52 protein-coding genes (2 of these 52 cut by a window edge) are annotated in these 57,671 nt (G+C 42.3%); 23 read left to right on the forward strand and 29 right to left on the reverse strand.

The window, feature by feature from the left end:
- The 5 genes from ACEN9X_RS07835 to ACEN9X_RS07855 all read left to right on the forward strand — a co-directional run.
- Window positions 1-2,548, forward strand: partial view of a DNA gyrase/topoisomerase IV subunit A gene (locus tag ACEN9X_RS07835; RefSeq protein ID WP_413669842.1) — the 3' portion only. It extends 191 nt beyond the left edge of the window; the window shows 2,548 of its 2,739 coding nt (coding positions 192-2,739); its start codon lies beyond the left edge, outside the window; it ends in the stop codon at window positions 2,546-2,548.
- A gap of 179 nt (window positions 2,549-2,727) precedes the next feature.
- Window positions 2,728-3,489, forward strand: coding sequence for a hypothetical protein (locus tag ACEN9X_RS07840; protein ID WP_413669843.1), 762 nt, complete (start codon window positions 2,728-2,730; stop codon window positions 3,487-3,489).
- Window positions 3,490-3,906: 417 nt separating this feature from the next.
- On the forward strand, window positions 3,907-4,182 hold the full coding sequence (groES, locus tag ACEN9X_RS07845) for a co-chaperone GroES (protein ID WP_022834050.1): 276 nt from the start codon (window positions 3,907-3,909) through the stop codon (window positions 4,180-4,182).
- A gap of 161 nt (window positions 4,183-4,343) precedes the next feature.
- Window positions 4,344-5,975 carry a chaperonin GroEL gene (gene groL, locus ACEN9X_RS07850; RefSeq protein WP_413669844.1) on the forward strand — a complete coding sequence of 544 codons (1,632 nt, stop codon included), beginning with the start codon at window positions 4,344-4,346 and terminating at the stop codon, window positions 5,973-5,975.
- Window positions 5,976-6,338: 363 nt separating this feature from the next.
- A complete protein-coding gene (locus ACEN9X_RS07855) occupies window positions 6,339-7,130 on the forward strand; it encodes a mechanosensitive ion channel family protein (RefSeq protein ID WP_413669845.1) in 792 nt (263 codons plus the stop codon).
- Between the two features lie 564 nt (window positions 7,131-7,694).
- Here ACEN9X_RS07855 and ACEN9X_RS07860 read toward each other — a convergent pair.
- Genes ACEN9X_RS07860 through ACEN9X_RS07885 form a run of 6 tightly spaced genes read right to left on the reverse strand, consistent with a single transcriptional unit; the run spans window position 7,695 to window position 13,818 of the window.
- Window positions 7,695-9,041 (reverse strand): DUF58 domain-containing protein, encoded by a 1,347-nt coding sequence (locus ACEN9X_RS07860; RefSeq protein ID WP_413669846.1) that lies wholly within the window; start codon window positions 9,039-9,041, stop codon window positions 7,695-7,697.
- A gap of 8 nt (window positions 9,042-9,049) precedes the next feature.
- Window positions 9,050-10,027, reverse strand: coding sequence for an AAA family ATPase (locus ACEN9X_RS07865; RefSeq protein ID WP_413669847.1), 978 nt, complete (start codon window positions 10,025-10,027; stop codon window positions 9,050-9,052).
- 2 nt (window positions 10,028-10,029) lie between these two features.
- Window positions 10,030-11,211: a DUF4350 domain-containing protein gene (locus ACEN9X_RS07870; RefSeq protein ID WP_413669848.1), complete on the reverse strand. Its 1,182-nt coding sequence runs from the start codon at window positions 11,209-11,211 to the stop codon at window positions 10,030-10,032.
- On the reverse strand, window positions 11,208-11,972 hold the full coding sequence (locus tag ACEN9X_RS07875) for a DUF4129 domain-containing protein (protein ID WP_413669849.1): 765 nt from the start codon (window positions 11,970-11,972) through the stop codon (window positions 11,208-11,210). Before ACEN9X_RS07875 ends, ACEN9X_RS07870 begins: the two co-directional genes overlap by 4 nt.
- A 7-nt stretch (window positions 11,973-11,979) precedes the next feature.
- Window positions 11,980-12,855, reverse strand: coding sequence for a hypothetical protein (locus tag ACEN9X_RS07880; protein WP_413669850.1), 876 nt, complete (start codon window positions 12,853-12,855; stop codon window positions 11,980-11,982).
- The gene (locus ACEN9X_RS07885; RefSeq protein ID WP_413669851.1) at window positions 12,856-13,818 is read right to left on the reverse strand and encodes a stage II sporulation protein M; all 963 of its coding nucleotides are present in this window, start codon (window positions 13,816-13,818) and stop codon (window positions 12,856-12,858) included.
- Between the two features lie 89 nt (window positions 13,819-13,907).
- On the opposite strand from ACEN9X_RS07885, the gene ACEN9X_RS07890 reads away from it, so the two are divergent.
- Window positions 13,908-14,642, forward strand: coding sequence for an RDD family protein (locus ACEN9X_RS07890; protein ID WP_413669852.1), 735 nt, complete (start codon window positions 13,908-13,910; stop codon window positions 14,640-14,642).
- On the opposite strand, the gene ACEN9X_RS07895 is transcribed toward ACEN9X_RS07890, so the two are convergent.
- Window positions 14,636-14,977, reverse strand: coding sequence for a DUF2752 domain-containing protein (locus tag ACEN9X_RS07895; RefSeq protein ID WP_413669853.1), 342 nt, complete (start codon window positions 14,975-14,977; stop codon window positions 14,636-14,638). The two genes, ACEN9X_RS07890 and ACEN9X_RS07895, sit on opposite strands and share 7 nt — an antisense overlap.
- Window positions 14,978-14,994: 17 nt before the next feature.
- Window positions 14,995-15,468 carry a DUF5684 domain-containing protein gene (locus tag ACEN9X_RS07900; RefSeq protein WP_413669854.1) on the reverse strand — a complete coding sequence of 158 codons (474 nt, stop codon included), beginning with the start codon at window positions 15,466-15,468 and terminating at the stop codon, window positions 14,995-14,997.
- A gap of 140 nt (window positions 15,469-15,608) precedes the next feature.
- Here ACEN9X_RS07900 and ACEN9X_RS07905 point away from each other — a divergent pair, with 140 nt between their 5' ends.
- A complete protein-coding gene (locus ACEN9X_RS07905; RefSeq protein ID WP_413669855.1) occupies window positions 15,609-17,036 on the forward strand; it encodes an L-serine ammonia-lyase in 1,428 nt (475 codons plus the stop codon).
- Between the two features lie 4 nt (window positions 17,037-17,040).
- Here ACEN9X_RS07905 and ACEN9X_RS07910 read toward each other — a convergent pair whose 3' ends face one another.
- The 5 genes from ACEN9X_RS07910 to ACEN9X_RS07930 all read right to left on the reverse strand — a co-directional run bounded on the left by ACEN9X_RS07910 (window position 17,041) and on the right by ACEN9X_RS07930 (window position 20,087).
- Window positions 17,041-17,502, reverse strand: coding sequence for an RES family NAD+ phosphorylase (locus ACEN9X_RS07910; RefSeq protein WP_413669856.1), 462 nt, complete (start codon window positions 17,500-17,502; stop codon window positions 17,041-17,043).
- Entirely contained in the window at window positions 17,499-17,906 is a 408-nt protein-coding gene (locus ACEN9X_RS07915) for an antitoxin Xre/MbcA/ParS toxin-binding domain-containing protein (RefSeq protein WP_413669857.1), read from the reverse strand. The genes ACEN9X_RS07910 and ACEN9X_RS07915 overlap by 4 nt, the downstream gene beginning before the upstream one ends.
- Window positions 17,907-17,971: 65 nt before the next feature.
- The gene (locus ACEN9X_RS07920) at window positions 17,972-18,691 is read right to left on the reverse strand and encodes an SGNH/GDSL hydrolase family protein (RefSeq protein ID WP_413669858.1); all 720 of its coding nucleotides are present in this window, start codon (window positions 18,689-18,691) and stop codon (window positions 17,972-17,974) included.
- The gene (lipB, locus tag ACEN9X_RS07925; RefSeq protein WP_413669859.1) at window positions 18,691-19,446 is read right to left on the reverse strand and encodes a lipoyl(octanoyl) transferase LipB; all 756 of its coding nucleotides are present in this window, start codon (window positions 19,444-19,446) and stop codon (window positions 18,691-18,693) included. The genes ACEN9X_RS07920 and lipB overlap by 1 nt, the downstream gene beginning before the upstream one ends.
- Window positions 19,446-20,087, reverse strand: a complete 642-nt coding sequence (locus ACEN9X_RS07930; protein ID WP_413669860.1) for a 4'-phosphopantetheinyl transferase family protein — start codon at window positions 20,085-20,087, stop codon at window positions 19,446-19,448. The genes lipB and ACEN9X_RS07930 overlap by 1 nt, the downstream gene beginning before the upstream one ends.
- A gap of 211 nt (window positions 20,088-20,298) precedes the next feature.
- On the opposite strand from ACEN9X_RS07930, the gene dcd reads away from it, so the two are divergent.
- From dcd to ACEN9X_RS07945, 3 genes are all read left to right on the forward strand, one after another.
- Window positions 20,299-20,835 (forward strand): dCTP deaminase, encoded by a 537-nt coding sequence (gene dcd / locus ACEN9X_RS07935; RefSeq protein WP_413669861.1) that lies wholly within the window; start codon window positions 20,299-20,301, stop codon window positions 20,833-20,835.
- Window positions 20,836-20,993: 158 nt separating this feature from the next.
- Entirely contained in the window at window positions 20,994-23,711 is a 2,718-nt protein-coding gene (locus ACEN9X_RS07940) for a TonB-dependent receptor (RefSeq protein ID WP_413669862.1), read from the forward strand.
- A gap of 154 nt (window positions 23,712-23,865) precedes the next feature.
- Window positions 23,866-27,864: a carboxypeptidase regulatory-like domain-containing protein gene (locus ACEN9X_RS07945; protein ID WP_413669863.1), complete on the forward strand. Its 3,999-nt coding sequence runs from the start codon at window positions 23,866-23,868 to the stop codon at window positions 27,862-27,864.
- Window positions 27,865-27,948: 84 nt separating this feature from the next.
- Here the strand turns inward: ACEN9X_RS07945 and ACEN9X_RS07950 are convergent, their stop codons facing one another.
- Window positions 27,949-28,827 carry a hypothetical protein gene (locus ACEN9X_RS07950; protein WP_413669864.1) on the reverse strand — a complete coding sequence of 293 codons (879 nt, stop codon included), beginning with the start codon at window positions 28,825-28,827 and terminating at the stop codon, window positions 27,949-27,951.
- Between the two features lie 98 nt (window positions 28,828-28,925).
- Between ACEN9X_RS07950 and ACEN9X_RS07955 the strand changes: the two genes are divergently transcribed.
- Both ACEN9X_RS07955 and ACEN9X_RS07960 read left to right on the forward strand, forming a co-directional pair.
- Window positions 28,926-29,207 (forward strand): ATP-dependent Clp protease adaptor ClpS, encoded by a 282-nt coding sequence (locus ACEN9X_RS07955; RefSeq protein ID WP_091215366.1) that lies wholly within the window; start codon window positions 28,926-28,928, stop codon window positions 29,205-29,207.
- A gap of 18 nt (window positions 29,208-29,225) precedes the next feature.
- Window positions 29,226-29,774 (forward strand): histidine phosphatase family protein, encoded by a 549-nt coding sequence (locus ACEN9X_RS07960; RefSeq protein WP_413669865.1) that lies wholly within the window; start codon window positions 29,226-29,228, stop codon window positions 29,772-29,774.
- Window positions 29,775-29,936: 162 nt separating this feature from the next.
- Here ACEN9X_RS07960 and ACEN9X_RS07965 read toward each other — a convergent pair whose 3' ends face one another.
- Window positions 29,937-31,007 carry a branched-chain amino acid aminotransferase gene (locus ACEN9X_RS07965; RefSeq protein ID WP_413669866.1) on the reverse strand — a complete coding sequence of 357 codons (1,071 nt, stop codon included), beginning with the start codon at window positions 31,005-31,007 and terminating at the stop codon, window positions 29,937-29,939.
- A 276-nt stretch (window positions 31,008-31,283) separates the two neighbouring features.
- Window positions 31,284-32,237, reverse strand: a complete 954-nt coding sequence (locus ACEN9X_RS07970; protein WP_413669867.1) for a tryptophan 2,3-dioxygenase family protein — start codon at window positions 32,235-32,237, stop codon at window positions 31,284-31,286.
- An 82-nt stretch (window positions 32,238-32,319) separates the two neighbouring features.
- Between ACEN9X_RS07970 and ACEN9X_RS07975 the strand changes: the two genes are divergently transcribed.
- Window positions 32,320-32,802: a universal stress protein gene (locus ACEN9X_RS07975; RefSeq protein WP_413669868.1), complete on the forward strand. Its 483-nt coding sequence runs from the start codon at window positions 32,320-32,322 to the stop codon at window positions 32,800-32,802.
- On the opposite strand, the gene ACEN9X_RS07980 is transcribed toward ACEN9X_RS07975, so the two are convergent.
- Window positions 32,799-34,088, reverse strand: coding sequence for an HAD-IB family phosphatase (locus ACEN9X_RS07980; protein WP_413669869.1), 1,290 nt, complete (start codon window positions 34,086-34,088; stop codon window positions 32,799-32,801). The two genes, ACEN9X_RS07975 and ACEN9X_RS07980, sit on opposite strands and share 4 nt — an antisense overlap.
- A gap of 170 nt (window positions 34,089-34,258) precedes the next feature.
- Here ACEN9X_RS07980 and ACEN9X_RS07985 point away from each other — a divergent pair, with 170 nt between their 5' ends.
- Both ACEN9X_RS07985 and ACEN9X_RS07990 read left to right on the forward strand, forming a co-directional pair.
- Complete coding sequence (locus ACEN9X_RS07985; RefSeq protein ID WP_413669870.1) at window positions 34,259-34,573, forward strand: type II toxin-antitoxin system RelE/ParE family toxin; 315 nt, start codon at window positions 34,259-34,261, stop codon at window positions 34,571-34,573.
- 29 nt (window positions 34,574-34,602) lie between these two features.
- Window positions 34,603-34,896: a HigA family addiction module antitoxin gene (locus tag ACEN9X_RS07990; RefSeq protein WP_413669871.1), complete on the forward strand. Its 294-nt coding sequence runs from the start codon at window positions 34,603-34,605 to the stop codon at window positions 34,894-34,896.
- A gap of 9 nt (window positions 34,897-34,905) precedes the next feature.
- Here the strand turns inward: ACEN9X_RS07990 and ACEN9X_RS07995 are convergent, their stop codons facing one another.
- A complete protein-coding gene (locus ACEN9X_RS07995) occupies window positions 34,906-35,874 on the reverse strand; it encodes an NAD-dependent epimerase/dehydratase family protein (RefSeq protein WP_413669872.1) in 969 nt (322 codons plus the stop codon).
- A 200-nt stretch (window positions 35,875-36,074) separates the two neighbouring features.
- Between ACEN9X_RS07995 and ACEN9X_RS08000 the strand changes: the two genes are divergently transcribed.
- From ACEN9X_RS08000 to ACEN9X_RS08015, 4 genes are all read left to right on the forward strand, one after another.
- A complete protein-coding gene (locus tag ACEN9X_RS08000; RefSeq protein ID WP_413669873.1) occupies window positions 36,075-37,256 on the forward strand; it encodes a formimidoylglutamase in 1,182 nt (393 codons plus the stop codon).
- 58 nt (window positions 37,257-37,314) lie between these two features.
- Window positions 37,315-38,502: a redoxin domain-containing protein gene (locus ACEN9X_RS08005; protein WP_413669874.1), complete on the forward strand. Its 1,188-nt coding sequence runs from the start codon at window positions 37,315-37,317 to the stop codon at window positions 38,500-38,502.
- Between the two features lie 101 nt (window positions 38,503-38,603).
- On the forward strand, window positions 38,604-39,731 hold the full coding sequence (locus ACEN9X_RS08010) for a redoxin domain-containing protein (protein ID WP_413669875.1): 1,128 nt from the start codon (window positions 38,604-38,606) through the stop codon (window positions 39,729-39,731).
- Between the two features lie 198 nt (window positions 39,732-39,929).
- On the forward strand, window positions 39,930-42,008 hold the full coding sequence (locus ACEN9X_RS08015) for a TonB-dependent receptor (protein ID WP_413669876.1): 2,079 nt from the start codon (window positions 39,930-39,932) through the stop codon (window positions 42,006-42,008).
- 199 nt (window positions 42,009-42,207) lie between these two features.
- On the opposite strand, the gene ACEN9X_RS08020 is transcribed toward ACEN9X_RS08015, so the two are convergent.
- The gene (locus ACEN9X_RS08020) at window positions 42,208-44,766 is read right to left on the reverse strand and encodes a family 20 glycosylhydrolase (protein WP_413669877.1); all 2,559 of its coding nucleotides are present in this window, start codon (window positions 44,764-44,766) and stop codon (window positions 42,208-42,210) included.
- 161 nt (window positions 44,767-44,927) lie between these two features.
- Window positions 44,928-45,854 (reverse strand): cobalamin-binding protein, encoded by a 927-nt coding sequence (locus ACEN9X_RS08025; protein WP_413669878.1) that lies wholly within the window; start codon window positions 45,852-45,854, stop codon window positions 44,928-44,930.
- Window positions 45,855-46,090: 236 nt separating this feature from the next.
- Here ACEN9X_RS08025 and ACEN9X_RS08030 point away from each other — a divergent pair, with 236 nt between their 5' ends.
- A complete protein-coding gene (locus tag ACEN9X_RS08030; protein WP_413669879.1) occupies window positions 46,091-46,714 on the forward strand; it encodes a LysE family transporter in 624 nt (207 codons plus the stop codon).
- An 87-nt stretch (window positions 46,715-46,801) separates the two neighbouring features.
- Here the strand turns inward: ACEN9X_RS08030 and ACEN9X_RS08035 are convergent, their stop codons facing one another.
- From ACEN9X_RS08035 to ACEN9X_RS08055, 5 genes are all read right to left on the reverse strand, one after another.
- Window positions 46,802-47,728, reverse strand: a complete 927-nt coding sequence (locus tag ACEN9X_RS08035; RefSeq protein ID WP_413669880.1) for a bifunctional riboflavin kinase/FAD synthetase — start codon at window positions 47,726-47,728, stop codon at window positions 46,802-46,804.
- A gap of 80 nt (window positions 47,729-47,808) precedes the next feature.
- Entirely contained in the window at window positions 47,809-48,540 is a 732-nt protein-coding gene (gene truB, locus ACEN9X_RS08040; RefSeq protein WP_413671121.1) for a tRNA pseudouridine(55) synthase TruB, read from the reverse strand.
- 147 nt (window positions 48,541-48,687) lie between these two features.
- Window positions 48,688-49,482, reverse strand: a complete 795-nt coding sequence (locus tag ACEN9X_RS08045; RefSeq protein WP_413669881.1) for an undecaprenyl-diphosphate phosphatase — start codon at window positions 49,480-49,482, stop codon at window positions 48,688-48,690.
- Window positions 49,483-49,574: 92 nt separating this feature from the next.
- Window positions 49,575-49,868 carry a DUF3098 domain-containing protein gene (locus ACEN9X_RS08050; protein ID WP_413669882.1) on the reverse strand — a complete coding sequence of 98 codons (294 nt, stop codon included), beginning with the start codon at window positions 49,866-49,868 and terminating at the stop codon, window positions 49,575-49,577.
- A 93-nt stretch (window positions 49,869-49,961) separates the two neighbouring features.
- Window positions 49,962-50,840, reverse strand: a complete 879-nt coding sequence (locus tag ACEN9X_RS08055; protein ID WP_091215297.1) for a cell division protein FtsX — start codon at window positions 50,838-50,840, stop codon at window positions 49,962-49,964.
- A 360-nt stretch (window positions 50,841-51,200) separates the two neighbouring features.
- On the opposite strand from ACEN9X_RS08055, the gene ACEN9X_RS08060 reads away from it, so the two are divergent.
- Complete coding sequence (locus ACEN9X_RS08060; protein WP_413669883.1) at window positions 51,201-51,404, forward strand: hypothetical protein; 204 nt, start codon at window positions 51,201-51,203, stop codon at window positions 51,402-51,404.
- Between the two features lie 72 nt (window positions 51,405-51,476).
- Here the strand turns inward: ACEN9X_RS08060 and ACEN9X_RS08065 are convergent, their stop codons facing one another.
- Entirely contained in the window at window positions 51,477-53,228 is a 1,752-nt protein-coding gene (locus ACEN9X_RS08065) for an ABC transporter ATP-binding protein (protein WP_413671122.1), read from the reverse strand.
- Between the two features lie 203 nt (window positions 53,229-53,431).
- Window positions 53,432-54,223 carry a tRNA pseudouridine(38-40) synthase TruA gene (gene truA / locus ACEN9X_RS08070; protein ID WP_413669884.1) on the reverse strand — a complete coding sequence of 264 codons (792 nt, stop codon included), beginning with the start codon at window positions 54,221-54,223 and terminating at the stop codon, window positions 53,432-53,434.
- A 128-nt stretch (window positions 54,224-54,351) separates the two neighbouring features.
- Between truA and ACEN9X_RS08075 the strand changes: the two genes are divergently transcribed.
- Together ACEN9X_RS08075 and ACEN9X_RS08080 are read left to right on the forward strand one after the other, a co-directional pair.
- Window positions 54,352-54,819 carry a DUF4293 domain-containing protein gene (locus ACEN9X_RS08075; protein WP_413669885.1) on the forward strand — a complete coding sequence of 156 codons (468 nt, stop codon included), beginning with the start codon at window positions 54,352-54,354 and terminating at the stop codon, window positions 54,817-54,819.
- Between the two features lie 376 nt (window positions 54,820-55,195).
- A complete protein-coding gene (locus ACEN9X_RS08080) occupies window positions 55,196-57,031 on the forward strand; it encodes a DEAD/DEAH box helicase (RefSeq protein WP_413669886.1) in 1,836 nt (611 codons plus the stop codon).
- 141 nt (window positions 57,032-57,172) lie between these two features.
- Here the strand turns inward: ACEN9X_RS08080 and ACEN9X_RS08085 are convergent, their stop codons facing one another.
- Both ACEN9X_RS08085 and ACEN9X_RS08090 read right to left on the reverse strand, forming a co-directional pair.
- Window positions 57,173-57,493, reverse strand: a complete 321-nt coding sequence (locus tag ACEN9X_RS08085) for a hypothetical protein (RefSeq protein ID WP_413669887.1) — start codon at window positions 57,491-57,493, stop codon at window positions 57,173-57,175.
- Between the two features lie 41 nt (window positions 57,494-57,534).
- On the reverse strand, window positions 57,535-57,671 hold the 3' end of the coding sequence (locus ACEN9X_RS08090) for a hypothetical protein (protein ID WP_413669888.1). The gene runs 175 nt beyond the window's last position; the window shows 137 of its 312 coding nt (coding positions 176-312); the start codon falls outside the window, past its right edge; its stop codon occupies window positions 57,535-57,537.

The raw sequence follows: 57,671 nt of genomic DNA on the forward strand, positions 1-57,671 counted from the left end.
GGAAATGGACGATGGGCGCTTTAATAAAGCAGCCAACGTAATCGGTAACACCATGAAATATCACCCGCATGGTGATGCTTCCATTGGCGATGCCATGGTACAGATAGGCCAAAAAAACCTGCTGATTGATTGCCAGGGTAACTGGGGCGATCCGGTAACCGGCGACTCGGCAGCGGCTCCCCGTTATATAGAGGCCCGCTTATCAAAATTTGCACTTGATGTTGTTTTTAATGCCGATACTACTATTTGGCAGGCCAGCTATGATGGCCGTAACAAAGAGCCTATCACCTTACCGGTAAAATTCCCGTTGCTGCTTGCACAGGGAGCCGAAGGCATTGCGGTAGGTTTGGCTACCAAAATATTACCTCATAATTTTATTGAGTTAATTGATGCTTCCATAGCCGTATTAAAAGGTGAGCGTCCAAATCTGCTGCCCGACTTCCCAACGGGAGGCATGGCCGATGCTTCATTATATAATGAAGGGCAACGTGGCGGCAAAGTGCGGGTAAGGGCTAAAATTGTAGAGCGTGATAAAAAAACGCTCGCCATTACCGAAATACCATTTACTACTACTACCGGCAGTTTGATTGATAGCGTGATCTCGGCCAACGACAAGGGCAAGATCAAGATCAAAAAAATTGAGGATAACACAGCTAAGGATGTAGAGATCATCATCCACTTAGCTCCGGGCATATCGCCCGATGTAACTATCGACGCGCTTTATGCTTTTACCGATTGCGAGGTATCCATATCACCCAACACCTGCGTGATACAGGATGACAAGCCACGCTTCATGAGCGTGAACGATATGCTTACCGAAAGCACCTTCTTCACCAAAGACCTGCTCAAACAGGAATTGGAGATCCGGCTGAAGGATTTGATGGAGAAGATTTTCTTCAGCTCCTTGCTTAAGATCTTTATCCAGGAAGGCATGTATAAAAATCCCGAGTACGAAAACTCGGGCAATTTTGAAGTGGTACTGGAAGTGTTGAACCGCTTATTTGAGCCGTTCTTCCCGCAGTTTTATCGCACCATACAGCCCGAAGATTATAAAAAGCTGATAGATAAACCTATGAGCAGCATCACCCGCTTTGACGTTAAAAAAGCGGATGAGCAGATGAAAGCCCTGGAAAATGAGATTAAACAGGTTAAGCACGACCTGAAACATCTCACTGAATATACCATTGCCTGGTTCCAGAAACTGAAAGACAAATACGGCAAAGACAGGGAGCGCAAAACCGAACTGCGCACCTTTGACAAGGTTGAAGCAGCACAGGTAGCGTTAGCTAATATCAAACTATATGTTAACAGGACCGATGGCTTTATCGGCTCAGGCCTGAAAAAAGACGACTCGGTTGAATATGTTGGCGATTGCTCAGACATTGACGAGATCATTGTTTTCAGGGGGGATGGACGCTGCATCATTACTAAAGTACAGGACAAGGTGTTTGTGGGGAAAGACATCATCCACGTGGCCGTGTTTAAAAAGAACGATGAGCGTACTGTCTACAATATGATATATAAAGATGGCGAAAGCGGCATCAGCTATATCAAACGCTTCTCGGTAGTAGGCGTTACCCGCGATAAAGAATATGACCTTACCAAGGGCACAAAAGGTTCAAAAGTATTATACTTTACCGCCAATCCTAACGGCGAAGCCGAGGTGGTAAACGTACAGCTTAAACCTCATTCCAAACTTAAAAAACTACAGTTCGATGAGGATTTTGCATCCATAGCTATCAAGGGCCGTGGCTCTATGGGTAATATCATTACCAAATACCCGGTTAAAAAGATCATCCTGAAAAGCAAAGGTGTGTCAACGCTTGCCGGACGTAAGATCTGGTACGATGAGATTTTAAAACGCTTAAATGCCGACAGCCGTGGCAAATACCTGGGCGAATTTGATGGTGACGACCGCATTCTTACCGTGCTCAGCAATGGCGTTTACGAATTAAGCAGCTTTGATCTTAACAATCACTTTGATGATAAGATGATCTTGATTGAGAAGTACGATCCGCAGGCGGTATTCTCGATGGTGCATATCGAAGGCAAATCCAAAAACTACCTTGTTAAGCGTTTCACTTTCGAAAACATAGCAGTTGGGAAGCAGGTAAGCCTGATCAGCGAAGAAGCCGGATCAAAAATGGTGCTTATAGGTCACACCGCTCCGGTAATCAGCATGACACATCTGAAAGGCAAGGATCAAACACCTGAAACCCTTGAGCTGAATTTAGCAGAGATTATCGATGTTAAAGGCATGAAAGCCATGGGCAACCGCCTGTCACAACATCCGGTAAAATCAGTTGAACTGATAAGCGATGGCATTGCCCGGGAAGCTGAAACTGCAGAAACCGACAATAACGAAGAGGATACACCTGCCTCAACAGAGGCAATTGAAGATGAGCCTGTAGTTTCTCAGGAAGATGAGCCGGCGGCATCAGCCGATCAATCTGAAGAATCGCCAAAGCCTCCTAAAAAGATTGATTTTGAGATCACCAATCCCGACGATATCGACATGGACGATCAGGGACAATTAGGGCTATTTTAACGCAAAGCCACCGGCAACAATAACCGGTGGCTTTTTTATTTGCCTGCAGATTTATTTCTGCTTATCCAATACTCAAACAATTAGCAAAAAAATCATTTTACAGCTATAAACACCCTTGTTTGCAGCTGCATTTTCGCTATTTTTGATTATTACTAAATCTTATAACATAAAAAACAGGCATGTACTTCGGCGACGGCAATTATTATTATCTTATATTGATATTAGAGGCATTTTGTATCATTCATAGCCTGCGGCGCGGTACCCAGCAAAAATGGCTCTGGATTCTTATAGTAATACCTTTATTCGGATGTTTGTATTATATCTACAGCGAAATCCTGTCTAATCGCGGCATCCGTGCACCCAAGATAAACGTTGAGGCTGTTATAAACCCCGGAGCGAAAATTAAACGTCTTGAAGATGAAGTTAGGTTTACCGATACTTTTGCCAATCGTGTTAAACTGGCAGATGCCTACCTGGAAGCCGGACTTACCGATAAAGCACTCGAAATATATCAAAACAGTCTCACCGGTGCCTTTGCCGAAAACGAGCATGTAATGGCACAACTCATTGTAGCCTACTTTGAAAAAGGAATGTACAACGAGGTTATTCCTATTGCTAAAAAACTTTATAAACTACCGCAGTTCGCCCGCTCAAAAGCGCACATCCTGTATGCCAAATCGCTTGAACTTACTTACCAGGAAGAACAGGCTGAGAACGAGTTTAAACTGATGAAGGGGCGTTATTCCTACTTTGAACCCCGTTACGAATACGGCATGTTCCTTACCCGTGCCGGCCGTGATGATGATGCATGGCAAATTTTCACCGATATGCTCAATGAGCAATCGCAGTTAAGCCCGGTTGAGCGTAAAAGCAATAAAGTATGGTTTGCCAGGGCTAAGGATGAATTGAAGAAATTATCGGCGGCGAGGAAGACGGCGTAATATCAAGAAAGCTATTACATTATTTGTTTTACTTATCAATAAATAAAATCCGATGTCATTTCGACGAACCGGCTGAGAAATGCGCGTAAGCCGTGAGGAGAAATCTTATACGCCCTGAATAAATCGGCCATTGTCGCTTTACAGAGCGTACAAGATTTCTCTTTCGCCCTGCCGCTCGCTCCTCCTCATGCTCTTTCGAAATGACATTTTTTAAAAGCATCATCCCTACCGTCATCCCTAAGTCATACTGACAACCTGACACCATCAGGTTAAAAAATTGTTAAGCCACAAAACACAAGTAACCTTTTGCTGACATTAAAACAGTTTATCCTGTCAATACTTGCCATAATACCCACTTGGCATAATTGATGTTGCGTATCGGGCTGAAAACTTAAATAAAAATAAACAGTTATAACTATGTCATTAAACATCAAACCTATCGGCGACAGGGTTGTAGTGGAAGCTGCAGCAGCCGAAGAGAAAACCGCTTCAGGTATCTTTATTCCTGATACCGCTAAAGAAAAGCCTCAGCGTGGAACTATAGTTGCTGTGGGACAGGGAAAAGTTGACGAACCTTTAACCGTAAAAGTTGGTGATCAGGTTTTATATGGTAAATATGCAGGTACTGAAATTACCTATGAAGGTAAAGAGTACTTAATTATGCGTGAATCAGACATCTACGCAGTTCTTTAAATCAATTATTGAATTAGCGATTTATTGAATTAGTGAATTTTCGGATCCATTACATTCAAAATCAGTGATTCAAAATCTACAAAAAATCAAAAGACATAATTATTGAGCGTGAAAACTAAATCACTAATTCACTAACTCAATAATTCAATAATTAAAAAAACATGGCAAAACAAGTTAAATACAATGTTGAAGCACGCGACGCCCTGAAACGCGGTGTTGATATCCTTGCTAACGCGGTAAAAGTAACCTTAGGCCCTAAAGGCCGTAACGTAATCATCGACAAAAAATTTGGTTCACCAGCCATTACTAAAGACGGTGTTACTGTTGCTAAAGAAATTGAATTAAAAGACGCCCTTGAAAACATGGGTGCTCAAATGGTTAAAGAAGTAGCTTCAAAAACTGCCGATATTGCAGGTGATGGTACTACTACTGCTACCGTTTTAGCTCAGGCTATCGTAACTGCAGGTATTAAAAACGTAGCTGCCGGTGCAAACCCAATGGATTTGAAACGCGGTATCGACAAAGCTGTTGCTGCCGTTGTTGAAAACCTGAAATCACAGTCACAAACTGTTGGTGAAGACAATAACAAAATCAAACAAGTTGCTGCTATCTCTGCAAATAACGACGAGGTTATCGGTTCGTTAATTGCTGAAGCAATGGAGAAAGTTGGTAAAGATGGTGTTATCACCGTTGAAGAAGCAAAAGGTACTGAAACTGAAGTTAAAACTGTAGAAGGTATGCAGTTTGACCGTGGTTACCTTTCTCCTTACTTCGTAACCAACGCTGATAAAATGGAAGCTGAATTGGAAAATCCTTTCATCCTGATCTACGACAAGAAGATCTCTTCAATGAAAGAATTACTTCCAATCCTTGAAAAGCAAGTACAAACCGGCAAACCATTATTGATCATTGCTGAAGATCTTGATGGCGAAGCTTTAGCTACTTTGGTAGTTAACAAAATCCGTGGTTCACTGAAAGTTGCTGCTGTTAAAGCTCCTGGTTTCGGCGACCGTCGTAAAGCTATGTTAGAGGATATCGCTATCCTTACAGGTGGTACTTTGATCTCTGAAGAAAGAGGTTACAAATTAGAGAACGCTGACCTTAGCTACTTAGGTACTGCTGAGAAAATCGTTATCGACAAAGACAATACTACTATCATCAATGGTTCAGGTTCTGCAGAAGAGATTAAAGGCCGCGTAAGCCAAATTAAATCACAGATCGAATCAACTACTTCTGATTACGACCGCGAAAAATTACAAGAGCGTTTAGCCAAATTATCTGGCGGTGTTGCTGTACTTTACGTAGGTGCTGCTACCGAAGTTGAAATGAAAGAGAAAAAAGACCGTGTTGACGACGCTTTACACGCTACACGTGCCGCTGTTGAAGAAGGTATCGTAGCTGGTGGTGGTGTTGCTTTCATCCGCGCGGTTGCTGCTTTGGCTGATCTTAAAGGTGATAACGAAGACGAAAACACTGGTATCCAGATCATCCGTCGCGCTATCGAAGAGCCTTTACGTCAGATCTGCGAAAACGCTGGTATCGAAGGTTCAATCATTGTGCAAAAAGTTAAAGAAGGCACTGCCGACTTTGGTTACAACGCACGTACTGATAAATACGAAAACCTGATTGCTGCCGGTGTTATCGATCCAACTAAAGTAAGCCGCGTAGCTTTAGAAAACGCTGCTTCAATTGCTTCAATGTTATTAACTACTGAAGTAGTATTAGCTGATGATCCTGAAGATGCTCCAGCTGGTGCTCCGCCAATGGGTGGCGGTATGGGTGGTATGATGTAACCCCCCAGCCCCCTAAAGGGGGTGTACGGAAATATATACTATTCAGAACCCTGTCTGTTTTTGCAGACAGGGTTTTGTGCTTTAAAAGAGGCTGTTATAGTCATGCTAAGGTAAATCAACCGTCATTAATCAATCATTTGATTAATTTTCACATTTAAAAGCTTCCTTAAAACATAAATTTGCATAACAAATCTGGTACAGCCCAAAACAGGCACAGGATTTGAACAATGCAGGTGATGAAACTTCTATCTCAAAAAACAAAACAAATACAAAGCACCCTGGTTGATTGGGTGCTATTCAAGGGCCCCGAGCTCTTCGTATCCCTATACAGTTAATAGATAATTATTAACTTTGCGCCCAGTTATGAAACTGGACGAATTTTACACCGAGTTCCACCATTGGCTTATTAACCGTGGCCCTAAATATGTAGGTGGAATAATCATATTTTTTATTGGTATTTGGTTTATTAAATGGCTGCGTAACCGTTTGCGCACCCGTATGGTAAGGCGTGGGATACACTCATCGCTGCAACCCTTCTTTTTGAGTCTTACCATCACAGCTATGTATGTGTTACTCGTGATATGGGTAATGAACATCATAGGCTGGGAAATGACCATTTTCACTACCATTATCGGTGCATTTTCGGTAGCAGCAGGTTTAGCCTTATCGGGTACCTTTCAAAACTTTGCAGGCGGTGTACTGATCCTGTTATTAAAACCTTTTGAACTTGAGGACAGCATTATAGCACAGGGACAGGATGGCCGGGTAGTATCCATACAAATGTTTTATACAGTGCTTATCACTGCCGATAACAAAACCGTAATTATACCTAACGGAAAGCTGTTTAACGAAGTTATTGTAAACGTAACCCGCGAAGGCAGGCGCCGCCTTGATTTTGAAATGCGCGTGGGCTATAACAACGATATGGAAAAGGTAAAGGCTGTCATGACCAACGTGGTTAATGCCAATAAAGATATCCTGCATGATCCGGCTGCACGTGTAGGTGTTATCAGCCTGGATAACGATTGTGTTAGGTTTACCATCAACGTTTGGGTTGATCCGGCTAATTTCCTTAACGCCAAAATAAACCTGCAGGAGCAAATGCTGAAAGAGCTTGCAGCAGGCGGTGTTAATTTCCCGAAACCAGGGTTTTAATATTAGAAGCAAGAAGTCAAGACTCAAGAAGACAAGAAATTACAGAAGCAGGAAGTCAAGATTCAGGAAGCAGGAAAAGCCCCAACAGAATTATCTTTTGGGGCTTTCTTGCTTATTCTTTTTCCTTTCTTGGTTCTTGATCTCCTGAATCTTGACTCTTAAAAAACTATATCTTCACCTTGCGCTCGTTTGCAACGAGCGATTAATATGGATTGGCGATTGTATCGCCAGTTGCGTTATAAACGCAAACCCAATTACGCACTCGTTGCAAACGAGCGCGAGTTTAAATAGAATTAAATTGATTTCTTTCTTGTTTCTCATATCCTGATTTTTCTTGACTCTTAAATTATATGGATTGGTGATAAGTTTGTCATTTCGATAGAGCAGGATAGGCGGTTCGTCGAAATGACATCTTCTTTTAATTCATCATAGTAATTAAAGGATGTGGGTACACCGTAGGTTGCAAACGAGCGCGAGTTTAAAAAGCCTTTCCTGCTTCCTGAATCTTGACTTCCTACTTCTATTACTTCTTGATTCTTGATCTCCTGGCTCTTGATTCTCAAACTAAATTTTCTGCTTTGCCTTTATCTCCAAATAACGGTTCACCGTATTGATAGTAAGATTTTGTGGTGCCGTTAATATCGACTGGATGCCGTAGCTGGCCAGTTCTTTTACCATCAGCTTTTTGTCATAGGCAAATTTTTCGGCAATAGTTTTTATGTAGATGCTTTCAACATCTTTGGCAGGCTGTTCGCTTAGGGTTTTTAATTCGGTATTTTCAAAAAAGACTACCAACAGCAGGTGAAATTTGGCTATCCGGCGTAAAAATGGCAACTGCCGCTGCAATGCCGGGAGACTTTCATAATTGGTAAAAAATACCACCAGGCTGCGTTGTTTTAATACCCTCCGTGTAGTGATATAAAGCGCCTCCATATTAGTTTCCAGGTAACGGGTTTTCTCTTTGTATAAAACCTCCATTATCTTATTAAGCTGCGCGTAATTCTTATCGGCAGGCACTACCGAACCTATTTTCTCACCCACGGTTATTAAGCCGGCTTTATCTTCTTTAAGCAGGGCTACGTTCGATAGTACAAGGCTTGCGTTAATGGCATAATCCAGCAAGCTCAACCCTTCAAAAGGCATCCGCATAGCCCGCGATTTATCGATGATACAGTAAACGTGCTGCGATTTTTCGTCGGTATAGGAGTTAACCATCAGGTCGCCCCGCCGTGCTGTGGCTTTCCAGTTGATGGTGCGATAGTCATCGCCGGGGACATAAGATTTTACCTGCTCAAACTCCATACTGTGGCCAATCCGCCTGATCTTTTTAATACCTATTTCAGTAAGCCGGTTTGATATGGCCATCAACTCATACTTGCGCATCTGCAAAAACGAGGGATAAACCGGCAAGGTTTCCGCTTGTTCAAAATTATAACGCTTGGATACCAGCCCCAGAGCCGATCGCACAAATACACGGATAAAACCAAATTCATACTCGCCCCGGCGTGTAGGCCTCAGCATGTAATTGATTTGCTTACGTTCGCCGGGCGTAAGCGTGGTGGTAAACCAAACATCACGTTTTTGAAACTGTTCGGGAATCTCGTCAATAATGCCAATATTAACGCTGAATCCATACCGGTTTTCAATGTAAATACTAAGCTCGTTCTCATCGCTGTTGCTTAACCGCTCGGGCGCAAGGCGTTTGGCAAATACACCGTCGCTTACACGGTAAAGCATAAACAGATCGGCAATTAACAATGCCAGCAAAGCATAAAAAGCTATATCGGGCACAATGCCCAGCCATGGGAAGAAAAACGAAAGTAAATACAATACCACGCAGGCAGCAACCGCACCGAATAAACGGTTAGTTAAAAACAAGTTGGTATAAAATAATCGGAATAGCTTTTTCACGCGCTTTACTATCGTGGCACTTCAATTTTTTGTATTACCTGGGTTATCACCTCATCTGGCGTTACCCCTTCCATCTCCTTATCAGGCGTCAGCATAATACGATGGCGCAGCACAGGCGGAGCAACGTAAATAATATCATCAGGCGTAACAAAGTCGCGCCCCCTGGTAGCAGCAAGTGCTTTGGCGCCATTAACAATGGCCAGCGATGCACGAGGTGAACCGCCCAACTGCAACGATTTGCTGTTACGCGTTTCGTGAATGATTTTAGCTGTAAACTCCAGTATTTTATCTTCTACATGCAAGGCCCTAACCTGCTGGCGTAAATCGTTAATATCGGCGGCGGCCAGCAAGGGCTGGATCTGGCTAAGCTGATCGGTAGTTTTTTGCTGATGCTGACGGGCTAGGATTGCAATTTCTTCTTCAAGGGTTGGATATTTCACCTCAATCTTAAACAAAAACCTGTCCAACTGGGCTTCGGGCAGGCGATAGGTTCCTTCCTGCTCAACCGGGTTCTGCGTTGCAAAAACGGTGAAAGGCTCATCCATTTTATAGCGATGCCCGTCGATGGTAAGCTGCCGCTCTTCCATTACCTCAAACAAGGCCGATTGTGTTTTTGCCGGAGCACGGTTAATCTCATCTATCAGGATAATATTACCGAATATCGGTCCTTGCTTAAACTCAAACTCGGTTGTTTTAGGATTGAAAACAGATGTTCCTAAAATGTCCGACGGCATCAGATCAGGCGTAAACTGAATCCGCGAATACCGGGCATCTATAGTTTTAGCGATAAGCTTTGCCGTAAGTGTTTTGGCAACGCCAGGGACGCCCTCAATAAGGATATGCCCATCGGCCAGGATGCCTGCAATAAGCAGGTCAATAGAATCATGCTGACCTACAATAATGGTTGCCAGCGTAGCTTTTATTTGCTCAACAGCAATTCTTAATTTGGATAGATCGGTACGTTGTTCAAAAAATTCGTTTTCCATATTTACCTGGATTGGATATAAAATTGTTCAATAAGTTGGTTGAGCCTGATCAGCTCCTGATCTGTTACAATGTCATGAGTACTGATGAAGATAAATGCACCGGATAGTTCGCGGGCAACATCCCCGGTTACTCCGGTACGGTTAACAAGCTCTTCCACAAACTCAGGGCCGGTCCGGTTAGCTTTAATCCGGTAGGTTTCACGTACAAACGCCCAGAAATACTGCATTTTCTTGCGTGCGATGTTAATGTTGTCCCTTCGCTCATAGTACACCTGTCCTACTACATTAACGAAATCAACTGTTGAGTTTTCGAGCGGTTTAATAATTGGGATAATCCGTTGCCGCCTTTTCACCTCATACAGCACAAATATCAGCAGGCTAAACAAAGCGAGATAGTAAGCAGCTTTTAACTGTGTGTTCCCGAAAAACACCCTCATCGGCGAGTCATCTTCGCCGGTGCCCTGGGTGTAATATTCGTCCCAAACTATTTCCGGCGTTTTCTTCACCATGGATAAAGCAGTCGAAGCCCATTCGGCCCCTTGCGGCTTCAGCAGACTGTAATTGGTGAACATGCCCGGGTTAGGCGTTAAATAAAGGTTACCCTTTCCCATTGGATATTTTAGCAAGTTGGCCTTATGGTCATCCGTTTCACCAATAACTACTGCATGCGCGGTATCAAACTTATCATAATAGCCTGCCGTTAAACCTTTATCAACAAAATAATTAACCTCGGGCGATAAAGCCGGATTTACAAAATGCATCAATGTGTGGCTGCTGCCGTTGATAGCAAGCTTATTGTCACTTTTTATTTTAAGCTCTTTTTCAAAATCGGCCCCTAAAAACCCGGCGGCAATAAAAACATCGTTACCGGCAGTTATATATTGCTTAAGCTGTTTAAAATCGGGCTTGGTAATATTGAGCGCCCCGGCTATGATAATGTATGATGACCCTTTGATGGAATCTTCGGTAATGGCATTGTAAATAGCCTGCCGTTTAGGTTTGATCACAGCACCTGAAAAAATATCCCGGGCGCGTTCATACAACACCCGCGTACCATACGGGATCTTATCGGTATTGCTGAATGTGGGCGTCCAGTTAACCTCTTGGGGCTTATTCATGTTTGCTACTACGTAAATGGCAAACAAAACCGTGGCTATTATAAAGTAAATCTTCAGGTCCTTCATAACAGCTGTTTTTTAAAGTTTTGAAACAACTGGTTAATATTACCAAAAGCAGCACCATCAATATTAAAACCACCGTACCATACATATTCAAACTGCCTGGTTAGCGATACAAAAGACTGCCGTACCGAAGGATTATTTAACTCATACACATATGCCGAATTGGTTTTTTCGGGCTGCCACTGGATAAGGCCATCATCGCTAAGTTGTTTCAAGCTCCGCAGGTATAGCAGGCGAACGGCCAGCCGGTAATTATGATTTGATATTGCCTTTTCAATCTCCTCGTCAAAATTAATTTCGTGGATATTCTCTGCAGATTCGGTATACGCCAAAGGTGTTTTGCGGGAATTACCCAATAACAGGTTGCCCATATCCATACCAAGCAATTTCATCACAAAAAAGATGAGCGCGCCAACGGCAACTATCAAAAAGAAGTATTTGAGGAAAGTCCCCAAACCGGGGTTTACACTTAAGCTGCCTAATAAACTGCGCCAAAACCAATTCCAAAACCTATCCCAAAGAGAGATCTCATTGCCTATGTTTTTGTCGTTATACTGATATTCCTTGTCGGCCCGGTATTTATCAAGCGCATTTTCATTAAAACGGCGCACATTAACTTTCGAGCTATCCATATGTACAACCGCAGGCTTCTTTTCAGAAACGCTATCCGTTTTTATGGGAATAACCTTTCCGCTAACCTGGGCCACCGCCGGATTAAGAGCAAAGCATAATAGTATTAATATGATTAGTATTGGCTTAGGCATGGCTCAATCAATATTGTTCGGCAGGCAGGTCATCGGCCTTATCAGTGTGCGTGCCAAACATTTCTATACGTTCCAGTATGCCTGTTCCGTCTTTTCTTTCCTCAAGATTAAAATAACATAGTGCAATAGCTATACTTGGAATAGTATAGGTAAGCATCAGGATGTTTTGAAGCATACTAAAAAATATCATGATTGGCCATGAAACATATTTCATTGACATAAAAGGACGCAATGAAGAAACCAGCGCCAGTGGCACTGAAGCAATTGAACCGCATACGCTCACAATAAGTGAGCAAACAAACATGATCCCAAACACTGTCCACCAATAATCTTTTATAAGCTTAAAGCTTTTGTTAAAAGAGTAATTGAAGCTGGCATTTTCCATAACCATTATAGGTAGTACCAGGTAAAAAATGTTCATCAGGTATATACCGGGTATAACGCAAAACAATAGCCCCAGGCAAGCTAAGATCAGCAATAAAAAAGCCGATCCTAAAGAGCGAAAAAAGTAATGTTTAAAATAATTCCAAACGTCTTGCGGGGTTGGCTTCTCACCCTTTTTTTCCAAATAAACGGCTACAAAACAAAGGGAGGTGAGATAAACAAAAAACTGGCTCAATACGGTTACAAGGCCATTTGCTATAACGCCCAAACCAACATTGAGACCGTTGCTGCTATAGTCGGAAACCTGATTTGAATCTACACTGCTATAGATAGAAATTTGTGAAAATGCGGTAGTAACCGTTCCCATCAGCACAAAAAAACCACAGATAACAAGCAGTGATGAAAAAAGCGGTTTGAAATTTTGTTTCAGAAAGGAGAAGGTATCATTTATTATTTCGCCGAAATCACGGATCCTCCTCAGTTCAATAATATATTTCATTTAATGATCGGTGTTAGTATAGCTTAGGTTTTTATTCAATTTGGCAGGATAAAGTATCACATACCATATCACAAACAGCAATGATGAGGCTAATATAATAATACTTAACCAAACAGGCATTTCGGTGTGGCGTGTTACAAAGCTTTCAAAAAAGGCAGCTAAAAGTATAATGGGGATAAGGCCTACCGTAATTTTCAAGCCCTCAAGCGCCCCCTTTTTTAATGATTGCATCCGGGTATACGTTTTAGGGAACAGCAAACTGTTACCAAGCACCAGCCCGGCACCACCTGCCACAATAAACGACGACATTTCGAGCGTACCATGAATCCAGATTACCAGTATCGATTGTATGCCCAGCCCCTTGCTAAAAAAATAGTATTGAAACGAGCCCAGCATTACACCGTTCATCAAACTTGCATACAATGAGCCTACCGAAAAAAATATACCCATTACAAAAAAGCGTAGCTCTACATACACATTGTTTATAGCTATCATTAAAAACATCAAGCCCGATGAGGTACTTTTATACACACCAAAGGGATCGCCTTTAGCAATGTTGTCATTGGTCATATTCACATAATCGTCGCCAAGGATAAGCCGTACAAAATGATTATCATATTTGGCCGAAAGAACCCCCATACAGGTAAAAACCACAAAAAAGATGAACGAATACAATAGCTGCCTGCGATGCTGAAAAAAGAGCATCGGCAATTCGTACCGCCAGAAGGTTGCGAACCGGTTGCTTTTCTCCTTTTGGTTTTTATAGATATCCTGGTGAAAAGTTGATGCAAGCCCGTTGAGGTACTTTGTTGTATTGGATTGCGGGAAGAAAGTTTTGGCGTAGGCCAGGTCATCTGTAATGGCTATAAATGCGGCGGCAAGCTCGTCCGGATCGGTTGGCTTGTTGGTTTCATAGGCCTTCCATTTTTCGGTATTTTGTTTGATAAACAGCGCCTCACGCATTTTAAAAGCAGGTTTTATTTTTTGTTAAAATACTCACAAATCTTTAATATGCAATCATATTTTACACTAACAAATTTATCTTTGTTAAGATGCAAACCATAACCGTACACACAACACAAAATATTGATATAGACTACGAGATAGCCGGCATTGGCGAACGTATAGTTGCCCGGATAATTGATTACGCTATTTTCATTTCCTTTTATTTCATCTTTATTTTTCTGATCATCGGCAAAATGCCGCAAAGTGCACTGATCATATGTGCGATTATCATGGCAACCATATTTGTGTTTTACGATTTGATTTGCGAAACGCTACTTAACGGCCAAAGCGTTGGCAAGCGGATCATGAAAATACGGGTGATCAGCCTCAACGGTAACCGCCCCCGTTTTGGCCAATACCTGTTAAGATGGTTGATGCGGATGGTTGATTTTGGCATTACCCTTAACCTGGGGGCACTGCTTTGTGCGTTGGTGACCGAAAATGGACAGCGCATAGGCGATCTGGTTGCCGGCACAGCTATGGTGAAAACCCATCCGCGTACGAAGATAGATAGCCTGACGTTCAGACCTGCCGACGACGGTTATGAACCTATTTTTAAAGAAGTGGCCGAATTGCACGATGATGATGTACGATTAATTGCCGATGTGATACACAATTACATGAAAACGCACAATGCTATAGTTGTTTACAACATGGCACTCAAATTAAAAGAACACTTGAAAATATCCACGCTGCCTCCGGATATGAACGACCTGCAGTTTTTACAGGCCATTATCAAAGATTACAGCCATGTAAGCGCCATGTCTGAGCCTTATCAATAAGCCACATGACCATAAAGATGCCACATCTTTATAAAATAGCTGATTAGTACGATACTGCCGTTGATCATAAATACGGTTTTCTTTATAACCGACTTTTCGTTATCGAGTTTAAAAATAACATCGGCTATGCCATAGATAAAAAACAGGATCAGCGGGATTGCTGCCGGATATAAAAGGAAGCTTTTTTGAAGATCGCCCCGGATGAGCGCTATAACCGAACGCTGGAAACCGCAGCCCGGGCAATCAATACCGGTAAGATATTTAAAAGGACAAGGTAATAAATGCCCCTGCAACCAGTGGATAAACCCTAACCGGCTGCAGGATGCATATATCATGATATTATTTAACCACATTAATAGTTTTGTGGAGGAGGATTTTGATTATTGAATGGATCACGGTAATCGTTCGGATTGAATGGCATATTGCCCTGTGCTTCTTTGGCTGATGGGCCTAAATAGGTAGCACTTCCGAATCCAAGAATCGGATAAAAAATAAACGGTAAGATAATCAAACCAATTGTAAAACCTTCACTTTTGCCAAAGCTTTTGCTTAATAGGTTAATCATCCAAATACCAAAAATTATATTGGCGCAGGGGATCAGAAGCATGATAATCCACCATATAGGTTTTCCGATTATCTCGAGTAATACAATGATGTTGTAAATTGGAATGATTGACGCCCAACCAGGTTTGCCTGCTTTGGTGTACACTTTCCAACTACCAATCACCACAATAACCCAGATTATAAGGCACGGGATGAAAAATGCACCAAAAATAGCACCAACCATGCCAGCAGACATGTCGGAAGAAGAAGTGTAAGAATCCATAGTTTTGTTTAGTGTTTAAGTTTTATGGTTTTTGTTTGTTTAAGTTCACTGCAAATTATAAATTATTTCTATCAAAACTATAAGGAGCAACGTATTTATTACTGCACATGTAATTATAATTTATCCTTAATTTTGGCTTGATGCAAAGAGAACAGATTTCGGTTTTTGACATGTTTAAGATAGGCATAGGCCCGTCAAGTTCACATACACTTGGCCCCTGGCGGGCTGCACAGCAGTTTGTGCACTCGCTTGAACAACAGGGGGTACTGCCAATAGTGCAACAGGTTAAGATATTATTATATGGCTCATTAGCCAAAACCGGCCATGGGCACGGTACGGATATAGCTATATTATTAGGCTTAAGCGGCGACGATCCGGTTACTTTTGAGGTTGACCAGGTAACACCCAAAATTGAACACATCAAAAGTTCGCATCAGTTAATATTAGGTGGTATATTACCAGTGAGCTTTTATGCTGAAGAGGACCTGATGTTCCTGTTCAATGAAAGTTTATCTTATCATCCAAATGCCGTAACATTTCAGGCTTTTTTAAATACCGGTAAGGCCATATCAGAAACCTATTATTCCATAGGTGGTGGCTTTGTGGTAAAGGAAGGAGATTCGGGCCAGTCTAAAGCCGAAGTAGATTTGCCATTTCCTATTGATACCGCTTCCGATCTGCTGCACTGGTGTATCAAAACCGGTCTCCGAATCTCCGAAGTGGTAGCCGAAAATGAGTTGGCCTGGCGCAGCGAGCAGGAAACACGCACGGGTGCATTAAATATTTTCAGGGCGTTAAAAGAGTGCATATACAGGGGTTGCCATACCACCGGTCAATTACCCGGCGGATTAAACGTGGCAAGGCGCGCCGCCAAATTAAATGCAAAACTCATCGGCAATAATCAATACAGCAATTATGACGAATGGGTAGCAGCCATCAGAAATACCGGCGACAGCTTTAAAAACACCTTAGATTGGGTAAGCTGTTTTGCGTTAGCCGTTAATGAGGAGAACGCCTCATTCGGCCGTGTGGTAACTGCGCCAACAAATGGTGCAGCGGGGGTTATTCCCGCAGTACTGCAATATTACATTGCTTTTTGCGATGGTAATACCGAGCAAAAGATCATCAACTTTTTGTTTACCGCCAGCGAGATCGGGAGTATCTTTAAAAAAGGCGCTACCATATCAGCCGCTATGGGCGGTTGCCAGGCCGAAATTGGCGTATCATCGGCCATGGCAGCAGCAGCATTAACCGAGTGTATGGGTGGCACCCAGCGCCAGGTACTCATGGCCGCCGAAATAGCCATGGAACATCACCTCGGCCTTACCTGCGATCCTATTGGCGGCCTGGTGCAGGTTCCCTGCATCGAGCGGAACACCATGGGGGCAATTAAGGCAATAACGGCCTCTCAACTGGCGTTACAAAGTAATCCCGAAAAAGCCAAGGTAAGCCTTGATGCCGTAGTGAAAACGATGTGGCAAACCGCGCTTGATATGAACTCGAAATACAAGGAAACAAGTGATGGCGGGCTGGCGATCAATATCCCGATCAGTTTGCCGGAGTGTTAATGGTTTACTTTTTAAACAGTCTCGAATCAAACTCAAAAAATTCAGCAGCTATAATTTTTACTGATTTAAAATCGGGATGCAAAGGATTTAACAGGTAATTAAAATCGCCGGCAACTGTTGCCGATGGAACCTGCAGTGCTAAATATTTATTGGCTTTTACAAAGCTATCACCAATTTGCTGCGTTGCTTTTATCAGCGGGTTACTGTTCCATTTTTCAGGTAACTTATCAATTTCCGACTTAAAGATCTCTGAATTATCAGGCAATTCAATGGTTGCCATAAAATAATCAGATGGGATAAACCCAAGCGGTGTATGTACTGCAACTTCAAGTACAGCTAATGCCCGTGACGAAGAGGTATAAACTACAGCTGTTCCTTTACTGTTCCAGCGACCGCCGTTTAGTTCGGCTCCCCTTCTGCTTAAGTCATTAATGTAAGCTTGTTTGCTTAAGCGATAAACAATCATGCAAGTATGCCGTGTTCAATCCGCCCCAGTTCATCGCGGATCATATTGATACCAAAGGCTGTATCTAAAAGTTCCTTAGGCCTTACTCCGCCCAGGGGAATGCTTTTATAATCCATCCAGGCGTAAAACTTATTTTCATCACCAAAAACTTCGATACCCTTTTTATAAAGTAACTCAATCATGATTATCTTTTCAGAATAGATAGGGTCAAAAGTTTTATTTTCCTTTTTATAACGTTGAATAGTCCGCTCGGAAAGATGAAGGTACGAAGCCCAGTCATCTATATTAAAATGAATATGATTTGATAATTTAGTAAGATAAGGAAACGAAATCCCTTCCCTTACCATGAAGGTTAAATTAACCTCGTCGTCATCAAGAAATTTATAAGGCTTCGGATCGCTCATGGCCCATATGCAAATTGACCATAAATTTACGACAATTGTCACAAACAAACAAATCGTATTTTCATTTATTTCTTTGCAAAAATAGCCCCTACATCTACTTTCAGCTTATCAACCCACATCCCATACATTTTACCCGATGGATGTAAACCATCACTCGCCAGTAAGGTAAGATCATTTGCAGCTAACTTAGATATACTGGTGATTTCGACGTAATTAACTTTTGCATTGCTGCTTATCTCACGGTTAATACCATTGAATTGATCTATCTCCGGCCCTATTACGGCATCATTACCATGCGCAAAGGGCGTAACGCCATAATCAGGGATAGACAGTACAAATACATGCTCCCTGATACCACCTGCAAATTTGATGGCCGTATTTAAAACCTGCTCAAACTTAATGCGATAATTTTCCTGGCTTAACCCGTCGTATTGATCGTTAACACCAATGAGCAAAGTCACCAGATCGTAAGTACTGCCTTTGATCTCACTTTTATCAATGGCATCAATCAGCTCGTCGGTTGTCCAGCCAGTGCGGGCTATAATGGTTGGGGAATTTACCTTAAAGCCCTGCAATTGATTGGCCAGCTGGTTGGGAAATGCCTGTTCCGGAGGTACGGACTGGCCTATGGTGTATGAATCGCCGAGGGCAAGATATGTTAAGGTATCCTGTATCACTGTAACTGGTTTTGACGGGGGATTATAATCAAGCGGCGCAGGGATATTTTTGCCTGCACAGGCTGATAACGTGAATGCTGTAAATAAACTTAAAATTATTCCTTTCATTATAACATCTCCATACCAAAAAGTACGGAAATATGATGCTTCAGGATTTCTTTAACTTCATTAATATCAACCGCGTGCCCAAGTTCCTGCTGTATGGAAGTAACAGCTTTATCATCGATACCACAAGGCACTATATTTTTAAAATAACTCAGATCGGTATTTACATTAAGCGCGAGACCGTGCATAGTTACCCAGCGGCTGCAACGTACACCCATAGCGCATATTTTACGGGCTTTTTCATTATCGGCATCAAACCAAACACCTGTATAGCCTTCATAACGCCCGGCCTTTAGCCCGAAATCGGCAAGGGTAAGGATTACCGCTTCCTCCAATGTACGGAGGTACAGGTGGATATCGGTAAAAAAATTATCAAGATCAAGTATCGGGTATGACACAATTTGACCAGGGCCATGGTAAGTAATATCTCCGCCCCTGTTTATAGGATAATAAACCGCATGCTTTTCTTTCAATCCCTCTTCATCTAATAATAAGTGCTCGGGCTTACCACTTTTACCAAGTGTGTACACGTGCGGATGCTCGCAAAACACCAGGTAGTTAAAGGTTTCGTCAGCTTCGATAGTGTCGTAGGCCACAGTAGTTCCGGCACTTTTAGCGGCTGCTTCATAGGCGGTTTCACGGTTACGATTATCTATTTTGGTTTTAACCGTTTCACCAAAAATAGTCTCCTGTTTATCCCAGGCCTGCTGGTAGTCGATCAGGCCCCAATCCTGGAAAAATACTTTCTTGTTTTTCATTACTCCCCCTTTACGTAGCCTATCATATAATCTTCATACTGAAGATAGCCAACAGTATAATCAATGGTGGCATCTTTTTTATTTAACTGCGCATTCACAACGCCATGGTGTTCAAACTGAAACGGCTCCAGAAAAATATTATCAGCAAAAGAAACCTCTTTTTGTCCATTGCATTTATACACAGCCTCTTTGGCGCACCAGCAAACATACAATTGTTCAATTTTTTGCGGACCAGTTATAAATTTCAGTTCCTCTTTACGCATAAACTTGTTGGCAATACGCTCAACTTTCTGCTTGATCTGCTCAATATCAATTCCAACCTTATGCGTTTTGCTGATCATTACAGCAGCATAATCAAACGAATGGCTTAATGAGATATGGTAAGGCAGGTTTACCAGGTAAGGTTTACCGTGCTCATCAACCTTACAGTCAATATATTCATCGGTATGGAGCATTTTACGCAGGAGTACGCGGGTGCCCAGCCAGTGCAAGTGGCGCTTGCCATTGCTCAGGCTCTCCACAAAATCCTTTTCCTGCTGGTTAAGTTGTAACTGGCTATACAGGTCTGTAGCCTCCTCCTCAATACGCCAGAGTGCAAACTCGGTATCATCATCAATACGCTGCCTGAATGCTATCGCCATAAAAGTAAAATTGCAAAATAGGTTGCAAACATATGTCAAAAAAAATTAAATAATATAAGCGCAGTCACATATTCATAATTAGCTGAAGCAATTAGGTTTAGCGGCTATTTCCGCGCTATCTGAACGTATTTTACAGGCCGATATTGTTCATAAAAGCCGGCAGCAATTGGGCTAATTTTCATAATTTAGCGCCAGCAATAACCTGCTCCGTATGATATTATCTGATAAGCGCATCCTCGAAGAAATTGAACAAGGCCATATCATTATTGAACCATTTAACCGCGAATACCTGGGTACCAACTCATACGATGTGCATTTGGGTAAATACCTGGCTACCTACCGCAACAGGGTTCTTGATGCTAAAGTTCACAACGAGATAGAAGGCTTTGAAATTCCGAAAGACGGCTTTGTGTTACAACCAAACACACTTTACCTGGGTGTAACTATGGAGTACACCGAAACCCATCGCCATGTGCCATTTTTAGAAGGAAAATCAAGCACCGGGCGTTTAGGTATTGATATCCATGCAACCGCAGGCAAGGGAGATGTTGGCTTTTGCAATACCTGGACACTTGAAATTTCATGCGCCCAGCCGGTACGCATTTATCCGGGAATGCCTATTGGCCAGCTTATTTATTTCGTAGTTGAAGGAGAGATTGAAACACTGTACAACAGCAAAACTAATGCTAAATACAACAACCCCACCACGCGCCCTGTTGAAAGTATGATGTGGAAGAACAAGTGGTAGTGATTTAAGTTTTAAGTCGAAAGCCTCAAGTCGGTAGTCTTAAGTACTAAGTATGGAAAAGAAAAGTCAGACTTTCGACTAAGAACTTCAGACTTAATACTTAGCACTTAATACTTAGTACTTTTTGCGTACCTTGGTAGTTCAAGATTTACCTTTCTATGAACTTCAAACGCCTATCCGTTGGGATCCTTATCACCCTTATTGTTGGTGCAACCTTAGCTTTTATAAAGCCGGACGATGAACTGGTAACCAGGATCATTGCACAGCTCGATAAATGGCGTACCGAGCATCCGCAGGAAAAAGTTTACCTGCACTTTGATAAACCCAACTATGCTATTGGCGAAGATATCTGGTTTAAAGCCTATGTTACCGTCGGCAGCGAGCATAAACTTTCTGCTTATAGCCAAACCCTCAACGTTGACCTTATTGATGATAAAGACTCGGTAAAGCGCAGCCTTAAACTCCCCCTGACAGCTGGCCTCGCGGCCGGCGATTTTGCACTGGCCGACAGTATGGAAGAAGGTAACTACCGTATCCGTGCTTACACCAACTGGATGCGCAATGAAGGTGAGGCTTATTTTTTTAATAAAACCATAACTGTAGTAAACGGCATAAGTAACAAAGTTTTCACCAAAACCGCCTATACCTACGATACCTCAAGCGGTAAACAGAAAGTTACTGCGGTAATTACTTATACCGATCTAAACGGTATAGCTTATACTAACAAGCCTGTAAATTATGAGGTTGAGATAAATGGCAAATCAATATCAAGGGGAAAAGGCATTACCGATGATAAAGGTAGCCTCACGGCAACTTTTATTACCAATCAGCCGGTTTCCATAACAACAGGGCATATCAATACGGAGCTTAAACTGGATGAAAAGCGTACCGTAGCCAAAGCTGTGCCTATCAAAACGCTATCCAATAAGGTTGATCTCCAGTTTTTTCCTGAAAGTGGGAACTTAATTAACGGCATTTTTGAAAAAGTAGCTTTTAAAGCTGTAGGAGCTGATGGTTTAGGCGTTGACGTTAAAGGGTTTATTGCTGATGATCAAAACAACCAGATTGCCCCCCTGGGTGCAAGTCATTTTGGCATGGGCACCATAAACTTTCAACCGGAAAGCGGCAGAACATATAAAGCGCATGTAACCTATGCCGACGGATCTGAAGGCATTTTCGATTTGCCCAAAGCGGTTGACAACGGCTACGTATTAAGCATTAACAGCATGCGCGACGATAAGGTATTTGTATCTATCGTTCCGGGTAAAAACTCCACTAACGGCACAGCTTCATTATCGGGCTTAACTTTGATAGCACAATCGGGCGGCGAACTTTGTTATGCCGGTAAAAGTAAGGACGGCGCAACATCCTTTTCGGCTGCTATCCCGAAAGATAAATTCCCTTCGGGCATAGTGCAGTTTACTTTATTTTCGGCAAGCGGCGAGCCTTTGAATGAGCGATTGATTTTTGTTCAAAACCCCGACCAGCTTAAGCTTGCCGTAACAACCGAAAAACAAAGCTACAAGCCACGCGAAAAAGTAACTATCAACCTCAACGCTAAAAACAGCGATGACAAACCAGTGGTGGGCAGTTTTTCAGCTTCTGTTATCGATGAATCAAAAGTTAGTACAGACGAGGCAAACGAAATTTCAATCTATTCAACCTTGCTGCTAACCTCCGATTTAAAAGGATATATCGAAAAACCTAATTACTACTTTACCAATGTAAGCAACGAAACCAAAGCCAACCTCGATGCGCTGATGCTTACCCAGGGCTATCACCGCTTTGAATGGAAACAATTACTGGCTGATAAATTTACACCGATAGTTTTCAAGCCCGAAAAATCATTGGAAGTAACCGGGCACCTCAAAACATTTGGAGGCAAACCGGTGCCTAACGGTAAGGTTACCCTGTTTTCAACATCAGGCGGTACTTTTATTATTGATACTGTGGCTGATGCCGATGGAAAATTCACTTTTAAAAATCTCGTTTTCAGGGATAGTATCAAGTTTGTGATCCAGGCGCGTACAGCCAAAGACCGCAAAAACCTGGATATCACACTCGACAATGTAAGCCCCCAACCTGTTGGCCCTAACAAAAATGCCCCCGACCTGCAAGTGAACATCAATGACGGGGCATCAGCTTATTTATTAAACAGTAAAAAGCTTTATGACGAGCAGGTAAAATATGGCATAGGCAATCATACCATAGTATTGAAAGAGGTAGTGATTAAAGAGAAACGGGAAAACCCTTTTAAAAATTCAGCAAATCTGAATGGTCCCGGTAATGCAGATCAAACACTTACCAGTAAAGACCTGATGTATGGCGGCGGAATGCTTTCGCAAGTATTACAGGGCAGACTTAATTTTGTAACATTCAGGAATGGCATCCCCTATTCAACCCGCAGCCCAAATATACCAATGCAAATCGTTTTGGACGGCACATATGTTGAACCTGATTTTTTAGATAATCTTACTCCAAGTGACGTTGCTACTGTTGAGGTATTAAGAACAATTGGTAACCTGGCCATCTATGGTTCCAGAGGTGGGGGTGGTGTTTTAGTAATTACAACTAAGCGCGGCGGCGAAACTGTTTACAACAAATATGCGCCGGGTATAGTTACTTATGCACCTAAGGGGTATTACAGAGCGAGAGAGTTTTATTCGCCTAAATATGATGATCCTAAAACCAATGCACAAATGGAGGACCTGCGTAGTACCATTTACTGGGCACCGGGTTTGTTAACTGATAAGGATGGCAATACATCAGTGAGTTTTTTCAATGCAGATGCCAAGGGCACTTACCGCGTAATAATTGAAGGTATTGATGCCGATGGTAAATTAGGCAGACAGGTTTATCGGTATAAGGTGGAGTAATATAGTGAATATATAAAGACATCTGTTTTTTGCATATATTAATTGCGAATACGACTCCATGTCCGATCATTACAATTTGACAGTAGGGGTGATTGCTTTCATGATTAATAAACGGTTATGAAAGGAATTAAATATATACTAAACCGTACAGATTATGTTAAAAACCTTTGCCTTTATTATTTTTCTTTTTCCTTTCGCATGCGTGGCCCAAGTAGCTGTTTCGGGGAAGGTACTGAACCAAGTCGATCATAAACCAATTGCCAATGCCAGCGTATTTATCAGCAATGGCTCCATTGGCGATAAAACAAATAATGATGGTGCCTTTACCTTAAAAAATCTTAAACCTGGTAAATATGATCTTGTAGTATCAATTATTGGCTATGAAACATACAGTCAACCGCTACTTGTGTCTGACGCCGATAGTAATTTACCGGATATTTTACTTGTGCAAAAAACCATGCAATTGCAGGAAGTGAAGGTGAAAGTAGCCAGCGATAAAAACAGGCCCTTGTATCTTGACTGGCTTAAACAAGAGTTTTTAGGTAATTCTGAAATTGCAAAACAGTGTAAAATAGTAAATCCGGAAATGCTGGATTTTGATTTTCAGCAAAACACGCTCAAAGCTTCCTCTGTCGATTTCCTGATTATCGAAAATATGGCTTTAGGTTATAAGGTAAAATATTTGCTAACTGATTTTAGCCTTAATAATCCCCGGGGAATAGAAAAAAGGCTCTCGTACAAAGGTTTTACTCTTTTTGAAGAGATGGAGGGTACACCGGCTCAGCAGGCATCGTGGCGCAAAGCACGGCAGGAAGTTTATGCAAACTCATCAATGCATTTTTTCAGAGCTGTTGCCGAGAACAGGATCACCGAGGAGGGGTTCAAAATACAGCAGCTCGCCGAATACCCCAATCCCGACAGGCCGGCAAACGAATTAATTGCAGCAAAAGTTAAGCACTTTGCAGAGGCAACCCCAAAAACAAGTGCCATACGCGATTCATTAAACTATTGGACTAAGAAATCGCAGCTCCCTAAAACCCAATTAACCATTAATGATTATCCACTTAGTATTAATGACGTGCTGAAAAATACAGGACAAAAAGGCCTGTATGCTATAAGTTGCGACAATGATGCTATTTTAGTAAACTACAATAAAACCCATCGCTTTGGCAAAGCCAAAATAACCGACTTGAGCGACCGCTACAACAACAATGTTTCATTAATTGAATTTAACAAGCTGTATGCTTTTTTTAATAATAGCGGCTGGATTACCAATATTGACGACATCATGTTGGCCGGTGTTTGGGCAAAAAAACGCGTTGCCGAATTACTGCCCGAAGATTATGAAGATGCAACACATATCAAAGTCGAAAAGGCCGATTCGACCTTAACTGGTATCATCACCAAAACCGAAAGCTTTTCATCAAACCATCTTACCGAAAAATCTTATTTGCATCTTGATAGGTTTAACTATTTGCCGGGCGATACCATTTGGTTTAAAGCTTATGTAGTAGCTGGAACTGCGCATGAGCTATCTTCATTAAGCGGAGTTTTACATGCTGAGCTGATTAATCAAAAAGATTCAGTGATCCGCAGACTTAACCTGCCGCTTGAAGACGGGCTTGCCACGGGCGACTTTATCTTATCGCGTTCATTAAGAACAGGAGTATATCGCATAAGGGCTTACACCAATTGGATGCGCAATGATAACAACCACGGATTTTATGAGCAGCAAATTCAGGTTGGCCCGCCGGCTATAAATTTTGCAACTGCACAACAAGGTACTGCTAAAAACCCGGACGTTCAGTTTTTCCCGGAAGGCGGTGAACTCATCAATGGCCTGCGTTCTAAAGTGGCCATTAAGGTGATCAACGTAAACGGTTCGGGTGAAAATGTGAAAGGATCGATAACAGATAATGACGGCAATGAAGTAGCAGAGTTTGAAACCCAGCACCTCGGAATGGGCGTATTTGCGCTTAGTCCGCAAATAAATAAAGTTTACAAAGCCAAAATAACAACGCAAAGTGGCGCAACCTTCACGGTTGATTTACCTAAAGCCCATGATGAAGGCTTTGTACTTACCGTTAATAACAGGAAAGCCGATAGCATCAGCGTAAAAATTAATGCCGCAGGCAATACCTTTGCCGCAAAACAGCATACAGGATATTATCTGATCGGTCAATCGGCCGGTATGGTTTATTATACCACCAGCTTTAAACTGGATAACCCGGCTTATATTGTTAATATCGATAAACAACGCTTTCCATCAGGTATTGTCCAGTTTACTTTATTTGCCCAAAATGCTGAGCCTCTTAACGAACGGCTAGCTTTTATCAGGGTAAGTGATACGCTTAAGCTAAATATTACCACGCCCGATAAGAAGTTTGCTACCCGGCAAAAAATGCAGCTTAATTTAGATGCTACAGACGACGCCGGTTCAAAAACACAGGGAAGTTTTTCGGTATCGGTGATAAACGAAACCAGGGCAGGCAGTAATGAAAACGCCGAAAGTACCATTTTAAGCAACCTGCTGTTAACCTCCGATTTGAAGGGTAATATCGAAATGCCTAATTATTATTTTAATAACGTTACCGATCAAACAGAGGCCGATCTTGACTTATTGATGCTTACACAGGGCTACCGTCACTTTGATTGGAAACAAATACTGGCTGATAAACCCGCTCCCCTTGCTTATGAAGCTGAAAAAGGCCTGGAATTAAACGGCACACTGAAAACTCCCGGAGGCAAGATACTGGCTAATGGAAAGGTTAATTTATACTCAAACAAGGAAGGTGTATTTGCAGATACTGTAACCGATGTTAATGGAAATTTCAAGTTCAGGAATTTTGAACTTTCCGATACCGCCAAAGTTGTAGTACAGGCCCGCAAGCAAAACGATGGTAAAAACGTAACCATCTTCATAAAACAACCGGATTATCCAAAGGTGGATAAGCTGGACTGGACTGGTAATACGAGCGCTGATATAGCCAATCTGTCTCCTGAGCAAAAAACAGCATTACAGGAAAAATACACAGCCTATGTTAAACAACAAAAAATTGATTCGTTAAATAAGACCAATCAACTCAAAGAAGTAGTAATCAAAGGAAAACGAAAAGTTCCGGGTGATATAGCTAATAAATTTGGAACAGCCGAACAAAAAGAATTAAATATGGCCAAAATAAGAGCTTTTCAATATACATCGTTAAATGATGCTATCTTTTGGACAGCTCCGGAAACACACATGTTTGCTACAGGAAGCGTATATCATAGCCAACAGGAGAAGGATTTGGACAGAGATCTTAACAGAATACCTAAAGAATCGATTATTATAGATGGCGCTATAAGGGATAGAGCTTTGCTAAATGCCTATTCACCACAGGAAATTGAAAGTGTAACTTTAGTATATCTTAACCCCAAGTCACCAGATCCGGTAATTGTAGTCCGTACCCGCAGGGCCGCAGGCACCGATACAACTACGTTAAAAGAGGTTAAAATACGATCGACTAAGTTGGCTAAAAAGCCCGATCTCAGTTTTTCATCAAATTTAAATGGCCCCGGCCATGCCGATGAAGTATTTATGGGTAGCAAACTCAATGGATGTTCAAGGCTTGCCGATTGCTTGAGAGGCCGGCTAATGGGCGTATCATTTGATAGCAATGGCAACCCTGTTAACACCAGGAACAATAAAGAAATGTCGGTGATAATTAATGGTAATATTTTAGCGGGAGATGCATTAAATAACCTGAACTCAAATGACATTTACAGTATTGAAGTTTTAAGGAGCGGTGGTACCATGGCTATTTACGGTTCAAACTTAGGGCTGGGAGGCGCATTGGTTATTACCACTAACCAGGGTACTACCGGCTTTGTCACCAGCGAATCGCCATCAGGAGTTATCACATACCCATACAAAGGTTTTTATAAGGCCCGCAGTTTTTATTCGCCCAAATATCAAAATACCAACATAGGTTCATCGTTCCCTGATTTGCGCACCACCATATATTGGGAGCCTAATTTGGTAACTGATAATGCCGGCAATGCCTCAATCGGCTATTTTAATGCTGATACTAAAGGAAATTATCGCATCACAATTGAAGGTATTAACGGCGCTGGTAAACTGGGCAGGAAAGTTTTCAGGTACAAGGTAGAATAGCGTTAAGTCGGAAGTCTATAGTCGGGAAGTCCGAAAGATTTAAGCGTATCTTAAACCTTTCGGACTTTATCGTTTGAAACAAACTTATTTCCCGCTCAAATAATACTTCTCCCAAAAATCGACGGATTTTGACATTTCGCCGGAACCACCGGCTGTCCCACGCCCCATACCGCCGCCCATGCCTCCGCGACCGCCTCTTCCACCACGGCCGCCACCCATGCCGCCTCCGCCGCCCATACCACCTCTTCCGCCGCGACCGCCTCCGCCGCCAAAGCCTCCGCCTTCACCCTCTCCTGCACCACCGCCACCTGCCGGGCGCTGAAAACCATTGATCTTAAAATTAAAAGCCCATTCGCTTTTAAAGGCATCATTGCCGGCATGGAAAAAACTTAACGGTATGGCCGCCTCATAAACCAGATCGCCATTGGTATCATAATTTATAGCAGTTTTTATACCATATGTATTTGATGTGGTAATCATATCACCCTCAATATCCTTAAAGCCAACAACTTTGATATAGCGCAACTTAGTAATACGTTCGCGCATTAATTCGTCGCGATCCGCCTGCGTAATTTCTCCGTCCCCATCCTTTGGTTTGGTAAATTCTGGTTTTTCATCTTGTGCAGCTAAAGGGAAAGTAAGGGTAAAGCTGTCTTTCTTTTTTCCTTTAGGATCAATAGTTAAGGTTATGCCTGCATTCAACACCTTCATTTTATCAAGCCGGTCGCTCACCCTAATAGCAGCATACAGGAAATCTTTATCATTGGCCAGCGCATAATTCAGCTTTTTTTCTTCGTTATAATAACGCAGGCTATCGCCCCATTCTTTCAGATCGCCATCAACATTAATATTAGCAGGAGGGCCCTGAAGGCTATTTTTAGTGCTTTGAGCGAACGAAGAATGATGAGTTACCAAGAGTTGCGCAGCTAATGCCAAAACAAAAGCCGGGTATGCTTTTTTCATGTGATTTTTTTTGGGGTTAAGTGTAACATGATTTTTAAGACCAAGGAACACGATTTTAACACTTTTATTATTGTTTTTGAGTAAATTTGTAGTTACGTATGCCAACCGAAGTACAGGAAGAAACATTTACACTCGAGGAGTTACTTGCAGGACTTAAAGAGCTTCATCGTTTAATATTATGGAACGATGATTTTAATACATTTGACCACGTGATCCACTGCATGATGAAATACCTGGATTACTCAGAACCACAAGCCGAAAAGATAGCATGGAAAGTACACAACGAAGGCAAATGCGCCGTACTTGAAGGCTCCTTTACCGAAATGGAGATCTACCGCAAGATCCTCCAGCAGGAAGGCTTAACTGTTTCAGTAGAATAAACAATAACAACAACCGACATGATAAAAAAACTCCTTTTACTTTTTTTAATAGTCGGTTGGGCAAGCCTCACCGCCTGCGGCCAGGGCAAAAACCTGAAACTGGTGTTCATTCGCCATGCCGAAAAGCCTGATGCGGGCGATAACCTTTCATGCGCCGGGTTCAACCGGGCGCTTAAATTACCCGAAGTTTTAAAAGCCAAATTTGGTCTTCCCGATCATATTTACGTGCCGGCAATGCACCAGGGCAAATCGACCCCGAGAGCCCGCATGTTCCAAACCATTTCGCCATTTGCAGTAAAATACAATCTGTCTATCAACAGTAATTTTGAGGAAGAAGATGATGACGGTGTGGCTAAAGAGCTCACCTCAAAAAAAGGCACCATCCTAATTGTGTGGGAACACAATCAAATTAAACCTTTACTGAAAGCATTAGGCATGAAAGTTAAAGACCTGCAATGGCCCGACGACGATTTTGACAGTATCTGGATTGTAACTTTCAAAAAAGGCAAACCATCATTAACAATGGACAAAGAAGGGATTATGCCGGCTGCGGGGTGTAGTTTTTAAGATATACACCATGTCATTGCGAGCGCAGCGTGGCAACCGCATGCTATACAGAGCGGACTTGCTTACGTGCGGTTGCCACGCTACGCTCGCAATGACATAGAGATTGTAAACACAAAACGCCCCGGAAAATCCGGGGCGTTTTGTGTTTTATATCAATAATGATTATTCACTAACCAGGTAATTCCAATTATGGGTATCAGGAGCGTTACCATATTTAATAGCATCAAGCGTATCAAATACCCTGTTTGAAAACTCACGTGTTTTCGGATCGCTCAGGAAGTATTCCTGCCCTTCATAACTGATTGAGGCCACAGGAGCAATAGTTGCGGCAGTGCCGGCACCAAAGGCATCGGTTAGTTTACCGTTTTTAGCACCTTCAACAATTTCAGCTACCGAAATCTTGCGTTCTTCAACAGCGATGCCCCATTCTTTAGCTAAAGCAATAACAGTATCCCGGGTTACGCCATCTAATATGGTATCTTTTGCTTCGGCAGTGATCAGTTTACCATCCAGCAGGAACATCGCGTTAGCAGCGCCCATTTCTTCAATAAACTTGTGTTCTTTAGCATCAGTCCAGATCAGTTGATCAAAACCTTCTTCAGTTGCTTTGCGGGCAGGCAGCATTGAGCTTCCGTAGTTACCGGCAGCTTTTGCGTAACCCATACCACCTTCGGCAGCACGGGTATAATGTGTTTCAATTTTAACACGTAATGGTTTTGAAAAGTACGGACCAACCGGGCCAACCAATACCATGTATTTATAAGTTGATGATGGAGTTACACCCAAATACGGATCGGTAGCAAACATAAACGGACGGATGTACAAAGCATGGTTTGGCTTTGAAGGCACCCAGTCGCGGTCAAGGTCAACCAGGGTAGCTATACTTTGCAAAAAGATCTCCTCGGGCAAAGTTGGCATACAAAGGCGCTCGGCCGATTTGTTGAAACGGATAGCATTTTTATCCGGACGGAAAACGGTGATTTTTCCATCGGCATGTTTATAGGCTTTCAGGCCTTCAAAAAACGCTTGTCCGTAATGAAGTGCTGAAATTGCAGGGCTTAGACCAATTTCGCCGTAGGGAATGACCGAGAGATTTTTCCATTCACCGTCCGCGTAATCGGCCACAAACATGTGGTCAGAAAAAGTTTTTCCAAAAGGTAAGTTGTCAAAGTCCGTTTGCTGCAAACGGGAAGCAGTTGTCCTGCTGATCTTGATGTCCAATGTCTCGGTCATGGCATTAAAAATTAATAAATTATAGAAAATGGCAAGTTAGGCATTTTTATGGCCTACGCCAAAAAATTAAGCATGTAAATGGTGATTATCACACATAAAAATATCATTTTGACAATACAATTGTGGTCGTAAGCGCTTCTACAAACTAATTAAATGTCATGCTGAACTTGTTTCAGCACCCCACTCGCTGAGCCGCCTGCCGAGCAAATCGCCTACCTGTCCGGTGAGATGCCGAAACAAGTTCGGCACGACTGCGAAAGAAGGTCCATGCACGGGTTAAATCCCGCTCAACACATCATCAACCCAGGCTTTGCCCCAGTTCTCCTTTTCCTCTTCGGTCCATACCCATGGATAAAAGATCCGCTTTTGAAAGCGTGGCGGCAGGTACTTTTGCCAGTTGGTGCCTCCTGTTGCCTTAATATCCTCAGGTTCGCGGTTAAGGTAACGTACCGCCGATTTATAATGTGACAGCGGCCAGTTTACATTTACATTAATATCCAGCTGACGTAATTCGGTACGCAGTTCAGGGCTCAATTCTGAAGATACTTCAAACTGTTTGGCCAGTGTATTAAAGTTATGCGAAACAGCTGCCTTGCCAAGCTCAATAAAAGTTTTTGAATACTTTTTTTCAAACTGCTTAAGCGTTAAGGTCTTTTTTCCTGTAGATAGTTCTGTTGCGCCAAATTTCCAGTACAGGTATTCAAATTGATCTTCAATAGTTGCATGCTGCAGTTCTTCGCGTTTATCTTTTGCTACCAGGTTTATAAAATCTGTAGCATAAATTTCGATCATGCGATATTGACCCGACTGAAATCCACTTGCCGGCAATAAAGACATCCTGAATTTCAGAAACTGTTCCTTCTCCATCCCATCAACCATAATTTCGAACGAGTGGGTCAAAGCACCAAAATACCGGTTGATCCTTTTTAACCTCGCCGTAAAAAATTCAGGGGTTAACGGGCTGGCTTCGGCAATTTGTTTGCATTCATGCAGGGCAAGCTTAAAATACAGCTCAGTGATCTGGTGATAGATGATAAAAATCTCCTCGTCGGGAAATGGGGTCTTAGGATTTTGTAAACTAAGCAGTGTATCCAGGTGGATATAATCCCAATAGGTTAAAAAATCGGCATAAAGCAAGCCATCAAGGTATGAGTTCATATCCTGGCCCATAGCTTCATACTTTTCCTGCAGGCGGTTTAAACGGTCTTCAATTTCGGAAGAGAAATGCATACCTCAAAGGTAATAAAATAGTAAACTGCTAAAACATATCCGTATTAGGTTGTTATATGGATACAAGCCTTATGATATTATTATGAAGATCAGGAAGATACTCATCGGCATTGATGAAAGCGAATTTTCACGCTATGCTGCGGCCTATGGCTTTGATATAGCCCATACCTATGGTGCCGAGGTTGGTTTGGTACATATAGTCGAACCTATCATCGTGCCCACCGATACCCAGAGTGGTTTAATGGGTGGAATACCTTTTGATACTAACCTGAACCTCCCGGGTTCAGAACTGGAGACATTACAAAGCAATCGATCAGCCACACTACTTGAACAGGCGGCAAAAGAATGGGGAGAAGGACTACAAATAGCTCAATTTACCCAATACGGCTCAACTGCCGAAGCCATCATTGAATGCAGCCAGGAATTCAATGCCGATCTGATAGTGATAGGTACTCATCGCCGCACCGGTATCGATAAGTTTTTTTTAGGCAATGTTGCTGAGCATGTGGTCAACAAATCGCTAATACCCGTGTTGGTTGTTCCTTATATTGAAACAAAGGATTAATATAAAAGCCTGAATTTGATGGTGTGTTCAATAGCCTTTAATTCATTCAATACTTCGGTATCATAGCCTGTATTAACGTCAGTAATTACGTAACCTATCTGCGGATTGGTAACCAAAAACTCACCTACAATGTTAATATTATGACGGGCAAATACATCGTTGATCTTAGCCAGGATGCCGGGCACGTTTTTATGAATGTGAATTAAACGGTGCGCATTATTAACACGTGGTGGCTGCAGATCGGGAAAGTTGCAACTGGTATGTGTTTTACCTTCGTTCATGAAAGCCATTACCCTTTTTGGCAAAAAGTCGGTACTGTGCGGATTATGCCTTGGATCGTCAAATATAATGATACCGTTTTCGGCAGCAGCATCGGCCAGTTTACGGTTACATTTTCCAAAAACGCCAATTACTTTTAACCTACCCGCGTTTTGAACCTGCTCGGCGCTTGGCTGATTCTCTTCGTCACAAAACAACACGCCGGCTTCTTCAAGGTATTTATCTTCAACACTTTCGCGATGACGCATGTTGTAGCCTTCTTTTTTCAGCTGATCCAGCGCATCTTCATCAACATTACCCACAACCAAACATTTAATGCGGTTTTTAGGATAAGAGATAGCTCGAGGCAGTTTATTCAGATAAAGGAACTCGTCAAAACTTGGGGTAATATGGTCGGCTTTTTCAGCTACCGATTTGCGTTCGATATTTTCGGTAAAGGCGAAGAACTTTTTGATCATGCCCGATTCCTTTAACTGGAAATCAGAATACCCGTCACCAATACCGTAGATGTCGCCTGGTAACTGAAGTTCTTTCAGCAGCTTAACTTTTCCACCTTCCTGCGAAAGTGGGTTTTCGCGGTCGTAACCTATGATATTGCCCTCTTCGTCAAACACGAAAGTATTGGCGTAGATGTTTTCTTTTTTGATGTGATATTCGGTTACTACCGGAGTAATAAACTCTTTGAACCCGCCAGACACGATCAAAACCTCGTCCTGGTGATTTTTAAAGAAGATAGTATTACGGGAAAAAGAAGTAGAAACCTTCTTTTTAAGATGGCTGATCAGTTGCTTTAAATGATCGCGGTTGGCGTTAAGTAATTTCACCCTGCGCTCCAAACTTTCGGTAAAGGAGAGCTTGCCCTCCATCGAGGCATTGGTTAAATCTTCAATTTGCTTGTAGATATCTTCGCGGTCCGGGCGGTTTTTGAGAGAGATCCGGGCCAGTTCGTCAAGGGCCTCAACCTGCGTAAAGGTACTATCGAAATCAATAATAAAGTACTGTTCCATCTTGGTGCAAAGGTGCAAAAAATTTGCTGAGGAAGTATAGAGAGATTGTAGTTTAAATTAAAATAACCTTTTTTTGGTAATTTTATTATTAATCGATATATTTGATAACGTTCAAACAGTTTTAAAGCAAAAACGATGAAAAAATCAATCACATTTAATAAACCGTAGCAATGCAGGTAATAATTGAAGATCACTTTCTGGGCGAAGTGGCCAATTACAATAAGGTAACCGGAAAATCACCGTTCCCTGACGAAGTGATTAAAGCTTTTAAAAAGCGATTATATCAAATCAGGCAGGCAAAAAATACTGCCGATTTACGGGCGATCAAAAGCCTTCACTTCGAAAAACTAAAAGGAAAGAAATATGAGGGGAAGTATTCAATACGATTGAATATATCTTACCGTTTGATATTTCGGATTGAAAACAACGAGATTACAAGATTGGAGATTATTTGTATTGAAGAGATCAACAATCACTACTCATAAAATGGGGCCAGGAGCCCATCATACTAATTATGAATAATCAGGTATTAGATCATAATGGTAACGAAATTGAAATAGAAGCATTTCATCCAGGCGAATTTTTGCAGGAAGAAATTGAAGAAAGGGCTATCCTCAAAAAGGATGTAGCTAAAGCCCTCCATATTTTGCCACACCATTTAAGCGAAATATTTGCAGGCAAAAGAAATATTTCTGCAAAGCTTGCTGTAAGGCTTGAAAAGCTATTAGGTATTAGTTCCCATTATTGGTTAGGCTTACAAATGGAATATGACCTGTTTGTTGCCAGAAAAGAAGAACTATCAGTATAATCGGGTTAACTACTTTAACGCCTCACATATCTCAGTAATCGTTTTACTGATAGGCTTAAATTCGATACCAATAGCCTTTTTAATCTTTGAGTTATCAAACTCCCGGGTTAAAGAGGCCGTTTGGGCCGATGTTTTATCTATAGCTGGAACGCCTCCGGTCACGGCCGCGCCAACAGCTGCTACACGCCAGGCCAGTTCCATCATCCATGACTTTGCATAAATAGCAGGTGGCTTAATACCAAAACCTTTTGCTATCTCGGTAACCATACCTTTATAGTCCCGGTTTTCGGCGCTGATGATATAACGCTCGGCAGTGATATCACTGTTCATTAAGCCCACCATACATTTGGCAACATCCTCAACATCAACAAAACCTATGGTGCCCGAGGTATAAAACTTAAGCCCCTTGCGCACAGTATTGAACAAAGCGCCGCTGCCTTCGGTACCGGCACTTGCACCTATAATAAGCGAAGGGTTAACAATAACGGCATCCAAACCTTCAGCAATGCCACGCCAAACTTCCATCTCGCTCTCCAATTTAGATATGGCATAACCATCATTTTCTGTCGATTGCTCCGGGTGATGGTTTTCTGTGATAAACTCACCGGGTTTTGCAGTTCCAACAGCTGCCACCGAGCTTACATGAACCATCCTTATGCCGCGCTCATTGCAAAGGTTAACCAGGTTAGCAGTCCCGGTAACATTGGTGTTGATCATCGGCTTTTTATCAGTCTGTTTCAATGAAACCCATGCGGCACAATGATAAACCTGAGTAACGCCATCAAGCGCATCCGTCAATGCAAAAATATCCATCATATCGGCATCAACCCAGTCGATGCTTTGCTGGTAAGGCAATAATAACTTAGGAATAACTGAATTTTCCCTTTTGGTACAACGGATCCGTTGGCTGTTAGTGGTTACCAAAAGTTTTGCCAGTTCGGCCCCAAGAAAACCAGTTGCGCCTGTTATTAAGATCATTATTTAGTGTGCAAATTTCAGATGTGCAAATGTGATTATAAATGTGCGGATTTCAAATGTGCGGATGTGCAAATGATTTTAAGGCATTTTAAATGACATTTTATTGTTTTGTTGAGGCGTTCATATTGCATATTGGAGATGCGAGCATCAAAAAATAATCTGCACATTTGCATATCTGCATATTTGCACATCTAAAATTTATGTCATTAGCTGATTTTTTTACGCCGATTGATCTTAAAAAGATAGCTCCTAAAAAGGGCTTCTATACCAGCCAGCTTGGCGATAAAATTGTGCATTATTCTGTCGATTTCCCTGATCTGGAAGAGAAAACGGACATCGCCATCATCGGCGTTATGGATGATCGTAATGCGGTTGGCAACTCTGGCTGCTCGCTGGGTCCCGACTATATCCGCGAAAAACTTTACCAGTTAAACGAAGGCGGCTATTCTGTAAAAATTGCCGATCTGGGCAATATCCGCGCCGGCGAAAAGGTAACCGACACCTATTTTGCTGTTAAAACGGTAGTAGCCGAACTGATCAAAAAAGACATTATCCCCGTTATTTTAGGCGGCGGACAAGATCTTACTTATGCCCAGTACCTGGGCTATGAAGAGCTTGAACAAAAGGTTGACCTGGTAGTGATCGATTCGCATTTTGACCTGGATGAAGACAATCACGATGGTAGTATCGAAACTACCTCCGGCTCCTATCTCAACAAAATATTCCTGCATGATCCTAATTACCTGTTCAACTTCAGCAACCTGGGCTATCAAACTTATTTTGTAAGCCAGGATAGTTTGCGGGTAATGGATAAGCTTTATTTTGATGTACACCGCTTAGGCGAACTGAGCGGTAACGTTGCTGTTACCGAGCCGGCCATCCGCAATGCCAGTATGGTAAGTTTTGATATCGGCGCCATCCGTGCTGCCGATGCAATGGGTAATGCCAACGCCACACCAAATGGTTTTTATGGAGAAGAAGCCTGCCAGCTTTGCCGTTATGCCGGTTTTAATGATAAGCTTACCTCAATAGGCTTTTACGAATTTAACCCTGCTTACGACAGTAACGGACAAACCGCCTGGCAGCTGGCGCAAATGATCTGGTATTTTATTGACGGCTTTTATAACCGTAAACGCGATTTTCCGCTTAACCCAAAATCGCAGTATCTTATCTATAAAACCAGTTTAACTCATGAAGACCAGGAAGTGATATTTGTAAAAAGCAAAAAATCCGACCGCTGGTGGATGCAGGTACCCTATCCTTCGGCAGGCTCACCTAATGAGCGTTTTCATTTAGTGCCCTGTAGTTACGCCGATTATAAAACAGCAACATCCGGCGAATTACCGGATCTTTGGTGGCGCACTTATCAAAAATTAAACTGATATTCACAATTTTAACTCATACTCCAACGTTAGCAGCGTAGAGTTTTTATATATTTTAATGAAGAAATTATTTTTTTATATAGCAGCAATGCTCCCGGTAACGGCACTTGCACAGTCTACAGATACTTTTGTTGTTAACGGTAAATTAGGTAATGTTACCACACCTGCCAAAGTATATTTATCATACCAGTTAGGGGCAAATAATGTTACCGATTCGGCTAACGTGGTTAACGGAGCATTTTCATTTACCGGTACTATTATCAACCCTGTTAACGCTACAATTGCTGTTAATTATAAAGGCTTACCGCTCGAAAAGTTTATCGACGGTAATTATAAATATGCTGATAATGGCAGCCTGATTTCAAAAACTGCCGACGATCTGGATTTTTTCCTGGAGAAAGGCACTATCACCATAACCAGTAAAGATTCTATCGATAAAGCACAGATCACCGGATCGCAACTTAATGCTGATAATGTAAAACTTCAGGCGCAGTTAAAAGCCATCAACCAAAAAGGCGAAAAACTGATGGCAGAAGCCAAAGCAGCAACGCCTGAACAACAAAAATCCACTGCATTCAGAAGCGCTATGCAGGCACGGTATAAAGCCCTGCAAACCGAGCAGAAAACAACTTTAAAAAGCTTCATTACGGCCAACCCTGATAGTTATTTAAGCTTACTTGCACTTACCTCGGTAAGCGGTCCGGCCCCCGATGTTAGCGAAGTTGAGCCATTATATAATTCGCTATCTCAAAATATCAGGGATACCGAAGCCGGTAAAATGATGAAGGCCCAGCTTGCGGCCTTGAAAGTAACCGCCATTGGTTCTGAAGCACCGGATTTTATACAAAACGATGTTAACGGCAATCCGGTAAAGCTGTCATCATTCAGGGGCAAATACGTGCTGCTTGATTTCTGGGCATCGTGGTGCGGCCCTTGCCGCCAGGAAAACCCTAACGTAGTGCGCAACTATGCAAGATTTAAAAACAAGAATTTTACCGTAGTTGGGGTATCTTTAGACAGGCCCGACGGCAAATCGGCATGGCTGGCTGCTATTAAAAGTGATGGCCTTGAGTGGACTCAGTTATCTGATCTTAAATTCTGGAACAACCAGGCTGCTGCCTTGTACTCAGTAACATCTATCCCTCAAAACTACCTGATCGATCCGCAGGGAAAAATCATAGCAAAGAACCTGCGTGGCGAGGATCTCGATGCTAAGCTGGAGCAATTGTTCGGAAAATATAATTAATTGGGTGATACAGCCTCAAGAGGCTATATTCATTACTATGTCAAATTCACCAATGCGTTAGCCGGTTATTTTATAGCCGGCTAATTTTATTATATTGCGATATGAACTTGACCTCAATTAAAAAAATAGCATTAACGGCAATCGCAAGCGCCCCTGCTTTAGCTTTTGCACAGGATTCCCAATATACCATCCAGGGTAAAATTGGCACCTATAACGCACCGGCAAAGGTGTATGTAGAATACCGTAAAGATGGCAAAACGGTTGTCGACTCGGCAGTATTGAACAGCGGAATCTTCAAATTTACCGGCAAAACAGGTACAACACCTGTAAGCGGTTACATCTTGTTTAACCCCAAAGGCACCGGCCTTCATAGCTCAGAAGATTATCGCTCAATTTACCTGGAACCGGGCACTATCAACGTAAGCGCAACTGATAAAATTGCCGATGCCAAAATAGAAGGCACCAAAACCAATAACGACAACGAAAAATATAACCTGGCCGAAAAACCGATCAACGACGCATACGAAGCGCTCTCGGCAAAACGTAAAACCGCTACGCCGGAGCAACTGGCCGAACTAAACGCCGAAGAAAAGAAGATCGATGATCAGGATGCGCAGGTAAACAAAAAGTTTATCCAGGAAAACCCCGATTCATATGTGAGCCTTAACGCATTGGAATCATATGCCTACAGTGCCGATTACGTAGATATTGCCCCATTGTTCAACAACTTTAGCCCTGCTATTAAAGCAACCGAAGGAGGTAAGAAATTTGCCGAGCGCTTGCCAAAATTAAAAGCAGTAGCCTTAGGTGCAATCGCCCCTGAATTTGCCGAAGCTGATACTGCCGGTAAAATGGTTAGCCTGACATCATTTCGTGGTAAATATGTCTTGATAGATTTCTGGGCTTCATGGTGCGGTCCTTGCCGTCGTGAAAACCCTAATGTAGTAAAAGCTTACAACGCCTATAAAGGAAAAAATTTCACCATTCTTGGTGTATCGCTCGACAGGCCGAACGCAAAAGATAAATGGCTGGCAGCTATCCACAAAGACGGCCTTACCTGGAACCATGTATCCGACCTTAAATTCTGGGACAGCAAAGCTGCTGATCTGTATGCCGTGCGCGGCATACCTCAAAACTTTTTGTTAGATCCTAACGGAAAGATCATTGGTAAAAACCTGAGAGGCGAAGATCTGCAAAACAAGCTTGCCGAGCTCTTTGGAAAGATCTAATCATATTATTTAACTCATTGTACATAAAAGCCCCGGTAACATCAACTCTGCCGGGGCTTTTACGTTTAATTTCCTCATGCGCATTCAGAAAGGGCGCCGGTAACCGGCGTCTCATCATGTCAATATATTTACAAACGCGCGAGATGCATTTTCGGCTGTAAACACCTATTTTTGAAGACGCCCCCTGAGCATCAACCTATGTTAAAACCGTTTACCCTCATAACTTTCGCACTGGCAGCAGCAATAACAACCCACGCCCAAAATAAAACCAAACCTAACAGAGACACCACCGAGCTAAAGCCGGTGATCATCAAAGGTTACCTGAGCGATCAGCCTGTAATAAGCGTACCGGCATCAGTAAGTGTACTTGGTGTGGCCCAGCTCAGGATCCAGCCCGATAATTCATTTGTAAACGCGTTAAATACTGTTCCGGGTGTACGTACCGAAGAACGCTCGCCGGGGAGTTACCGTTTGTCCATAAGAGGCAGTTTGTTACGCTCTCCTTTTGGCGTAAGGGACGTTAAGATCTATTTTGATGATATCCCGCTTACCGATGCCGGTGGCAACAGTTATTTAAATGCCATCGATATAGCTTCTATACAAAAAGTTGAAATATTAAAAGGCCCGGATGGCAGCTTATTTGGAGCGAACTCCGGCGGAGTGGTAATCCTCAGTCCGCTTAACCGGTATAACGACAGTACTTATATTTCAGCGGGGGTAAACGGCGGCTCATATGGCCTGTTTCATGAAAAGGCAGCTGTACAATTAAAAACTACCAATTACCTGCTCAACATCAACCAAAGTTTTCAAACCTATCATGGCTACCGGCAAAACAGCGATACGCATCGTAACTACCTGCAACTGGCCGATAGCTGGAACTACAGCGGCAAAAACACTTTGAAAGCATTGGGTATCTATTCTGATCTCGCGTATCAAACACCGGGAGGTTTAACACTTGCCCAATACAATACCGATCCGCGACTTGCCCGCCAGCCCACGCAAACTTTACCCGGTGCCATTCAACAACACATAGGCATCACTACCAAAATGTATCTGGGTGGCTTAACCAACGAATATCATTTTAATGATCATATCCGTAACGTATTGGCCGTTTTTGGCAACCATGTTGATTTTGCCAATCCATTCATCACCAATTATGAACAACGCAGTGAAAACACCTATGGCTTCCGCACTTATTTTGAATTAACCCGCGATCGAAAACCAAGCCTGGACTGGAAAGTTGACCTTGGTTTTGAATGGCAGCAAACCAACTCGCACATTGCCAATTACGGTAATAAAAAGGGGGTAAAAGATACCACCCAAACTATTGATGATATCCACACCAATCAGCATTTCGTGTTTTTGCGTTATGCTGCCGATGTATACAAACGCCTGCATGTTGAGGCTGCGGTAAGCTTAAACGACTATGGATATGATTTTAAAAACATATATCCGCTTAACCAAAACAATTTCACTAACCGCAGTTTTGGTGCACAATTGATGCCAAGGCTGGCCCTATCATACCAGATCATTAATGCACTGGCCTGGCGGGCAAGCGTGAGCCGCGGTTATTCAAGCCCTACCACTGCCGAAGTAAGGCCGACCGATAACATCGTAAACACAAGCCTGCAGGCCCAATATGGCTGGAACTACGAAACCGGCTTCCGCCTGCGCAACAGCGATGAAACTTTTATGCTTGATGCTTCGGTTTATTACTATCGTTTAAACAACGCTATAGTACGTCGCCTTAATGCCGATGAAACCGAACATTACATCAATGCCGGCGGTACTAATCAGCTTGGTACCGAAGCCTCGTTATACTATTGGATCATCCGGCCAAGCCGATATGGTTTTATCCGCGGATTACAATTCAATGAATCATTTACATACAGCCATTTCAGGTTCAGGGATTATGTTGTTACCAATGCAAATTATTCGGGTAACAGGCTAACCGGCGTACCTAAAAATGTATTTGTAAGCAGCGTACAGATCAGGTTTCCTGAAAGCCTGGCCTTGTTTGTTCAGCACACCTATACTTCGAAAATCCCGCTTAATGATGCCAGCACAGTATATGCACCAAAATATAATCTGCTTCAAGCAAGGGTCAGCTATCAACCAATCATAGGTCGCAAAACACGCTTTGAAATATTTGCTGCCGCAGATAACTTGCTGAACCAGAAATACAGCCTCGGGAATGATTTGAATGCGGTAGGTAATCGTTATTATAATGCCGCACCGTTGAGGAATTACTCGGTTGGGATGAATTTTATGTATTAGGTAGCTTATAGTTGATGGTTCATGGATCATAGTAAATAGAGTCCTGTATGCGCCATGCTTGTTTACGGCGGCCAGAGGCCGTGGGATAGTTGCCACTCGGCTGGAGCCGAGCGGCGGCATTTGATAATTAAAAAGCCCGGTATCTTGTTTCGCAAAATACCGGGCTTTTCAATCTGTAAACCTAAAACGGCAAACAGACTTAAGGGTTCAAATTGTTATTTCCACCCTCAGCCACGTTACTTCCCCTGCCTTTAGGATCAAAAGCGCGGAACTTGATAACGCCACCATTATAGTTAACCGGGCCTGTATAAATCTTACTGCCGGCATCAGGGTCTTTACCATTGGTTGTATAACGGATAGTTAAACCCGGAAACTCCACATTGCTCAGGTATTTACCATCCTGCAGGCTGATCCCCGGCTTTGGTACACGGTAATCATAACCACCATTGTAATAAGACAGACGGGGCAACTCACGTTTACCTAACACATTCAAAAAGTTTGACCAGGCCACCTGATATTCTTCTTTACTTTTTGCAGGGTCTTTTTCCGTAGCCCATGCTGGGTCCGCGGCCCAGGCACGTTCGGCCAGGCCAAGCAAACGTGGGAAGATCATATAATCCATCCGCTCAGGGCCCTTAACCGTCTCGGCCCATAATGCGCCTTGTAAGCCTACTATATTGCTTTTACCATAGTCGGTAAGGCGTTGCTTACCAATAAAAATATTCCTGTTTATCGGATTGCCTTGTTTATCAACATCAGCATTTTTAAAATAATCGTACGGGATAAACGAAAAGAATTTATCTATGCCCAAAAACGCGCCCCAATAATAACCCGGTTCATCAAATGATTTGTAATTGGCCATATCAAAATACAGATTGGTAACACAGGTTAATACAACCTTATAACCTCCATTGGCTAAGCGATAAGCTAAATCTTCCTGTCCGGCACCTAAAACATTGTTCCAAACATCAACCTGTAAGTGTTCTTTCATAAAATCTGGATTAGGCACATAAGCCGGCTGACCATCCAGCGTAGTTTTACGAAGCGCCATTTCTTCCCAGCCAGAAAGACGGATGCCTTTAGCTTTAAGAATATCATTAATACGACCGTAAAAATAATACCACAGATCATTAGTACTTTGTATTTCGGGATGAGTGGTCTTAAGCGCCACATAAGCCGGTGATTTTTCCCATACGTTAGCAGGCACTTCATCTCCGCCGAAATGAATTGTTGGCAGTGGTGCGCCGGCTTCTTTGTAAGTACTGATCAAATCGTTAACAACAGTCTCCACAAAGTTATAGGTTGACGGCAGCGATACATCGATCACATTATCATTCCAGTATTGTACAGAGCGATATTCAGATTTATCATTGGGATCATACAATAAGTATTTTTCAGCCTCGGCCTTTTTGCCTTCGGCCATCAGCCGGTCGTAGCGGGCATTCATCGCTTTAATAGCTCCGCGGGCATGTCCTGGCGTTTCAATTTCAGGAACAACGGTGATATGGCGATCATTAGCATATTTCAGGATTTCGATATATTCAGCTTTAGTAAAATAGCCTGTACCGAAAGGATTGTTAACATCCGGACCAGAACCATGTGATGGCGGCAGATGCTGTTTGCTATCCAGCGTATGGCCACGTTTTGAGCCAACAGAAGTAAGCTCAGGTAACGACGGGATCTCTATTCTCCATCCCTCGTCATCTGTTAAGTGTAAGTGCAGTGTATTCAACTTATACAGGCTCATCGCTTCGAGCAGTTTTAATACCTGCTGCTTTGACTGAAAGTTACGGGCAACATCAAGCATTACTGCCCGATAAGAAAAACGTGGCGCATCAGCAACCTCAACACAGGGTATTTGTACCGATGATGGCGTTTTAGCCAGGGCAGCAGCCGGGATCATGCTTTTAAATGACTGGATGCCATAATATATCCCCGTACTGGTTGATGCGCGGATAACAACAGCGCCCGGCTTTACACTTAATTCGTATGCTTCATCGCCTAAACCGGCTTTATATTCAAATGAGATTATATTAGCCGAAGCCTTGCCCGCTTCCTTTTTGCCGAAGATGGCAGTGATATAATTACTTAAAATCAAAGCCTCTTTGCTAAAGCGCAGATCGGCAGCCACAATATCTGTTTTACGCGAGAACGAAAAGCTCCCATTACCCGCGATATAGTTTACCGGCGTAGGAAAAACTTTCACCAATTGATCGGCCGGAATATCGGTAACAGTTTTATTCCTGTCGTAAACAATTTCAGGAGTTATCAAACCTTGATAAGTTGGTTTATATGGCGTAATATCATATGAACCAAAAGAATAGCCTTTTTCGGGAGCATTATCCCAAACCAGGTAAGGGCCTTCAGGCGCATCGGTAATGTTTACAACGGGATCATCGCAAACAAATTCAATGCGGGCGCTTCCCCCGGGTTTCAGGTCCTTAAAACCTGTAGTTGGCGTTATGCTGTACATATCGCCGTTCACCTGTTCAATTAAAGCATTATTGCTTACCGCTGCCTTTGTAAAACCACGACCAGAGTTAAAATAGATCTTCCATCCCCCTGCCGGTAAAGTTTCATGGCTTTTATTGGTAATTACCAGTGCGGTGAGTGCTTGATTCTTATTCTGATAGTTATTGTCCATCACCTGCCAGTTGAGGTGCAACTCGGTAATGTTCGGCTTCTGATCGTCGTTAAATTTAAAACCGCTGCAAACAAAAACCGCGGCGATAACCATCATCGTAAAAATTTTGTTCATAATTGATACTGTGCCTGGGAGAAAGCAGACAAGTAAATATATTACTTTTTAAATTATTTTAATAAGTATTTTAAGGAAGATTTAGTCCAAAGTACTAAGTCTTAAGTTAAATCCATGGTAGCTCATTTTCGACTTAAGACTCTAAACTTCCGACTTAGGGCTTACACCGAAAACTTAATCCATCCCTCGCCCTCATACCCAAAAATGAATTGCTTTGGGCGAATAATTTCGGCCAGGATCTCGATGGAATCAATAATGCGGGGACCGGGACGGTTAAAGTATTGGTTGCCGTCGGCGATATAAAACCTGTCGTTTTTTACAGCTTTGAGCGATGCAAAGCCTGGGCGGTCCAGCAATAAGTTAATCTCGCGCATAGTACGCTCAATGCCGAAGCCGCAAGGCATTACCACAATAATTTCAGGGTCTTGTTGAAGGATATCGTCCCAGGTTACATACGGCGAATGTTTTCCATCCTGCGCTAATACCGGCGTTCCGCCTGCAATGTTTACCAGGCCTGGAACCCAATTTCCTGATATCATTAAAGGCTCGAGCCATTCAATGCAAGCCACGGTGGGCTTGTTATCTATGAATTTCAGCTTGTGTTTAATGATGTCAACACGTTCCTGCAGGTTTTCAATTAAATCGGCTCCTGCTTGCGGTATATTTAGTGCGCCGGCAACATTGGCGATATCACTAAAAATATCATCGAGACTATTGGGTTGTAATGATATAATTTGTGCCTGTTTGTCAAGATAGTTTTCCAGTGCTTCTTCAACATCCTTTAATGATACGGCACAAACCTCGCACTGGGCCTGCGTTACCACTACATCTGGTGAAAGGGCTTTAATTTGCTCACGTTTTACAGTATAAACCGAAAGAGCATCGGCAAGAATCTCTTTTACCTTTACGTCGATATCTGCGCTGCTCATGCCGTCTGGAAAATTAGCTTCGGTGCATACCGGCAATTGTTTTACCGACTCAGGAAAATCGCACTCATGCGAGCGGCCCACCAGGTTTTTCTCTAATCCTAAAGCACAAATTATTTCGGTGGCGGCCGGCAGTAATGAAACTATTTTTTCAGTTGGCATGTTAACAAGTTAAAGTTTGCAAATGTAAGAATTATAGATGTGCAAATTCCAGATGTGCAGATGTGCAAATTATGATAAGATGTACAGATTTGAAATGTGCAGATTCCAGATGTGCGGATTGTTGAATTGAGATGAAAATCATTATACCTCAATTGAAATCATCTGCACACTTGCACATCTGAAATTTGCACATCTGCCCATTTGCCAACTTCAATTAACACCCTATCTTTGCTGCGATGATATTTTTGACTTTTTTCATCGGGCTTATAGCCAATTTCATAGGCTATATACCACCCGGCAACATAAACCTAACTTTAGTACAGATCACTATAAACCGTGGCATTAAAGAAGCGGTACGCTTTATAACTGCCTTTTCGGCCGTTGAATTTTTCTTTACTTATTTCATCATGCATGCCGCCCGCTGGCTTTCGGGACAGTTGAAACTGGGTACCATCATCGACTGGATCATGGTTGTTTTGTTTGGCGTAATGGGTTATATCACCTGGATCCATCGTAACGCCCCACCAAAAGCTAATTACTCGGAGCATGCCAGCATTAAATATGGTATTTTATTAGGATTCTTAAACCCTATGCAGGTACCCTTCTGGATGGTGACCGGCACCTACCTCATCACGCACGAGTGGATACTTGACGGACGGGTAGCACTGGTTATTTTTAGTTTAGGCTCGGCAGCAGGTGCATTTTTATGCCTGTTTATCTATGCCAAATTTGCCAAATACATCCAGGATAAATTTGCATTAAGCAACAAACTGATCAATACCAGCATAGCTATACTGTTTTTTGCATTTGCTGTGTATCATGTTGTAAAGCAGATCTATTTGTCGTTTTATAAGCATTAAAACCTTGATTTGCCCGATTTGAGGATTACCTGATACGATCGATACTAAATTCAAGGTAATCCTTAAATCACGAAAATCATGGTTCCTTTAAAATTCAAGACTTAAAACATCCACCTTATCCTGCGCCAGCTGCACTTTCAACTCATCAAGTGATGAAAACTTAACATCGCCGCGAATGTAGTGGTGAAATTCCATGCGGATAGTCTGATTGTAAATCTCCTCGTTAAAATCAAAGATATTTACTTCAATGTTACGGGTAAGCCCATTAACCGTTGGACGGCTGCCGATGTAAGCCATTCCCTTATATTTCTGATCTGCAATGATAACCGTTACTGCAAAAATGCCATCGCCCGGAATAAGCTTATATTTTTCTTCGACAACAATATTGGCCGTAGGATAGCCGATTTGACGACCGATCTGGTCTCCGCGTACAACCTTTCCGGTGATAAAGAATGGGTAACCTAAAAAGGTGTTCGCCAAATCGATATCGCCATTTAATAAAGCATTCCTAATTCGGGTTGAACTGATAGCAACTTCATTGATGTCCTGCTCCGGGATCTCCACTACATCAAAACCATATATCGGGCCAAGACGCTGCAAATCTTCAAAACCGCCTTGTCTGTCTTTACCGAATCGGTGGTCATAACCTATCACTATTTTCTTTGTACCGATTTTGTTTACCAGCACATCGCGGATATAGCTTTCGGCAGATTGATTAGAGAAATCCCTTGAAAAAGGGGTTATAATCAAATGATCGACACCAAGCTGTTCCATCAGTTCGGCCTTTTCGGCTATGGTGGTTATCAGTTTAAGACTTTCATCCTCAGGGTGCAGGATCATACGTGGGTGTGGGAAGAAGGTAAGGATCACCGTTTCACCACCTGTACTTTCGGCCAGTTCTTTTATGCCTGATATGATTTTACGGTGCCCTATGTGTACCCCATCAAATGTACCGATGGTGACTACTGCATTGTTTACCGCTATAAATTCGTCAATGTTATGATAAACCCTCATTAATTATATGAGTAAAACACAAAGTTAATTTTTAGTTGATGGGATTAACAACCGGAGTGTTTGCGCTTTGTAAATTTCCTTTACCGTGCCGTTTGCACATCTGATACTTTTAATTCCCTGATGGTGTTTACCAGTTCCATCACCTCCCAGGCATCTTCAATTTTGAAGTTTCCGCTGCGTGTACGCCTCAATTTTGACAGATATGCCCCATTATTCAAAGCAGCGCCAAAATCATTTACCAGCGAGCGGATGTAAGTTCCCTTGCTGCATACTACCCTGAAATCAATCTCGGGCAGTTCAATACGGGTTAATTCAAATTCCGATATGGTTACGTTACGTAGCTTTAGCTCTACATCTTCGCCGCGGCGTGCCTTTTCATATAAACGCTCACCATCAACTTTGATGGCCGAGTGCGCAGGAGGATACTGCTGGATGTCACCAATAAACTTTCCGCAGTTATTACGGAGCATTTCTTCGGTGAGTTGGCTGATATCGAAACTTTTGTCGGGCCCGGTTTCCATATCGTACGAAGGCGTAGTTGCGCCCAATACCATGGTACCTGTATATTCTTTTTCTTCGGCCTGGAAAGTATCTATCTGCTTGGTCATTTTACCGGTACAGATAATCAGCAAGCCTGTAGCCAGCGGATCAAGCGTGCCCGCATGACCAACCTTTAATTTAAGCGGTTTAAACGAATTGCGAAGTTTGCCAACCACATCAAAGCTTGTCCATTGATAAGGCTTGTTAACCAGTAAAAGCTGACCTTCAGCAAATTCCTCTATTTTGGTGTACGTATTCTTCAAATCTTCTATTTATCCGGGCCATGTTGCCCGATTTTCCGCAAAGGTACGATTTTCGCCTTGATTGACGCAGAATGGGGAATTGCAGCAAAAAACAAATCGGATATCCGCAAATATTTAAAACACTTGCAGATATCCGATCTAAAAGAAAATATCCTGTTAAATATTTTGTAACTGATGACCGCTCAGCATTAAGCCGATAATGATGGCACCAACAACAATACGGTACCAACCGAATATTTTAAAGCCTTTACGCTCCAAAAAGGTTATGAATGTTTTTATGGCAAGCATGGCAACAATAAATGCTATAACGTTGCCTATTGCCAGTAACTTGATTTCCTCACCGGTAAATATGTGACCTTCTTTATGAAAGTCATACAATTTTTTAGCGGTTGCAGCAAACATGGTAGGCACAGCCAAAAAGAATGAAAACTCGGCAGCTGCGGTACGGCTCAGCTTTTGGGTCATACCTCCAACAATGGTAGCGGCCGAACGTGAGGTACCAGGAATCATAGCCAAACATTGAAAAAAACCAATTTTTAGAGCAGTTAAATTGCTGATATCCTTCTCCTCTTTAACTACAGGCTTATTAAACCATTTATCAACAAACAATAAAATGATACCTCCCACAAAAAGGGTAATCCCTACTACATAAACGCTTTCAAGCAGGGCATCTATCTTTTTGCTGAACAATACACCAAATACTGCAGCCGGTATAAAGGCAATAAATAATTTCAGGTAAAAATTAACCGATTGTAAAAACCTTTTCCAATACAGGATCACTACCGATAAAATAGCGCCCAGTTGTATGGCAATAGTAAAGAGTTTAACAAAAGGATCGGCAGCTATGCCCATTACCGATGAGGCAATGATCATGTGCCCTGTCGACGAAACAGGCAAAAATTCAGTTATCCCTTCAATTATTGCAAGGATAATAACATGGATTAAATTCATTGGGATTTTAAGGGGTTGAGGTAGAGGTATATGTTATTTACAGCAGGCATGCTTTAATTAAGACAAACCTGCTGTAAAAATCAGCCTAATTATTAATTGGCCGAAGGTTTTTTAAGAATAGCGAAGAAACCTAAAGCAAAGCCACCTAAAACTACTATTGGGGCAATAACTATTTTGGTAGTACTATAAATATCAGTTGTGCCCGACATCAGTATAAAACCTAAAGCTACAACAGCTACGCTGATGATCAGGATACGGTAATTGCTTTTATCAAATATAAATTGTACCGGTTGTGCTGGCGCAGTAGCTTTTGCAGTACCCGCAGATGCCGGCGAAGCTGCGGCAGTTGTTTTTACAGAAGCAGCTGGTTTAAATTTTTGTGCCATATATCTTTTAATTACTGAATTATTGAGTTAGTGAATTAGTGATTTAAAGCTCAGATCAAGCCTTTCAGCTTTATCCTTTCGCCTTTAACCTACTTATCTGTACAGATCGTATATTTTTAAACGTAAAAACTTGTTAACTGCTAAAAAGGTGCTAAAGCCCGATATAAAAATCCCCAGGCCAACAACACCTAAAAATACAATACCAAACTCAGTGTAGTTTTGTAAAAACACCAGGTCGGGCACGTTATCATAAGCAACATATAAGGTACCTATAAGCAGGATAATGGCAATTAAACCGCCCAGTAAACCATGCCAGATACCGTATAATAAAAATGGTTTGCGGATAAACCCTTTGGTTGCCCCAACCAGCTGCATTGATTTGATCAGGAAACGCTGCGAGTAAATGGCCAGCCTGATAGTATTGTTAATCAACGCTACCGAAAGCACCACAAAAATACCGGCAAAGGTAAGAATGATCAAACTGATGGTAGTTACATTCTGATTCATCTGATCAACAAGTGATTGCTGATATTTAACCTCTTTTATCAACGGGTTTTTCAGCAGCTCGGCTTTAAACTTTTCAATATCCTTATTATTGGCATACTCGGCTTTCAGGTAAACATCAACAGATTGCGACAGCGGATTGTACCCTAAAAACTTTACAAAGTCTTCGCCAAGATCCTTTTGCAGGTTGCGGGCTGCAAGCTCTTTGCTTACGTATTGGGTTTGTTTCACCATTACGTTGCCATCCAGTTGCTTTTGAAGTTGCAGTACATCGCTTTCATGGGCAGCATCGTCAACAAAAATATTAAGCACGATGTTTTCTTTAACATAGCTCGAAATATTTTTAGCGTATACCAGTATTAAACCCAGCAACCCTACCATTAACAGCACCATGGCAATACCAAATACAGTTGAAATGTAGATGGTTTTTGTCTTTTTTGAGGATGCGCTTGCTTCAAATTCTTCCATTTACTTTTGTTAGATGTTAGATATCAGACATGAGGTTTGAGACCACTATCCCCCCTCAATTTAATATCATATTTCTGCGAAAATAAGAAACCCACCCTAAAGGTAAAAGTTTATTGCTTATAAATATGTTTAATAATGCCTTAGCTAAACAGATTTAACATTTATTAACAGCTGAACCGGATCAGAATTTACAGGATTTAAGAATTAACAGAATCTTATTCGCTTTTGGCGACTTGATTACACTGACGGATAATTCTGAAAATTTAAAAATTATGTAAATTCTGATTCAGACAAATTAACCACCAAATTCTGATCTAAATCTGGAATTAAACAAAGCATCATTGCCGTTGTTATTAAATCATGACAAAGCCAGCAAATCAGAAAGATAAACCTTCACCATCAGACACTCCTACCCATAGACCAAATGACAATGGGCATAAAAGTAAAGTACGTAAGGAAGATAAACAGTATCACGCCGATAACCCGCATGGCGGCGATATCGCCAAAAAGCATGAAAAGGAAGAGCAACCGGTGCATTCTGTTAAGAGTGTACCGAAGAAGTAAGTCGGAAGTCTTAAGTCCAGGATTCTAAGTCTGAATGCTTTTGACTTCTGGCTTAATACTTTCGGCTTCGAACTAAGACTTAACAATCCCCGCCGAATTAAACTGCAGATCGTACAGCTTCCGGTAGTGGCCGTTATCAATTTTAAGCAGCTCCTGGTGGGTACCCATTTCCATGATTTCGCCGTGGTCAAGTACAATGATCCTGTCGGCATTTTGAATGGTGGATAACCTATGCGCTATCACTATAGCCGTACGGCCTTCCATTAATTTATTGATAGCATTCTGGATCAGGATCTCCGTTTCGGTATCAACAGATGAAGTAGCTTCATCCAAAACCAAAATTGCAGGGTTATAAACCAAAGCCCGGATAAATGAGATCAGCTGCGATTGCCCAGCCGAAAGGGTGGAACCGCGTTCCATTACATTATAATCATATCCGCCGGGCAAGCGCTCAATAAAATCATGCGCGCCAACATCTTTGGCAGCAGCCACAATCTGTTCGCGGGTGATAGTTGGATTATTGAGGCTAATGTTATTGGCAATCGTATCGCTAAATAAAAACACATCCTGTATCACGGTAGCTATCTGCGAGCGCAGGTAGTTAACATCATAATCATGAATATCATGCCCATCTACTTTAACGCAGCCTTTACCTATTTCATAAAAGCGGTTCAGGATATTAATGGTTGATGATTTACCCGCCCCGGTTGCTCCAACCAAAGCCAGCGTTTCGCCGGGTTTGATGTGGAAGCTGATGTTTTTTAATACCCAGTTTTCATCGTTATAGGCAAACCATACTTTATCAAAGCTGATATCTCCTTGAAGCCTGCCGGTGGTAAGTGTGCCATTATTTTCAGCTACCTCGTCAGTATCCAGTACTTTAAAAATCCTGTCGGCCCCAACCATACCCATTTGCAGGGTATTAAATTTATCAGCCAGTTGACGAATAGGCCTAAAAAGCATATTGAGCAATACAATAAAACTGGTGATCAAACCAGGAGTAATGCCTTTACCTGACACGGTAATAGCAGCCATTTGACTGTCAGACAGCATCCGTTTACAACCATACCAAACCAACAGGCCCATGCAGATGGCAAACAAAATTTCTACCACCGGAAAAAATATCGAATAGTACCAGTTTGAGCGGATATTGGCATCACGGTATTTTTCATTCACGGCTTTAAACTTGCGCATCTCCTGGTCTTCGCGGGCAAAGATCTGGATTACACTGATGCCCGAAATATGTTCGGCCAAAAAGGTATTGAGCCTCGCCACTTGTGTACGCACCTCCTGAAACGATGATTTGATAGCCTCCTTAAACACATAAGTTGAAGCAAACAGGAAGGGCATCGGGATGAGGGTAATCAATGCCAGTTTCCAGTCCTGCCAAAGCATGTAGCCTATTACCGCAACCACCAATAGCATATCCCCCATGATGGAGATCAACCCTTCCGAAAAAATATCGGCAATAGTTTCCAGGTCGGATACCGTGCGGGTGATGAGCATACCAATGGGTGTACGGTCGAAATATTTTAATCTTAAACTGGTAATATGATTAAAAATGTCGATCCTCAGATCACGGATAACGTACTGACCAAGCGCGTTGGTTGAATAGGTTTGATAATACTGGGCAATGGTTTGAATGATAAGCTGGGCAATCATAAGCTCAACCATAAAAACCAGCCCGTTATAATCATCGTTCAAAATATTAACATCAAGCGTACGCTGAATCAGGATAGGCTGCAACAAAGCATTGGCAGCTATAAAAATGGTGAGGAAAGTAGCTACAACAAATGTTTTGTTATATGGCTTAACGTAGTGCATTACCCTACCGAGCAGCTTCCAGTCAAGGGCCTTTCCGGTTACGCCCCCCCCGCCCCCTAAAGGGGGTGCCGCTTGCTTAGTTGCTCCCCCGTTTGCTGAGGGGGGAATTTCCTGCTTATTATCTTTTTCGTCTTTAGCCACTATATCAAAGTTAAAGTATAATTATAAATCTTAAAATAACATTCTCCGCCATTGTTCCCCCTTTAGGGGGCTAGGGGGCTTAAGGGGTACGGATATTTAACCTCTGTCAAATACAGCCCGCAAGCAGGTACACTTGTGCCTGCGTTTGAACGGTTTTTACTTTCAATAATTTCGCGGATAGCTTCCGGCTTCAATTCTTCCCGGCCAATCATCATTAACGTACCAACAATAGCGCGAACCATGTTGCGCAAAAACCTGTCGGCCGTAATATGAAAAACAATACCATTATCAGTCTTTATCCATTCGGCACGGGTAATTTTGCAGTTATTGGTTTTTACCTGGGTATTTGATTTACTGAAACAGCTAAAATCAATATACTGCATCATGATAGCCGCCGCCTGGTTCATCAGGTCAATATTGGGCACATCACGCAATTGCCATGAATAGCCGTGTAAAAACGGATCTTTATTAAAATGGAGGTGATATTGATATGAACGCGCTGTGGCATCAAACCGGGCATGCGCGTCGGCATGAACGGGAATAACATTTTTTATAGCGATGTCATAAGGGAGCAGGGCGTTTAGGCCCCCCCGCCCCCTAAAGGGGGTGCTTTCCAGTACGCTTACCCCCCCTTCAGGGGGCAGGGGGGCATCAAAATGCGCAAAAAACTCTTTTGCGTGTACGCCTGTATCCGTGCGGCCACAGCCGGTTGTTTCTATTGGCTGGCGTAATATGGTGCTTAAGGCTTTATTTAGCAACTCCTGCACACTTACGGCATTTTGCTGCACCTGCCAGCCGTGATAGGCGGTGCCATTATAAGCCAGTTCAATAAAATAACGCTGATTGGTATTCACGACAACAAAGTTAATAATCTGACACCGATGACGGGTTCATAATTTGGTCATAGTATTTTAAGGCTGCAACAAATCGGCTACATTCTACAAGCAAAACAATTATATTTGCCCATATAATTATTAATATCATGCTTCAACGCATCCAAAGCATTTATCTTTTATTTGCCAGCCTTGTGCTGTTCGCCCTTTTCTTTTTTCCGCTTGCACACAACGTTTACATTAATGATAAAGCATCAAGCATTATGGTTACCGGTGTTTACCAGGATGTAAACGGGGCGCAGCAACACACTCAAACATTTGTTGCACTTACTGCCATAACAGCTATTGTTGCCCTTGTGCCGCTGGTTATCATCTTTCTGTATAAAAACCGCAAACAGCAAATAGCTTTTTGCTACAGCGCTATATTGGTGCTTATAGGCTACAGCTTTTGGATGGCACAAACTGTTAAAGCTGTGGCTGGCAGCATTACACTTGATACACATACTATGGGCATTGGCTTGTTCCTTACTTCATTAAGTATAGTATTCATCATTTTTGCCCAAAAAAGTATTAAAAAAGATGAAAAGCTGGTAAAATCGGCCGACAGGTTGAGATAAGCCACATTAACGTTAAGTCGAGCGTATTAAGCCGGAAGTCACAAGTCTGGCTTTTTTTCTTTTCTATACCTATAGCTTTAGGCTAAAGGCTAAGCTGTTCGTTGCTATCCGAGTGTAAAAAACAAATTAAAAAATCTGTAATTTCTACCTTCAATAAAGGATTCCTTTCAAAGAAACAGATCTTAAAAACTGGTAAAGAAGGCTGTCTATATTACGAAATCATTAATTAACTTGTTTTTTTTCAGTCAATTAGTGCGTTATTTATAATAAAATCATTAAAGTTCATTTTACCTCAATGCACCTATTGGAATTGTAAAACATTAATGCTATCTTTGCGCCCGATTTGACGATGTTGTCAAATTCGTTATTTAAATTCATGAACAACCCATTTATTGAACTGGGAATCCGTCATGATATTGTTAATGCCATCTCTGAGTTAGGATTTGAGAATCCTACACCAATCCAGGAGCAGTCAATCCCGGTATTGTTAACAGGCAGCAACGATTTTGTCGGATTAGCCCAAACCGGGACCGGAAAAACTGCTGCCTTTGGCCTACCATTGTTGGAACTGCTTGATTTCGAAGAAAATCATCCACAGGCACTTGTTTTATGCCCAACGCGCGAACTTTGTTTACAGATCGCGAACGACATTAAGAATTACGCCAAAAAAATGAACAACGTACACGTTGTTGCAGTTTATGGTGGTGCAAGCATTATGGATCAGTTACGCCAGATCAAACGCGGCGTGCAAATCGTAGTAGCTACACCTGGTCGTATGCTTGATATCATAAACCGTAAGGCTATCGACTTTTCGGCTGTGAAGTATGTAGTATTGGATGAGGCTGACGAAATGCTCAACATGGGCTTTCAGGAAGACATTGATAGTATCTTATCTACCACACCCGAAGACAAAAAAACCTGGCTATTCTCGGCCACCATGCCTGCCGAAGTTAGGCGGATCGCGAAAAAATACATGACCGATCCCTTCGAGCTTACCATGGGCGCAAAAAACACAGGTAATGCCAATATCGAGCATGAGTACTATATAGTACGTGCACGTGACAAGTATGCCGCATTTAAACGTATTGTTGACTTCAACCCTGATATTTTCGGTATCGTATTTTGCCGTACCAAAATTGAAACTCAGGAAATTGCTGAATCACTGATCAAAGACGGCTACAATGCCGATTCATTGCACGGTGACCTTTCACAGCAACAACGTGATAAAGTAATGAAACGCTACCGCGAACGCAGCCTGCAATTATTAATTGCTACTGATGTTGCAGCCCGTGGTATCGACGTTAACGACGTAACACACGTTATTAACTATTCATTACCTGATGAAATTGAAAACTACACCCACCGTAGCGGCCGTACAGCCCGTGCCGGTAAAACTGGTGTATCAATCTCTATCGTAAACGCTAAAGAATTAGGCAAAATTCGCCAGATTGAGCGTGTTATTGGTAAAAAGTTTGTAAAAGCCGAAATCCCTACAGGTTTTGACGTTTGCGAAAAACAATTGTTCTCTATCGTTCACAAAGTACACAATGTTACTGTAAACGAAGAGCAGATTGAGCAGTACCTGCCACGCATCTATGAAGAGTTTAAAGATTTCACCAAGGAAGATTTTATTAAACGTTTTGCTTCAATTGAGTTTAACCGTTTCCTTGATTATTATAAAAACGCTCCAGACCTGAACGCTAACGTAGAAGAAGGCCGTAACAGGTTTGAAGATCGTGGCGAACGTGGTAACGGCGTAAGAGGCAACTTCACCCGTTTATTTATAAACCTGGGTTCGGTTGACGAGTTTAACCGTGGCGATTTGTTAGGTTACATTTGTAACACTACCAAAATAAGCGGCCGTACCGTTGGCAAGATCGACGTTAAAGGTGTGTATTCATTCTTTGAAGTTCAGAACGAAGATGTTGATAAAGTGATGACCAGCTTCAAAGAAGCAGAATACAAAGGTCGCCCGGTAAGGATCGAGATTTCAGGCGAAGGCACCAGCGAGCGTCGTGAAGGCGGATATCGTGGTGGCGACCGCAGAGAAGGTGGATACCGTGGTGGTGACCGCCGTGAAGGTGGATACCGTGGTGGTGACCGCCGTGAAGGCGGATACCGCGGCAACGAGCGCCGCGAGCACAATGGTGGCTTCCGTGATTTTTCGGGCAAACCCCGCGAAGATCGTCCGGAACGCAGAAGGAGATTTTAATCACCCATCATAAAAAAACCACCATGTGCAAAGCATGTGGTGGTTTTCATGAGCTTCCTTTAGTAAGAAGCATTAGTTTTAGTTTAGTTTTGTTAACAAAGCCTTTTAACCGCTGCATACGGGAATAAAGGCTTTTGTTGTTTAACGGCTAAATTCAACAATATCCGAATCCGGGTAACAAAGCGTTAACTTAGTATCCGTAAGCTCTTTAATGCTGAACTTGGTGTAAGGCCTGCTACCCTGATATGAGGTGTAAATGGTATCATTTTTCACAAAATAATCCTCTTTGCTTGCCTGCCCGTCATCCATGATAAAATCTTTATCGGTTATTGACAGTTTGGTTGAACCATCTTTTGATTTCCAGTTACCTTCCAGCTTTTTGTTTGGCGCGGGGGCACTGGAACAAGCATAAATCATTAACGTGACTGCACATGCAGCAAACATCGGAACAAACTTTTTCATGACGGATCAGGTTAGAATGGCTTACGCCTTTGTTGAATTTGCTATTGAGCTGGTTTATCTATCAGCTCGGATTTTTTCAGGTAAACACGGTGCCCTTTTTTATTTACATAAAAATAATGCGAATATTTATCGATATAGATAGTTTCACCATTAGGGCCAGCTTTGCCGGCATATTTCT

This window comes from Mucilaginibacter sp. Mucisp86, from assembly GCF_047324315.1.
GTDB lineage: Bacteria > Bacteroidota > Bacteroidia > Sphingobacteriales > Sphingobacteriaceae > Mucilaginibacter.

Bases quoted from the DNA above. Each gene is read 5' to 3' on its own strand.
- ACEN9X_RS07840 (WP_413669843.1), top strand. From the start codon at position 2,728: ATGTACTTCGGCGACGGCAATTATTATTATCTTATATTGATATTAGAG.
- groES (WP_022834050.1), top strand. From the start codon at position 3,907: ATGTCATTAAACATCAAACCTATCGGCGACAGGGTTGTAGTGGAAGCT.
- groL (WP_413669844.1), top strand. From the start codon at position 4,344: ATGGCAAAACAAGTTAAATACAATGTTGAAGCACGCGACGCCCTGAAA.
- ACEN9X_RS07855 (WP_413669845.1), top strand. From the start codon at position 6,339: ATGAAACTGGACGAATTTTACACCGAGTTCCACCATTGGCTTATTAAC.
- ACEN9X_RS07865 (WP_413669847.1), bottom strand. From the start codon at position 10,027: ATGGAAAACGAATTTTTTGAACAACGTACCGATCTATCCAAATTAAGA.
- ACEN9X_RS07870 (WP_413669848.1), bottom strand. From the start codon at position 11,211: ATGAAGGACCTGAAGATTTACTTTATAATAGCCACGGTTTTGTTTGCC.
- ACEN9X_RS07875 (WP_413669849.1), bottom strand. From the start codon at position 11,972: ATGCCTAAGCCAATACTAATCATATTAATACTATTATGCTTTGCTCTT.
- ACEN9X_RS07880 (WP_413669850.1), bottom strand. From the start codon at position 12,855: ATGAAATATATTATTGAACTGAGGAGGATCCGTGATTTCGGCGAAATA.
- ACEN9X_RS07885 (WP_413669851.1), bottom strand. From the start codon at position 13,818: ATGCGTGAGGCGCTGTTTATCAAACAAAATACCGAAAAATGGAAGGCC.
- ACEN9X_RS07890 (WP_413669852.1), top strand. From the start codon at position 13,908: ATGCAAACCATAACCGTACACACAACACAAAATATTGATATAGACTAC.
- ACEN9X_RS07895 (WP_413669853.1), bottom strand. From the start codon at position 14,977: ATGATATATGCATCCTGCAGCCGGTTAGGGTTTATCCACTGGTTGCAG.
- ACEN9X_RS07900 (WP_413669854.1), bottom strand. From the start codon at position 15,468: ATGGATTCTTACACTTCTTCTTCCGACATGTCTGCTGGCATGGTTGGT.
- ACEN9X_RS07905 (WP_413669855.1), top strand. From the start codon at position 15,609: ATGCAAAGAGAACAGATTTCGGTTTTTGACATGTTTAAGATAGGCATA.
- ACEN9X_RS07910 (WP_413669856.1), bottom strand. From the start codon at position 17,502: ATGATTGTTTATCGCTTAAGCAAACAAGCTTACATTAATGACTTAAGC.
- ACEN9X_RS07915 (WP_413669857.1), bottom strand. From the start codon at position 17,906: ATGAGCGATCCGAAGCCTTATAAATTTCTTGATGACGACGAGGTTAAT.
- ACEN9X_RS07920 (WP_413669858.1), bottom strand. From the start codon at position 18,691: ATGAAAGGAATAATTTTAAGTTTATTTACAGCATTCACGTTATCAGCC.
- lipB (WP_413669859.1), bottom strand. From the start codon at position 19,446: ATGAAAAACAAGAAAGTATTTTTCCAGGATTGGGGCCTGATCGACTAC.
- ACEN9X_RS07930 (WP_413669860.1), bottom strand. From the start codon at position 20,087: ATGGCGATAGCATTCAGGCAGCGTATTGATGATGATACCGAGTTTGCA.
- dcd (WP_413669861.1), top strand. From the start codon at position 20,299: ATGATATTATCTGATAAGCGCATCCTCGAAGAAATTGAACAAGGCCAT.
- ACEN9X_RS07940 (WP_413669862.1), top strand. From the start codon at position 20,994: ATGAACTTCAAACGCCTATCCGTTGGGATCCTTATCACCCTTATTGTT.
- ACEN9X_RS07945 (WP_413669863.1), top strand. From the start codon at position 23,866: ATGTTAAAAACCTTTGCCTTTATTATTTTTCTTTTTCCTTTCGCATGC.
- ACEN9X_RS07950 (WP_413669864.1), bottom strand. From the start codon at position 28,827: ATGAAAAAAGCATACCCGGCTTTTGTTTTGGCATTAGCTGCGCAACTC.
- ACEN9X_RS07955 (WP_091215366.1), top strand. From the start codon at position 28,926: ATGCCAACCGAAGTACAGGAAGAAACATTTACACTCGAGGAGTTACTT.
- ACEN9X_RS07960 (WP_413669865.1), top strand. From the start codon at position 29,226: ATGATAAAAAAACTCCTTTTACTTTTTTTAATAGTCGGTTGGGCAAGC.
- ACEN9X_RS07965 (WP_413669866.1), bottom strand. From the start codon at position 31,007: ATGACCGAGACATTGGACATCAAGATCAGCAGGACAACTGCTTCCCGT.
- ACEN9X_RS07970 (WP_413669867.1), bottom strand. From the start codon at position 32,237: ATGCATTTCTCTTCCGAAATTGAAGACCGTTTAAACCGCCTGCAGGAA.
- ACEN9X_RS07975 (WP_413669868.1), top strand. From the start codon at position 32,320: ATGAAGATCAGGAAGATACTCATCGGCATTGATGAAAGCGAATTTTCA.
- ACEN9X_RS07980 (WP_413669869.1), bottom strand. From the start codon at position 34,088: ATGGAACAGTACTTTATTATTGATTTCGATAGTACCTTTACGCAGGTT.
- ACEN9X_RS07985 (WP_413669870.1), top strand. From the start codon at position 34,259: ATGCAGGTAATAATTGAAGATCACTTTCTGGGCGAAGTGGCCAATTAC.
- ACEN9X_RS07990 (WP_413669871.1), top strand. From the start codon at position 34,603: ATGAATAATCAGGTATTAGATCATAATGGTAACGAAATTGAAATAGAA.
- ACEN9X_RS07995 (WP_413669872.1), bottom strand. From the start codon at position 35,874: ATGATCTTAATAACAGGCGCAACTGGTTTTCTTGGGGCCGAACTGGCA.
- ACEN9X_RS08000 (WP_413669873.1), top strand. From the start codon at position 36,075: ATGTCATTAGCTGATTTTTTTACGCCGATTGATCTTAAAAAGATAGCT.
- ACEN9X_RS08005 (WP_413669874.1), top strand. From the start codon at position 37,315: ATGAAGAAATTATTTTTTTATATAGCAGCAATGCTCCCGGTAACGGCA.
- ACEN9X_RS08010 (WP_413669875.1), top strand. From the start codon at position 38,604: ATGAACTTGACCTCAATTAAAAAAATAGCATTAACGGCAATCGCAAGC.
- ACEN9X_RS08015 (WP_413669876.1), top strand. From the start codon at position 39,930: ATGTTAAAACCGTTTACCCTCATAACTTTCGCACTGGCAGCAGCAATA.
- ACEN9X_RS08020 (WP_413669877.1), bottom strand. From the start codon at position 44,766: ATGAACAAAATTTTTACGATGATGGTTATCGCCGCGGTTTTTGTTTGC.
- ACEN9X_RS08025 (WP_413669878.1), bottom strand. From the start codon at position 45,854: ATGCCAACTGAAAAAATAGTTTCATTACTGCCGGCCGCCACCGAAATA.
- ACEN9X_RS08030 (WP_413669879.1), top strand. From the start codon at position 46,091: ATGATATTTTTGACTTTTTTCATCGGGCTTATAGCCAATTTCATAGGC.
- ACEN9X_RS08035 (WP_413669880.1), bottom strand. From the start codon at position 47,728: ATGAGGGTTTATCATAACATTGACGAATTTATAGCGGTAAACAATGCA.
- ACEN9X_RS08045 (WP_413669881.1), bottom strand. From the start codon at position 49,482: ATGAATTTAATCCATGTTATTATCCTTGCAATAATTGAAGGGATAACT.
- ACEN9X_RS08050 (WP_413669882.1), bottom strand. From the start codon at position 49,868: ATGGCACAAAAATTTAAACCAGCTGCTTCTGTAAAAACAACTGCCGCA.
- ACEN9X_RS08055 (WP_091215297.1), bottom strand. From the start codon at position 50,840: ATGGAAGAATTTGAAGCAAGCGCATCCTCAAAAAAGACAAAAACCATC.
- ACEN9X_RS08060 (WP_413669883.1), top strand. From the start codon at position 51,201: ATGACAAAGCCAGCAAATCAGAAAGATAAACCTTCACCATCAGACACT.
- ACEN9X_RS08065 (WP_413671122.1), bottom strand. From the start codon at position 53,228: ATGCACTACGTTAAGCCATATAACAAAACATTTGTTGTAGCTACTTTC.
- ACEN9X_RS08075 (WP_413669885.1), top strand. From the start codon at position 54,352: ATGCTTCAACGCATCCAAAGCATTTATCTTTTATTTGCCAGCCTTGTG.
- ACEN9X_RS08080 (WP_413669886.1), top strand. From the start codon at position 55,196: ATGAACAACCCATTTATTGAACTGGGAATCCGTCATGATATTGTTAAT.
- ACEN9X_RS08085 (WP_413669887.1), bottom strand. From the start codon at position 57,493: ATGAAAAAGTTTGTTCCGATGTTTGCTGCATGTGCAGTCACGTTAATG.